We start from the raw sequence: 56,231 nt of genomic DNA, 5'->3' as shown, positions 1-56,231 counted from the left end.
CGGTGAGTTCGACGAGGCCCGCCGCGTCCAGGGTGCGCAGGTGGTGGCTGGCGAGGGCCTGGGACACGTCCAGTTCGCGGGCGAGTTCGGCGGCGGAGAGGGGTGTCGCCCACATCAGGGACATCATGCGCAGCCGCGTGGGGTGGGCGAGTGCGCGCAGAACCGGGTCCGTGGTGGTCACCCACGTCAGTAAATACCACGCGCGCGGCGGGAGACCGGGGGCCGCCCCGATGACCTCCAAGCATTGACTTGGCGGTCATCGGCGGGCAGGCTCGACGCAGTCGGCGAGCGTGATCGGAGGTGCCGTGTCCTGGGCCGTCAGCCGGGTGCTGCGCGACCGCGACGCCGGGCTCTATCTCACCGGCGTCGTCGTGTCCGGCTTCGGCACGTCGGCGATGGCCCTGGTGAGCGGCGTGTGGGTCAAGTCGCTGACCGATTCGAACAGCCTGGCCGCGCTCACCGGCGTGTGCCTGTGGGCCGCCACGCTGTTCGGCCCGCTCATCGGGGTCGCCGCGGACCGGGTCGGCCGCCGCACGCTGCTGGTCCGCACCAACCTCGCCATGGCGGTCGTACTGATCACCCTCCTGACTGTGCGGTCCGCCGACCAGGTGTGGGTGGTCTTCGCGGTCATGACCCTGTACGGCGTGAGCGGCGTGCTGCTCGACGCGGCGGAGGCGGGCCTCGTCGGCACGACCGTTCGGGCCGAGCTGCGCGGCGAGTTCAACGGTCTGCGGATGTCGGCGAACGAGGGCATGAAGCTGCTGGCGCCCCTGATCGGCGCGGGCCTCTTCGTACGGTTCGGCGGGCACGGTGTCGTACTCCTCGACGCCGCGACGTTCGTGGCCGCCGCGGGCGTGTTCGCGCTCGTCCGGCCCGGCGAGGAGGCGAAGCGGCCGGAGGCGCGCAGGCGGTGGCTGCACGAGACCCGGGAGGGCGTACGCGGCCTGCGGCAGCGCCCCGCACCGCGCCGCCTTGTCCTCGCGGGCGCCCTCACGATGGCCGCCGCCGGACTGAACGGCGCCGCCATCTACGCCGCCGCGGACGAAGGACTGCACCGGGGGCCCGCCTTCGTCGGCGTGCTGTACGCCGTCCAGGGCGTCGGCTCGGTCGTCGCCGGTCTCGTCGCCGGGGCGACGATGCGCAGGCTCCCGGAAGGAGTGTTCGCGGCGGCCGGAATCGTCGTGTTCGCGGTCGGCGTCGCGCTGCGCCTCGTCGCGTCGGTCGAAGTGGCGCTGGCGGGCAGCGCGCTGATCGGTCTCGGGCTGCCGTGCGTGCTGATCGCCGCGATGACGGCGGTCCAGCGCGAGACCCCGGAGGCACTGATCGGACGCGTCGCCGCGACCGCAACCACGCTGATGTTCGCCCCGAATGCACTCACCGCGGCGGCCGGCGCCGGACTGATCGCCACCGCCGACCACCGGTTCGTCGTCGCAGGTGCCGCAGTTCTGGGCCTGGCCGCAGCCGCGTACGCAGCCCGCGCACCTGCCGACGTCTTCCCGAAACCCGTCCAGTCCCCCGAACCTGCCGCGCGGTGAAGCCCCGGGCCTCGGGTGAGCGCGCCGTCAGGAGCGTCGTGCCCGGAACAGAACGTGCCGCGTGTCGCCTTCGGGGACAACTCCTCGCAGAGGACTGTCAGACCGGCCCGCGTGATCCACGAGCGGTTCGTGTCCGCATCCACCTCGCTCCGCCACGTCGCGGTTCCGCCCCCCAACACCACCGCGCCTACCCGATCTTCATACCGCGGCCGCACCGCCGAGAGATGATCTCGGCCGCGTTCGGCAATTGGTCACCTTTCGAAACGACGCGGCGTCCCTTGTGGATGGCGCGTCTATTGTGCGGATCCACCGCCGGCGGCGTGGGCGAGGCGGTCGCGGAGGCGGGTAAGGCGGTCGATCTCCGCGTCGAGTGCGGCGAGGCGGCGGGCGACGGCTGCGGACGCCGGTGAGGCGGCCGAGCCGTCGGGGGCCGCCGGGGCGGGGGAACAGCGCGGTTTTGCCGTCTCGGTGAACAGGTCCAGTCGCGAGGCGAAGCCGCGGACGTCCTCGATGGTGAGGCCGAGTCCCAGCAGTTCGCGGACCGCCCGTATGCGTATGACGTCGGTGAGGTCGTACACGCGCTGTCCCGAGGTGCTGCGGGCCGGCGGCGGGAGCAGGCCGCGCTCCTCGTAGAAGCGCAGCGCCCGGGGCGTCGTCCCGGCTGCCGCGGCGGCGTCCCCGATCCGCATCGTCTGCTCCCTCGCGTCCGACTCCGTCAGAGCGCCACCACGACCGTGCCGAAGTGGCGGCCCTCGATCAACTCCTGCAACGCCGAGGGGGCGCGATCGATGCCCGCGACGGTGGCGTACGGGAACCGGATCCGGTCCTCGCGCAACCACTGCCCGAACTGCCGCTCCCATTCGGCGGGTACGTCGGGATGGTCCGCACCGCGATAGCCGCGGACCGTGACGCCCTGCACGACCAGCCGGTAACTGTCCACCTCGGCCGGGGCGCTGCCGCCCGCCCGGTCCCCGGACAACTGCCCCGCCAGTGCGCCGACCAAAGCGATCCGGGCGCCGGAACGGACGTTGGCCACCGCAGCGGTCAACTGCTCGCCGCCGACGGTGTCCACGACGACGTCGAGGCCGTCCGGCGCGGCCTCGGCGAGCAATCGGGCGAACGGCCCGGACCCACGTACGACGACCGCGTCGAAGCCGAATTCCTCGCGTAGTCGCGCGGCCTTCGCCGCCGACCCTGTACTGCCCACCACGCGTCCGGCCCCGAGCAGCCGGGCAATCTGGCCGGCGAGAACGCCGGTTGCCCCGGCCGCGCCGCTGACGAACACCGTGTCGCCCTCCCGGACGGGCGCCAGCCGAGTGAGGGCGCCGTACGCCGCCGACCCCGTGGACAGGTGCGCGACCGGATCCGGCAGCGATTCCCCGGCCGGGGCGCAGCGTTCGGCAGGCAGCAGCGCGAACTCACGCCAGCCGTCCAGGTGTACGACCAGCTCGCCCGGCCGCAACGCCACCCCCGCACCGACGGAGACGACCTCGCCCACCGCCGGTCCGAACAGCGTGTCGCCTGCCCGAAGCGGAGGCAGCGGAACGCCGTCGGTCTCGTCACCCATGAGCGTCCGCAGCCCGGGAAAGACCAGGAAGTGACGGTTCTTGACCAGGACTTCTCCCGCCCCCGGGCCGCGGAGCGGGACGTCGGCGACAGCCAGGTCCTCGACCACGGGCAGGCCTTGCGGCTGCCTGACGAGTCGGACTTCACGGGACGAGCGGGGCTGGGACGAGGCCATCGGCGGACTCCTCGGAACGTATGCCATGCCGCGCCACACCGTGGTCCGGCAGCGGCGCTGCGAAGACGCTAAACCCTGACGCGCACGTCAAAGGCAACCCCACCGCTGAAGCGAGCGGCGACCGCTCTGCGACCGGTGAGGATCGTGCCGTGTCAACGAGCCAGGGCCAGCCGAGGATCCATCGCGGACGTGACCACGCCCTTGATGTGTCGAACAACGAACGCGACGATGCCTGAGTTGTCCATACCGGTGGAGGCGCGATGAGTCTGGGAACGGTCGCGGTGACGGGGGCGGCGGGCACCATTGGTTCGGTGGTTCGGGAAGTGCTGCGGGGCGAGGCGGGACGGTTGATCCTGCTCGACCGGCTCCCCCTTCAACCGGAGGCCGAGAACGAGGTCACGCATACGGTGGACCTTCGGGACGGTGCCGCGGTGGAGTCGGCCCTGGCGGGAGCCGACCGCGTACTCCACCTGGGTGGTGTGGCAGACGAGGCGCCCATGGCGGACCTGCTCGAAGCCAACGTGCTCGGCACACACCATGTCCTGGAGGCGGCACGGCGCACGGGGATCGAGCGGGTGGTGCTGGCCGGAAGCAACCGCGTGACCGGCTTCTACGCCACCGGACACCTCACCGGCCCGCAGGAACCGGTACGCCCCGACGGCCTGTACGGGGTGAGCAAGGCAGCCGTCGAGGCACTCGGGCGGCTCTATGCCGACAAGTTCGGGCTGTCCGTCGTCTGTCTGCGCATCGGCAGCTTCGAGGCCGTACCGACTGAACCGCGGCACCTGGCGACCTGGCTGAGCCCGCGAGACGCCGTCGGCTACTTCCGAGCGGCACTGGCCGCGCCGCCCGCCCTCCGCTTCGTCATCGCGTACGCCGTCTCCGCCAACAGTCGCCGCTTCTGGGAACTACCCGACCCGTCGGAACTGGCGTACGCCCCCGTCGACAACGCCGAGCGACACGCCGCGGACATCCCCGGGGCGGATCTACCGGTGGACCCGGCGGTACCCCAGGGCGGTGCCTACGCCCTGCCCGAATTCACACTCAAGCACCTTCGGCCCTGACGGCCGCAGCCATCGCGGCACCGCCTCCGTGTCGTCAAGCCGTCGATCTGAAGTCGGCCAAGGTGTGCTGTGTCGCCTCGTGTGCCTCCGTCAGGGCTCGCTGTCTGACGTCGCCGAACAACTGAATCGTGGTGGCGGCAAGGATGTCGTCTCTGCCGATTGTCCGCCCGTCCCCACTGCGCACGGAGTAGGCCAGCGCGAAGTCCTTGGGGAAGGGGGGTGCGGCCGGTTTACCCGGTGCCCCCAGGGTGACCGTGCCGAAGCGTTTGACCCCGCCCTCCCGGACGACCATGGCCGCGGCCCGGGCGAGGTCCGTCAGGAACACACTCGCCATTCCGTCCAGTTCGCGGACCATCGCGGGGACGGCCGTCGCGTCTCGGCTCCGCAGCAACTTCTTCACCCCGGCCTCGAACCTGTGGGCGCCGACCACAGCACTCGGTTTGCGCGACCTGCTGCGCTTGGGGGAAGGCACGATGACGCCCTCGGAGTCGTACACAACGCCGTTGAGGCCTCGAAACGTCGGGCTGTGGTCGTACCAGATGCCACCCACCTCGAGTTCGACGTTCCGGCTGATCGCCGCGACAAAGTCCTCGGGAACCAGCTTCTTCCGCGCTTCCTCCGCCGCTGCGCTCTTCGCGGCGTCGATGATCTCCCTCAGAACAGTCCGCGCCACCGATGCGGCGGCCCAGGCGGCCGACCGGGAGACGTGCATCGGCGTCACGTCCCTGAACACCGCTTTGACGAGCGAAGTTTTGAACGGCGGGACGTCCATGACGGAGGCGGTCTCGGGGCCTCGGTGCTCGGGGCGTACGGGCTGTGCGGGCAGTACGGGCTGTGCGGTCATCGGAAGAAGCGCTCTCGGTCGTCGGAGTTGTCAGAAGGCCACACTTCACCACGCCGATCCGACACGCGTCGGCGGACGTCCGGGTCCACGCCACCGGGGACGATCAACCGGATTGTGCTGTTCCCTGAACGCTCGACGGCGCCCCCGCCCACAGACTCTCGGTCTGGATCGGGGGCCAGCCGTCCTCCTGCGCGCGCTGTGCGCCTCTTGGACGCGTTCATCAGGGCGACTGGGGCGTACCACGGCGCCTTCCACCAGCGCTCGAGTGGTGCAAACGGCCAACTCCCTTTGCCTCTCAGGACTTTCTCAGCCTCCATGCAGGTCGTTCTCAGGTCCGTTCGCCAACGTCTGGTCCACTCCATTGGACGACGACGCGGGGATCGACATGGCGCACTCAGAACACCCTCACAACCTCAACCGGCGCGCGTTCGTACGTCGGGCCGGACTGGTCGGCGCCGCCGCGATACTGCCTGTCGCCGGGGCCACGCAGGCGTATGCGGCAGATTCGGCGGCCGACCCCGAAGTCCTTTTCAAAGCAGGTCGGTTCGCGGACGCGGACCGCGGTTACGCGCGCGTGTTGCGCGCTGCCCCCGCCAACGCCCGGGCTTTGGCGCAGCGCGGCTACATCGCCCTCCTGTCCAACCGGTTCGGCTACGCCGAGCGGTTCCTGACCGGAGCGCTCGCCGTGGCCCCCGGCGACGTCCCGTCCGCGCAGCGGCTGGCGGAGTGCTACGTGCGCCAGGATGCCCCTGCCCGCGCGATCCCGCTGTTGCGGAGCACCGGGAGGCAGCGGGACCTCGCGTACGCCGAGCTGTACTCACACGTCATCGGCACCCCCTGGCGCATCGGCGGCGCGGCGGCCGCGCGCGTACCCTTCCTGGGCATCGACCCCGTCCCGTCCGTCGAAGCCTCACTGAACGGGGGCCCGCCCAAGGGCTTCCTCCTCGACACCTACGCCACGCTCGACCTGTCGGCGGAGGCGGCCGAAGAGGCGGGCGTACGCGCAGTGGCGACGATCAGCGGCATAGTCGACGGCCAAACCGTCACGCTCTACCTGGGGATCCTCGACTCGTTCCGGATCGGCGGCATCGAGATCCGCAACATCCCCGTGCAGTGGAACGAGGTACGGCGCCCTCCCCTGCCCGACGGATCGGCCCCGGCGGGCGCCTTCGGGACGACGCTCTTCTACCACTTCCTGACCACGATGGACTACGCCGGCCGAGCGCTGGGCCTGCGCCGCAAGACACCGACCCAGCAGCGCGAGTTCACCGCGCAGGCGGCCCGGGCACAGCTCTGCGACCGGCTTCCGCTCTGGCTCGCAGGCGACCACTTCCCTTGCACCGTGGGCAGCCTGCTGGACCACGGCCCGCGCGTGGTCACAGTCGACACCGGCGGCATCGCGAGCGCCTTCGACACGACGGTGGAGATCGCCGAACGAGCCGGCATCGACGTGGACTACGCCCATCCCGTCGACCGCCCCGGGCCGCGGGTCTACCCCGCCACAGCCGACCGGATCAGCCTCGGCCGCGCCATCGGACGCAACGTCAGAGGCCATGCCGCCGAAGCGCCCTTCCCCGGCTTCCCCGGACCGGGTCAGTCCGGGATGTTCGGCTTCGACCTGATCGCCAACTTCACACACGAGTTCTTCAAGCCGTACGCCATCACCTTCGACTACGACAACATGCACCTGTTCATCACCGGCGCCACCCACCCCCGTTCGTAACGCGTGGCATATGGCGGCAGCGACAACCCAAGCCGGCGCTGCCGCCATGCCGCTGCCCGCAGAAGCCACGGTTCTGCGGCCGCGCCGCATCGCCGGTCAAAGAGCGGTCGTCAGCGCAACGAACCCGTCATCGGGCCCGCCGGGTCGGTGACGAAGCACGTCACGTTCCGGTCCCCGTCGAATCGCCACGCCGTCTCGGTCGGGTGGTAAAAGCGCATCGACAGCTTCGCCGTCTCCGGGGACACCTGGCCGAGGTACGCGGCGACGCGCTCCGGGCACCGCTCCCTGGCAAGCGCGCCCAGGCTCGCGCTGCCGGGGTAGTCGTCCTTGTCCGGCTGGATGAGCACCGCGACGACCTCGGCGTCGTGCGGCTGGTCACACGACACCTTCCCCCGCGGGAGGTCGGGGCCGCCCTCCGGGCCGGCGAGGAAGTCGAAACAGTCGCCCGCGTCGAAGCGCGGTACCGCCGGCGACGGCAGGCCGTTGGTCTGGTCATCGGACGACGATCCGGACACGGCGAGCACCGCGATCACAACGCCCGCTATCGCGGCCAGCGCGACGCCGACCACCACGGACGTGCGCCGCCACCACGGGCGAACGACAACGGGGGCGGACTCTGCCATGACCTGGGACTCCTGACGTACGGGAGCCCGAAACCTATCCGTTGCCGATATTCAGGCATCAACCACCCCACCTGTTGCGGGTCCGCTCCTCGTCCCAGGTCTGGTCCCGGCAGTCCAGCAATTCGCGGCGAAGAGGTCAGCAACCGAAACCCGCCGCGGATGCACCACACTGACGCAAATCCTGGACCCGCGGCACATCTCCCAGCCGTCGCTCACACGTCCCGGACCGGACGGCAGCGGCTTGTCATGACGGAGCCTTTGGTGAGGTTGGACCGCCATTGCATGGGATCAGCCACGTGGGTCACCCGAGCCAGGGCTCCCGTAGAGGCCATCGACCGGCACCGATCCCTTGCTGTGTTTCGTTGCAAGGCCACCGCGCGGGCGTGTCGAGTCAGTGCGCGGATGAAGTTGTAGGGGATGTCGTGGGGCACGAGCGCAGGCACAGTGCGCACAGGCCTGACGCACGCCCACACGCAGATCACTGCGGCGGTGATCGCCCCGCCCATCTGCAGGGCGTACCACCCGTCGTGGCGCGTGGCCAGACCGGTGCTCTCGTCGATCCCGAAACGGGACATGGGCGCGACGTAGTACGCGTACGCAGCGAACAGGACGACTTCGCTGCACAGGGCGACCACGGTCGCCGTCCGGATTGCCGCGGCTGGTCCTGGACATCGACTACATCTTCGACCTCTTGTTCCGGGCTTCGGGGTTCCGCCAGTACGTGCGGCAGCAACCCCGGTATTCGCAGCGGCTTGTGCTTACGGGGGACGAGCGTGGGGGGATGTCGTTCGCGGAGACCGCCTTCGGGTGAACTCGCCGGTGGCACGTGTGGGCTGAAGGGCTCGGTCAGGCGCGACGGTAGGCTACGCGGCCCATCCAGCGGCGGACTGCTTCGGTGAGGATGAACATGCCGGTGGTCGACACGGTCGCCGCGAGGAGTGCGCGGACGACGACCGGGAGGTCGGGGTAGTGGTTGCCCGCGTACATCGTGATCGCGGCGGTCGTCACCGCCACGGCGAGCAGCTGGGCGGGGAGGTCGGTGAGTTTGGGGCGTCCGGGCCAGTGGCGGGACTGCAGGGTGGCCTCGACGTCGACCAGGAGCACGACCGGCGGAAACACCCAGGCGAGCCGTGTGTCGGAGAAGCGTCCGGTGAAGTAGAAGGTGTCGCAGGCCGCGTAGGCGACCAGGGCCAGGTACGCGAGGGCGAGGATGGTGAACAGCCCGCGGGCCGGGCCGGGTTCGGGTCGGCGGGTGGGGACCGCGCGTAAGCCGTGTGCGGCGGTGGCTCGGTGGCGCGGGGCCGAACCGCCGTACGCGGGCGGCGTCGTGGTGCTGCCAGGGCGCCCCGATGCGGGGCGCGGTGGTTCAGAGCCGGCTGCTCCCGAGCGGCGAGTTCCGGCGGGGGGTGTCGTGCCGCGCGGGGGCGTTGCGGAGCGGGATGTCGCGGGTCGGGGCGTACCGGGTGCGGGTCTGCCGGACGCAGGTGTCCCGGACGCGGGTGTCCCGGAGGCGGGAGTGGCGGACCGGGTGGGGGCGGACGGCGCCGGGCCAGTACGTGCGCCCGACGGCGCGGGGGCGGAGACTGCGGAATCCGGCGCCTCGCCCGGCAGGCCGAGGCGTATGCCGCGCGGAGCGGTCTGATCCCGTCGGGGCTCGCGTGGCGCGGTGGGAAGCGGCGTGCCCGCGAGCGGAGTTCCGGAAGACGGCGGGCCGGTACGTATCGGGGTCACAGGGCCCCACGGCGGGGTCGGTGGCGGGGTCCGTCGGGGCTCGGATACACGCGGGAAGCCGGTGGCCGGCGTATCGGCGCGCGGGAAGCCGGTGCTCGGCGTCTCCGCCCGGGGGAACCCGGTGGCCGGGGTGTCCGCGCGGGGAAAGCCGGTCCGCGGGGTGTCGGCTCGGCGGAATCCGGCTCCTGGGGTGTCCGCGCGCGGGAAGCCGGTGGGCGGCGTGTCGGTGGTGGCCCGCCCCGGCCGGTCCCGCCGCGACGCGCGAGGCGGCCGGCGCTCCTCGGCGGTGCCGGGATCCGCACCCGTGGCAGGCCCCGAGTGAGTCCCCGGGACGGCCCCCGGGCCAGTACGCGGATCGATGCGAAATCCGGTAGACGGGCCGGTGCGCGGATCCGGACCCACACCCGTACCCGCACGCGGATCCGTCCGCGGGTCCGCGCCCGGCCGGATCGGGCCTCGCGGTCGCGGCACGAACACGCCTTGGAACGGCGACGGTTGCTCGGGCGGCGCGGCCATGTCGCCCTGCCCGTGCAGGCGCACGAGTGCCGCATCGAGGACGCCGGCGGCCCACGCCGCGGTCTGCACCGGGATCCGGCCGTAGTCGGAGAGTTCGACGATCGCGTCCCGGCACAGCACGAGCCAGTCGCGGCCGCGGGCCGACGTCGTCTCGGCGGGCACCCATTCAGCGATCGGCACCAGGAGTTCGGCGGCCGCGGCCACGGCGCGGGCCGCCGACGCCACCAACTCCGGTTGGGTGGCCGCGCCGTGCACCAGCAGGGCCAGGGCCCGGTAGCGCTGCGGGTCGGTCAGGTGCGGGCTGCTCAGCAGGGCGGCGAGGAACGTACCGTCGCCCGCCGCCTCGACCTCGGCGACCAGTGCCGACGCGAGGGCGTCGGGGCCGATCGCGCCCCAACGCGCGCCGTCTCCGGAGGGATAGGCGGCGGACAGTATGTCCTCGTACGCGGCGAGCACCGGCACTTGCGGCTCCGCGATGTCGCCCCGGCCCCGGTGGTGCACCTCGAACCCGGCCCGAACCGCCCCCAGCGCATCGTCGAACGTCGTTGCGCCCACGAGTTGTTGTACCGCCAGCAGGGTCCGCAGGAGACCCGCGTCGACGAGGCCGGACGGCATGCGGGTGCGGGCGATGCGCCGTACGTGTTCCTCCTCGCGGTGCAGGAGGACGTCCAACGGCCTTTGGTGGTAGGCGAGCTCGCGGTCGACCCGGGTGAGTACGTCGGCCAGTGCCGCCATGTGCAGGGTCCCGACGGACAGTCCGCGGGCGTCCCCCTCGGGGACGGTGTAGCGGCGCGGGCGCTCCGGGTCGGGCGTCGCCGCGCGGTCGGGGAGGTCGTCGTCGATACCGGCGTGCCGCAGCAGGCGTATTCGGTCCGCGAAGGCGCGGGCCGCGCGTTCGTACAGGGCCTCGGCGCCGACGTCGACGAAGGCGTCGGTGGTGGCGACCCGGAAGGTCTCCCCGCGGCCCATGACCGTGCTGCCGGTCCAGACGGCGCGCAGGCGCGGCCACCAGTCCTCGCGGCCGCGCACGATCAGCAGCACGCGGACCGGCTGGCCCGAGCGGCGCTCGCCGAGTACGTCGAACAGGGCGTGCACGTGGTCGAGCCGCGCCTCGGCGCCGTCCACGACCAGCAGGAGCGGCTGGCGTACGGTCGTGAACAGGGCGAATCCGGGCTCCTGTTGGCGGGGTACGCGGGCGACGAACCCGCCGGTCCACGCGGCCCGCCCGCGCACGTCGCGCGTGAGGTGGCCGAGCAGTTCGTGGGCCAGCCGGGTTTTCCCGGCGCCGTCCGGCCCGGTCATCGCGGCGACGTCGGTACGCCGCCCGTTGAAGCACCAGGCGCGCAGCGCCCGCACCGTCGCGGCGTCGCCGGACATCGGCACCACCTGCGCGGCCGGGTCCAGCAGATAGGACGCGGACAGATGCGGGTCGGGGTGGTCGGTCAGCATCGGCCCGAGGTCGGCGGGCCGCAGCCGGGGCCGCATGCCGGTCGCGGCGGCCACCGCGTCGGCGAACCCGGGGGCACCGAGCAGTCGGAACGCCGGGAGTACCAGCAGGGTTTCGCCGCGCCAGTAGTCGGCGGCGTTGGTGGCCACCCCGACCACCGCGTCGTCGCAGTAGACGGCCGCGCCGGACATGCCCTGCCACAGGTCGAAGGAGACGTCGTCGGGCTCGGCGAGTTCGAAGGCGTACATCCCGGAACGCGCCCGGCCGCGCGGCGCGATGGCGCCGTGCAGGGTCTGCGCCTGGGTGGCGGACCGGGGGCCGCCGGGGACCTTGCGGTAGAGCGACTGGGGGAAGCCGATCGTCGTGCAGACCGGGCGGGCTCCCGGGTGGTCGCCGGTGAGCGCGCCCCAGCGCACGATGCCGAGGTCGGCGCCGAGCAGGGTGCGGTCGGCCTGCAGCAGTGCGACGTCGAGCGAGGTGTCGATCCACAGGACCGATGCCTCGTGCTCCGCGCCGCCCTCGAGGGCGCGGACGACGACGGGGCCGCTGTCGCGGTTCGGGCACGCCACGTGCCCGGCGGCCAGGACGAGTCCCGGTCCGATCAGGCATCCGGATCCGCGTACTCCGGCGCGCGGGTTGACGACCTCGACGGTGCGCTGCGGCGGCGTGTCCCCCATCCCCGCGCGGTTGAGCACACAACCCCCCGATCGTCGCCCGAAAAGCGGAGACCAGTCTGCCGGAAACTCTCTACAAACAGTCTTGTTTCCAGGGACAACCTTCCCCGTCGGCTTGATCATGACGCCCGCCGTGATCAAGCCGACGGAACATGCGGGCGGAGCCGGTACGTTGGGCCGTCGTTCGGGGAGCAGAGAAGGGGTGTGCATGCGCAGGCGCTCGGTCGCCCCTTTGGCCACCGGCCTGCCGCAGTGCGTTCAGGCGGCGGGCACGCTGTTGCGCTGCCTGCCCGCCGACGTGCGGGCCGGTGTCCTGGAGCGGCTCGAACCGGGGCACCGGATGTCGGTGCTGGCGTACGGCGGGCTCCCCGCACACGAGGTCGTGGCCCTCGCGCTGCGCGCGGGCGGCAACAGGCGGCACGCGGACCTGCTGCGCCAAGTGCTGGCGTCCGACCACCGCTTGCGCGAGGACAACCTGCAACAGTTGGCCGCCCAGGACGACTTCCTCACGCACGCCGTCCTGCTCGCCCATCCCCACCTGCCCGCGTCGCTCGTGGCCCCGCTCATCCGGCGGACCGCCCACGATCCGGTCGGGCTCACGCACACGATCGACACCCACTCCCCCGGCCGGCTCCGCGTTCTGCTCGGCGCGGACGACCCGGCCGTCGCACTCCAGGCGCTGGTCTCGGTACGCCTTCCCGCGCCGCTGCACGACAGCGCCTTTCTCGGGGCGGCGCTGCGGCTGTGGGAAGAGTTCGGCGCCGCGGGCCTGCGGGACGTGCTGGACCGGTACCTGGGGATCCCTCGGTCGGCGCGCCTGCACCCGAAGGGGATCCGGCAGTTGCGGCCGTTCCTCGACGCACCGCACGGCCGTGCGCAGCTCGCGCGCCTGCACGAGGTGGCCGTACGCGACGGCGAGTCGGCCCGGCGGCTCCGGCTGTCGAGCAACCGGTACCCGGCGCACGACGTACTCGCCGGAACGGTGCCGATCGACTGGGGCGCGCTGATGCGGGCCGACCTCGCGGAACCCTTCCGGGGCAAGGCCCGCTCGGCGTTGCTCGCGCACCCGGACTGCCCACGGGAGTTCGTGCCGCGCCTGCTCCGGGGCGTGTCACCCGACCGGGTCCTCGCCGAGGCGCTGGACGCGGGCACGACGACCGCCGAGGAGGTCGTCCGTACCGCAGCCCCGGCGTGGTGGCTGCTGGACTTCATCGACGAGACGTCGGAAGCAGTTGCGCCCGAGCAGGGCAGACCATCGGCGGCGGGCACCGATCCCCAGTTGTTCTCCTCGCTTCCGTTCGTGTACGCGCTGCTGGACCTCGACCCCGCCGGGACCGTCGGCGGGGACCCCGACGCGTGGCTGCGCCTCCTCCGCGCCGGCCCGCGGTTCGGCGGGACGGTCCCGGAACTGCTCGCGTACGCCGCCCGCCCCGGCCCGGTGCCGCCGCCGCGGCCCCGGTTCCGGCGCAACCCCCGGCACGGGGCGGCCTCGCTCGTGATGACGTTGGCCCCCGCCGAGGTCGCGGCGCAGGTGGCCGCGCGGCTCGAGCCGGACGAACGGGCCGACCGGCGCCTCGCGCCGCGCACCGGCCTGCGCGGCAGCCCGCTCACCGGGTGGCGTGAACCACTCACCCGCGAGAGCTGCCTGCGCCTGTTGCGCGGCAATCCGCTCGAACTCACCGAGGCGGCCCGGCCGGGTTCGCGGTGGGTCTGGGCCGCGATCGGGATGCGACTCATCGGCGCGGACGATCTGCTGCGGTACGCCCGGCCCGCCGCCGCGGCTCTCGAAGTCGCGCTGCGCTGCAAAGCGTTCGCCCCCGCCCTTCACGACGACGCCGAGGACCGGCTGCGGGCGATGGCCGCCGGGGACCCGGGCCGGGACTCCGTGGACGCATGGCTGGCGGCGGTCACGCTGCTCGCCGACGATTTCTCCGGCACGGTGGTCGAACTCACGGCCACCGCCCGTGCCGCGGCCGTGCGGAATTGAGTAGTTGTCCCCATGTCCGGCTCGGCCGGACCGGGCAGGCTGAAGGGGAACCGGATCGTCCGGTGGACCGCGGTGTGCCGGACGGCGACCGGGCAACTTGGGGAGGACGGCAATCGTGCGTTTCGTCCGGCAGTGGCTACTGCGGATCGTCAGCTTCGCACTCACCGCGCTGTACCGCGGATATCGGGCGCATCCCGCCGTGTGGCGGTGGACCGCGACGCACTACCACCCCCGCATGGAGCGATTCGCCCGGCGGCACGCGTGGATGACGTGCCAGTTCGCGGCCCTGGACGTGCCGGCGTACCGGGACTATCTGCGGCGGCAGGGCTGGCGGTTCCGGTGGTTCAAGCTGGAGTCGTACCCGGAGACGGCGAAGGACACGTACGTCCGCGCGTACCCGGAGGAACTGCGGTGCTGGCAGGGCGAACTGGAGATCGCCGGGACTGTCGTGGACGAGTCCTCGGGGTCGTCGGGGACGCCGTACAACTGGCTGCGCTCGCGACGTGAGCTGAACTCGGTGCACAAGAACGTCGCCGGGTACACGTCGATGGTGTTCCCCCGCAAGCGGTTGTTCGTCATCAACGCCTACTCGATGGGCGCGTGGGCGACCGGGACCAACACGGGTATTGCGATGGCGCGCATCGCGATGGTCAAGAACACCGGGCCGGACCTCGACAAGATCGTGGACACGATCCGGCACTTCGGGCCGCGCTTCAACTACCTGGTGACCGCGTACCCGCCGTTCCTCAAGCACCTGCGCGACCGGCTCGACGCGGAGGGCTTCGACTGGCGGCGCCATCGGCTGTTCGGGTTCGTCGGCGGCGAGGGGATGACCGAGGCGCTGCGCGACTATCTGGAGGAGCGCTTCGTGAAGGTGCGCTCGGGGTACGGTGCGTCGGACCTGACGATCGGCATGGCGGGCGAGAGCGACCTGACGGTGTGGCTGCGGCGTCGCCTGCTGACCGACGACCGGCTGCGCGACGCGCTGCTCGGCCCCGACGAGGGCCGGGTGCCGATGGTGTTCCAGTACAACCCGCTGGAGACGTACCTGGAGATCAACGACCGGGACGAGATCGTGTGCACCATCAACTCCACGGCGGTGCTGGCCCCGAAGCTGCGCTACAACATCGGCGACGAGGGCCGCCTGCTGGGCTACCCGGCGCTGGAGGCGGTGGTGCGCGAGGACCCGGACGCCTGGGCGGAGTGCGAATCGGCGTTCCGGAGCGAGGGCATGCGCCTGCCCCTGCTCCTGCTATACGGGCGCAAGGACAGCACGATTTCCTACATGGGCGCCAACATCTACCCGCAGGACGTCGAGTACGGCCTCTACCAGGACAACCCCATGGCCGGGCACCTGGAGGGCTTCTGCCTGACCATCGACGAGTACGCCGACCTCGAGTCGCGCCCCGTGGTCAACCTCCAACTGCGCGACGGCGCGGAGCTGGACGACGCGGAGCGCGAGAAGCTGTCGGCCGTGTGCCGCGACGGCGTGGTCGGCCATCTGGCCCGGGTGAGCCGGGACTTCGCCCAGTCGCTGGCCGAGGACCCTTCGACTGCGGATGTCCAGGTGCGCGTCCACGCCTTCGGCGAGGGCCCGTTCGCGCGGGGCACCAGCAAGATCAAGAACGTGTACCTGGTCACCGAGGGGAAGAACGCGGCATGAGGACGACCGACTTCTCCAAGGCACCGCCGCAGGCCCGCTCTGGCGCGATGTTCATCGGCGCCACCAAGTACTCCGGCCCGCTCTCGCTGATCCGGCTCGGCCGCACCTGGTCCAAGCTCGTACGCGACATGAAGCGCATGGACGGATACCGCTGGCACAAGGTCTGGTGGGAGTTCCCGTTCACGCTGGGCACCATCGCGTTCTTCGAGGACACCGACGCGCTCATGAAGTTCGCCCGCACACGGCACCACCGCGACCTGATGTGCTGGGTCACCGACAACGGCACGAAGTACGCGAGCGGCGGATGGATCCGGATCTTCACCGCGGAGCCGGGCGGCTACAGCAACGGCGTCTGGCGGGCCGAGGACGGCACGATGGCACACATCGAGGACTTCACCGCGCTGTCCTCCGAGCAGGCCGGCCCCTCGGTGCACCGCGCGGGACGGAGCGGCGGCGCATGACCGCGCGCACCACCCGGACCGGCGGCCTGACCGTGGAACGCGTCGCCACCCGAAAGGCGTTCGCCGAGTTCTGCGACCTCCCGCTGCGCCTCCACCCGCGCGACCGGTACATCCCGCCGATCCGCCAGGTCCTCGCCGACCTGTGGCGCGGGCGCGGCCCGCATGCCCGGTACGGCCCCGTCGAGTTTCACCTCGTGCGCGACGCGCAAGGCCGCGCGGTCGGGCGCACGTGCCTGCACACGAACCCCAAGTTCGACGAAAAGCTCGGCGCTCGGCACCAGTTGTTCGGACTCACGGAGTTCGCCGAGGACCCGGAGGTGGCCGCCACTCTCGTGCACCTCGCCGAGGAGCGGGCCCAAGCCGAGGGCCACGACGCGCTGTTCGGCCCGGTGGCCCTGCTACCGAACCAGACGGGCGGCGTCATCACGTCGGGGTTCGAGGCCCGCGGCTTCGTGGACTCCGCCTGGAATCCCGCGTATTACCCGAAGGCGTACGAAAGCCTCGGTTTCACACGAAAGTTCGAGGCCGCGACCTGGATCTGCGACGACCTCGGGAAGCGCGGCGTCGACGTGGACGAGGTCTTCCGCTTCGACGACGCACGGCTCAGGGGCGAGCAGTTGACGATCCGGCACGGATCGCGACGCCATCTCGGCGATCAACTGCCCATGCTGCGCGAGATGCTCAACGCGAGTTTCGCGCAGCTCGGCTACTACACGCCCATCGACGCGGACGAGTTGCACGCGCAGACGGACGGCCTCGCCTACCTGCTCGACGAGTCGCTGCTCATGTGGCTCGAACGGGCGGGCATGCCGGTCGCGTTCGTGCTCGTGGTGCCCGACATCTCGGGGTACCTGGCGAAGGTGGGCGGCGACCTGGGTATCGTCAACCAGGTCCGTCTGCTGGCCACCCGCAAGCGCTACCGGCGCGAGGCGGTGCTCATCATCAAGGGGACCGTGCCCGAGGCCCAGGGCCGGGGCTATCTGAAGCTGCTGGCACGCGAGTTGTACCGCAATCTGCGGGTCGGGGGGTACACGGCGCTGCGCAGTACCTGGGTAGAGGACGACAACGCGGCTTCCGCGGCGCAGTATGTCCGTATGGGCGGACGCGTTCTGCACGGCCACACGTTCTACGGGCGGGAGGTACGCGCATGACGGCGTCGCCGGCGGGGCCGGAATGGGCCGCTGCCATGCGCGCGCTCGCGGCGCAGTGCGGGCGGGCGCCCTCCGCACACAACACGCAGCCGTGGCAACTGCGGTATGAGGACTCGGGCGTGGGCGTGTACTGGGATCCCATGCGGGCGCTGCCGGTGTCGGACCCGACCGGGCGCGATCTGTTCCTCGGGCTCGGGGCGTACCTGGAGACGTGTCTTGTGGTGGCCGCGGGGGCGGGGTTGGGTGCGGACGTCGTGGTGGACGTGGACCGGGCCGCGCGGCGGGTGGCGTGGCTGGTCCCGGCGGCGGAGCCGTACGCCACCCGCTTCACCGCAAACGACGTCGCCTCGCGCCGCAGCGCACGCGGACCGTACGCCGCCGGCCCGCTGCCCGACGACGTGCTCGACGAGGCCGCCGCCCTGGTCGAGGACGCGGGCGGGATCCGGCACCTGCCGGCCCGGGCGCTGGCCCCGCTGCTGGCGCGCGCGGACCGGTGGATGTTCGCGGCTCCCGAGGTGACCGCGGAGCTGCGCGAGTGGCTGCGGCTGCGGCCGAGCCACCCGCGGTACGCCCAGGACGGGCTGACCGACCGGGCACTCGGCCTGTCCCGCGCCGAGGCGGCGGGCCTGGAGATGATGCTGCGCCCGCGCGTGTACGGCACGTTCCGCCGAGCCGGGCTTCCCGCGGCCCTGGCCGCGTCGTCCCGCGGACTGCTGCGCGGCGAGGGCACCGCCCTCGTCCTGGTCGGCCCCGCGGCGGCGGGCCCCGCGGAGCTGGTGGCACTCGGGCGGGCGCTGATGCGCAGCTGGCTGGCCCTCGCGGTGCGCGGACTGGCCACACACCCGCTCAGTCAGATCCTCGACTGCCCCGCCACGGCTGCAGAGTTGGCCGCCATGCTGGACCTCGCCGCGCACGAGCGCGCGGTGGCGGTCTTCCGCACCGGGCGCCCGCTGATCGAGCCCCCGCGCTCCGCCCGCCGCGGCGGGTAGACCGGGCGGAAGCGGCAGCCGGTGACACCGAACCCTCCCGCGGCGCGTGACAACCGGGCCGCGGGAGGGTTGCGTCGTGGTCAGCCCTGCGGGGTCGCCGGCTTGGCCGCGGTGTAGAGCCAGGCGTCGAACAGCGGCTTCACGTTGTCGTGCGAGATTGCGCGGGCCAGGTTCATCAGGTCCCGGGTGTCGGCGTTGTCGTAGCGGTATTTGTCCGCCCACACCTTCAGGAGCGTGAAGAAGTCGCGGTCGCCGATGGTGGTGCGCAGCGCGTGCAGGGCCATCGCGCCGCGCAGGTACACGGCGTTGTAGTTGAAGAGTTCGTCGCGTCCCGGGTCGGCCGTCTTCAGGTGCCAGAAATCGTCGTTCGCGGGGGTCGCCCAGAGCTGGTCGAACACCGACTGCGCGGTCGGTCCGCCGCGCTCTTCCTGCCACAGCCACTCGGCGTACGTGGCGAAGCCCTCGTTGAGCCAGAGGTCCGCCCACGTCTTGGGGGTGACGCTGTTGCCGTACCACTGGTGTGCGATCTCGTGCACGATCGTGGCCTCGTCGGGCTCGCCGTCGTACACGGGGCGGGCCTGGGTCTCCAGGGCGTAGCCGACGTCGATGCGGTCGATGATGCCGCCGGTCGAGTCGAACGGGTAGCGGCCGATCCGCTCCTGACCCCAGCGCACCGCGTCGGCGGTGGTGCGGTGCAGGGCGGCGTCGTCGCCGTCGCCCGCCGGGTCGTACGCGGTGATGTTCGGCAGACGGCCGACGCGGCCGTCGGTGACCGTGAAGCGGCCGATCGCGACCATGGACAGGTAGCTGGACATGGGCTTGCGCATCGACCAGACCGCGGTGGTGCGGTCGCCGACCGTGCGCGGCTTGCCCTGCGGCTCGCCGTTGGCGAGCGCGGTCAGTCCGGCGGGGGCGGTGATGCGGAAGGTGTAGGTGGCCTTGTCGCGTACGTCGTCGTTCACCGGGTACCAACTGCGGGCCCCGTCGGGCTCGTTCAGGGCCACCGCGCCGTCGTCGGTGTTGATCCAGCCGTACACGCCGAGCGCCGGGTCGTCGATCGGCGCCGCGGTGCCCCGGTACCAGACGGTCACCGTGAAGTCGCGTCCGGCGCGGATCTTGCCGGCCGGGACGATCGTGAGCTCCTGCCCGTCGCGGGAGAACGCCGCGGAACGCCCGTCCACGACGACGCGTTCGACGGCGGGGCCGGAGAAGTCGAGGGTGAAGCGGGTGAGGTCGCGGCGTGCCTCGGCCTTGATCGCGGCGCGGGCGACGAGGAGGTCGGTCGCGGGGGTGAAGTCGAGGTCGAGGTCGTAGTGGTCGACGTCGTAGCCCTGGTTGCCGGCGAGCGGGAAGTACGGGTCCGGCGCGGCGGGCGGGCCGCCGGAGCCGGCCGAACCCGGTGCGGCGGTGAAGACCACCATCACGCAGGCGAGGCCCAGGGCCGCGGCACCGTGTCTTCCTGTCGTCCTGCGCGTCTTCCGGGTCAGGTGGTGCCGGATCCGCTTCCAAGTCGTCATGGATCGCAATCATGCGTGGGCCAACCGCTCTGCGGTAGACGACACTTCGTTCGAGTGGGAATCGTCCTGCGGATGTCTTACTCCATCCGGATGGTTTTCCTCGCCAACCGTCGCGTTCGGGGGCCTGGGAGGTCGACGATCGATCATCGGACGACGGTCAGGGGGACCCGATGGCGGTTGCACGTACCGGCGAAGCGACGACTGAGGCGACGGCTGAGGCGACGGCCGACGACACGGCGGACCACTTGACCGCGGCACTGGCCGAGGAAATGTCCGAAGAGATCGCGGTGGACTGGGCCTACGTCCGCGACACGATCCGCGTGAACGACGCGCTGCTCGCGGAGATCCGCGCGGAGGCGGCGTTCCGGGGGTTGTCACCCACCGCCACCCTCGCCCTGGTGGCACGCGAGATCGTGCACGACCCGGGGTATGTGCTGACCGGGCTCACCGGGCACCCGCTCGTGCTGGTCGCCGAGACTTACCGCGGCAACGGCGGTGCCGTCGTGGCGGACGGCGCGACCGGGCCGTCCGGGCCGTCGGGCGCCCAGGGCAAGAGCGGCCAGGGTTTGTCGGGGAGGCCCGGCGGCCCGGGCGGGAACGGCGGCAACGGGCAGCCGGGTCTGCCCGCCTCACCGGTGACCGTCATGGCGGCGAACCTGTCCGACCTGCGCATCTCCGCCCGCGGCGGCCTCGGCGGCGCGGGCGGGCAGGGCGGCACCGGCGGCAAGGGCCATCACGCCGCGGCCCGGCCCAACAAGCCGGACATCGACCCGCCCGAGCCCGGCCCCGGCGGCCCGGGCGGCAACGGCGGCATCGGATCCGTGGGCGGACCCGGCGCGCTGATCCTGGTCGAGACCGTGACGATCTCCGGTGTGGCGACCGACGGTTCGGGCGGCGGTCCGGGCCCGGCGGGTGTGGCCGGGCGCGGTGGCCCGGGCGGCGGCCGCGGCGGGGTCGCCTCGGTCGCCGAGCCCGGACGCGACGGCTCGCCCGGCTCGCCCGGGCCGGGCCCGGGGCCGACCGTGCAGCCGGTCCTGGTCACGCACCCGCCCGACAACTGGTGGCTGCTGGTCAAGCTGCGCCTGGGCGGTCGCGCGCGGACGTGGGCCGACTACCGCACGGGCGTCGGGGAGTACCTGTTCCGCGCGTACGCTCCGGCCAAGCCCGAGCGCGGCACCCACCGCGACCTGGCCGCCCACGAGTTCGGGCGGGCGCTGGCGCTGTACCCGGAGCAGGGCCGCGCGGCGGAGCTGCTGCGCTACGTGGCGAGCAACCTGTCGCCGATCGGGCAGCCGTACGACTTCGACATCATGCCGGACTTCCCACGGTTCGAGGGTGTCGTCACGGACTACGACGACATCGTCAAGAGCCTGTACGACAACGCCCTGAGCCTGCTGCTGAGCGCGGTCGACGCGGGGCAGAAGAGCAGCCGTCTGGCCGCCGACCTCGCGCACGTCGCCGACATGGCGGGCGTGCTGGACCTGGAGGGCCGGGCCGCCGCGCTCGGCTTGGAGGGCGCGAAGGGCAAGGCCACCGCGATCGACCAGCAGATCGAGGAGACCCGGGTCCAACTCGACGCGGTGCGCGAGAAGATCGTCGACAAGCGCATGGAGTTCCCGCCGGGCAACGACCTGGGTCCGCTGTTGAGCGCGGCCATCGCGGTGGCCGCCGCCGTGAGCGCGGTCTATACCGGCGGGGCGAGCGTCGTGGCGTTCCTGGCCGCCGCCAACGTCATGATGACGAGCGTCGGCGCGGTCGAGGGCTTCGACGTCAACACCGGCAAGACCGCCGACGGCGACCAGCTCATCAGCTACTGGGACTGGAAGGACCCGGGCAACCCCCAGCTCAAGGCGGACAAGAAGGACAAGATCGGCGGGTTGGCCGAGCTGGTCAACACCAGCAAGTCGTTCGTCGACGCGGGCCGCTCGGTCGCGGACCTGTTCCGCACCCGGATCGACGGCAAGCTGGAGAGCCAGGAGCGGGACATCATCGCCCGGCAGCTCGACCTGGTCCGCCAGCGCGGCCTGCAGATCCTGGAGGTCAGCCAGAAGAACATGCTGCTCGCGGCGGCGGTGGCCAAGGCGGCCGCGAACAAGGCGGATCTGGAGCGGCTGCAAAACCTCAAGGCCGACTGGGCCTCCGACATCGCCGAGCTTGGTTCGATCTCCCGCAGGCTCGTCGCCCAGACCCAGACGTACGTCGACGTGCTGATCAGGTTCGGCTTCTACGCGCACCGCGCGCTGGACCTGTTCACGCTCGCCAGCGACACGTCGCCCACGTACAGCTTCGACATCGGCTACGTGCACCCCGACGACGTCGAGAACGCGTACCAGCCGCTGGCCCGCGGCGACGACAGCCGCATCATCCCGCTGCTGAAGCAGTACCTCGACTCGTGGGCCCGGATGCCCGAACTGGCGGCGCTGCGCTCCTTCTACGACGGCTACCAGGCGTCGCTGCAACATGCGCCGCGGTACTTCACCATCAGCGACCCGGCGGTGCTGCAGTCGCTGCGCGCCAACGGGACGGCGACGTTCACCGTGCGGCTCGACGACTTCCCCGCGGATTGGGCCGAGTTGAAGGTCGAGCGCGTGCACGTCGCGCTGCTCGGCGCGACCGCGGACGACCCGTCCGTGGTCGCGTTCCTCCGGCACGCGGGCCCCGCCACGAACCGGCTGCGCGGCGGCACGGTACGCGAGATCAGCGGGCAGCCGCTGGCCTCGGCCGTCGAGGTGACCTTCGACAAGCGCGAGCCGGGCGCCCCCGGCCCCGCGGGCGCGCGACCCGCGTTCTGGGGACGCAGTCCGGCGACGACCTGGCATGTGGCGCTGGAGAAGACGTCGCAGACGCAGGGCAATCTCAGACTGGACGGCCTCACCGCACTCCACATCGCCATCCGGTACGCGTTCTACGCGGCTCCGCAGGCGACCGCGCAGCCCGTCCCGCCGATGCCGGCGGGCGCGGACTTCGACGGCGACCACAAGGCGGACACCGTGGTCTGGAACTCCGCGGACGGCATGTGGCACGTCGAGCCCTCCGCGGGCGGGCCCGCGGTGACAGTTCCGTGGGGCGGGCCGGGCGACATCCCGGTGCCCGGCGACTACGACCGGGACGGCAGGGCGGAGTTGGCGGTTTTCCGGCCGTCCGACCGCACGCTGCTGACGCGCTCGCTCGCGGGCGGGCCGACCGGCGTGTACCTGTGGCGTACCGAGGGCTACGAGCCTCGGCCCGCGGACTACCCGGGGATGGACATGCTGGCCAACGCGTTCCGGATGCGGGCCTCGGACCTGAGTGTGGCCGGGCGCCACGACGAGGCGGTGGCCGTGCAGACGCAGGCCCTCGACGGCTACCGGCAGTTGACCGCGTTGTCGGCGCCGTACCGCAGCGCGCTGGCCCAGACCTTGGTGATGCTCGGCGTGTACTCCACGCGCGGCGGGCGGTACGACGAGGGCATCGCCGCCGGACGGGAGGGTGTGGCCGAGTACCGCACGCTCGGCGACGCGGCGCAGGTGGCCTGGGCGATGGGGAACCTCGCCGCGCTGTACCGCGACGCGCGGCGGTACACGGAGGCGGTGGACGAGCAGCGCGGGACGGTCGAGGCGTACCGGGAACTCGCGGCCGGGGACCCGCGGTACCGGTCGTCGCTGGCGATGACACTGGTGTTCCTCGGCATGTCGCTGCAACAGGCGGGCCGGCACGGCGAGTCGGAGGCCCCGTCACGGGAGGCCGTGGCGCTGTACCGGGCGTTGGGCGACGAGCCGAACACCGCGTGGGCGCTGGGCAACGTGGGCTCGCGGCTGCGCGCGGCGGGACGCTCGGCCGAGGCCGCGGAGGCGTGGCGGGAGGCCCGCGAGATGTACCGCGCGCTGGCCGCCGCCGATCCGGTGTACCGGTCGCTGCTGGCGCAAAGCATGTACCTCACCGCGGTGTTGCTCAACGACGCCGGCAAGCGGGCCGAGGCACTGGCCGCCGTACAGGAATCGGTGGTGCTGTACCGGCAGTTGACCGCGGAGAACCCCGGCAAGTACGCCGGGGAGACCGCGGCCGCCGTGAAGCTCCAGGATTCCCTGGCCGCGGCCGGAGGCGCCTGACCGGCGGTTCGCGGCGGTTCAACCGGCGGCACAGGAGAGCGGTGCACCGCCCGCGGTTCACGGGTGAACCGCGGGCGGTGCACGGGCGGTCCCGGGGCCCGGTTCACGGGCGCAACGTAGCCACCGCGCACCGGGGATCGCGCTCGGCCGCCGGCCAGGGGGTCGGCTCGCCCTTGCTCCGGTAGTGGGCGTGGAGCCACGTGTCGAGCACCCGGCGGGTGACCCCGAGTGCCTCGGCCGCGCGGTCGGCGCCGGGAGCGACGGTCAGGAGCTTGCGTACGGAGCGTCCGTCGACGAGCCGCTCGGCGGCGCCGAGGTCGGCGAGGCGCTCCCGCTCCACCGCGTCGGCACCGGCATCGGCATAGGGCGGCTCGGGCGTGATGAGGTGCTGCACCTGGTGTGCCAGGATGCAGCGTTCCTGCACACGGGTGAGGCCGGCCGCCACGACGACCGCGCTCTTGTCCGGAACCCAGATCGCCCACGCCGTCCGGAGGTCCGTTCTGCGTACGTGCACGCCGAGTCCACGCAATTCGTCCACCGGGTCGTACATCCCCCACACCATCCCCCACACCACCGCCGTGCCCCGTGCCGCCGACCGTCCCGGAACGCCCTTGGCGGTGGGCGTCCGGGCTGATCATCGTCACAAGGAAGAACCCCCCGCGCAACCGCACAGTCAATGTGCGGTCACCGGTGATCCGCCGGTCGTCCCGGCCGACTCCGCCGGGGTGTTCCCGTCTCCCGGGTGTTCCCGTCCCCCCTGCCCCGGGCCCTGACCGCGAGGGGACCCTCGGGCGCGATCGGGGCCCGGGGCTCCCTCCGACGTGCAACCGATGAAGGTGCGTCTTGGACCGACCTGACGGCCGCCGCGAACTGCCCCCCGCGGCTGTGCTGCTGAGTCAGCTGCGGGCCTCCCGGGGGCTGCGGCCGAGCGACGCCGAGCGGACGATAGGGCTGGCGTCGTACCGCGAGTACGAGAAGGGCCGCCGGCCGCTCACCGCGGAGTCGCTGCGGCAGATCATCGCGGACCTCGGACTCACCCGTGAGGAGACCACCGCGCTGGCGGGCGCGGCCCGGCTGCCGCCTCCCCCGATGGCGTGCGGCGACGTCCCGGCGTCGCTGCCGGGCCTGGTCGACTACGTGCGCGCCAAGGTCACCCCGACGTACGTGAGCGGCCCCTCCGGCGAGATCGTGGTGAGCAACGACGCGGCGGGCACGTGGGTTTCCCCGCTGGTGGGGCCCGACCACCCGGGCGGCGTCACACACAACGCGATCGTCATGCAGTTGACGGAGCACCGCCGGCACGTGATCCCGGCGTCGCGGGTGCGGCCGCATCTGGAGGCCGTCATGGCCAGCTACAAGGCGGTCATGCTCCGGCACTGGGACCACGCGGAATGCAGGCCGAAGTTCGACGCGGTGGTGGAGTACCTGTCGGACTTCCATCCGCTGTGGCGCGAGCGGTGGCCGGTGATCCCGGCACGCGAACGCCGCACCGGCGCCGGGACGTACGTGATGGCGGCGCTGTGGGACAAGGACCCGGACCACCCGTGGCACGATCCGGACCACGTGCAGCACTACCGCGTGCACACCATGGTCGCGGACCCGTTCCTCGCGGCGGCGCGGACCGACTTCCAGGTGGTCGACATCGTGCCGGTGCCCGCCGAGGGCGGCGACCCCATGCAGGTCACAGGTCGCTTCGGCGGCTCGTGGTGGTTGCCGACGACGGGCGCGCGTGCGGATCGGCGGGCGAGCGACGCCGCGAGTGCGGTACGGCTGCGGCGGCGTCCTCGCCGGTGACCTCGGGGTCGCCGGACACCTCGGTACGCGCGTCCGCCGACCTCCCGCCGACCTCCCGGCCGGACAGCGTACGCGGCACGTCGGGCAGGTCGGCGGTCGCCGCGAGGGCCCGTACGGCGTCGTCGTCCGTGGGTGGGCCGCCCGCGGGGCTGTTCGCGGCGAGGCCGTGTGCGGCACCGATGCCGGACCCCGCGGTGGCGGCCTCGAGCAGGTCGCCCGCGGCGTCCGAGAAGCGGCGCACCGAGGGGGCGGGCGCGCCGAGTTCGACGGCGAGCACCATGAAGTCCTGCACGCCGCGGTACGCCGCCACCAGCTCTTCGGCGCCGATCCCGCGCGCCTCGCTCATACCGGTCGGCGTCGAGTCGGCGGCCGTCGAATCGGTCGCCGCCGGCCCGGTGCCGACCATGCCCGGCTCCGGTCCGAAGAGGTACTCCTCGACGGTTCCGCGCCGCCAGCCCAGGGCGCGACCGACGGCGAAGCACCCGGAAGGCACCGCGTCGCCCGTCGGCCCTTCCCCGCGCTCGTACTTGCCGATCGTGCGCAGCGCCAGGCCGGCCCGCTCGGCCAGTTCCTCCTGGGTCCAGCGGCGGGCCCGCCGGTCCCTGCGGACGCACGCCCCGAGGAACGCCCAGTCCGGCCTCGGCTCCTCGGCCGTCATCCGCGCTCTCCCTCGCCGTACGACACAACAGCCGGTCCCGCGACGGGCGTTGAGACCGGTATGACCAGTGCTTCAGAATCGCAGACCGTCCTGACGACCGGTTGCCCGGACCGTCGCGTTGCGGCACGCCGGTGACATCAATACCCAGGAAGAGGCACTGTAGTGCCTAAGATCGGTTGTGAATCGGCATTGCGTTGCCTATCGTCAGGGGCGTGTCGAATGGCCTCCGCACCGTGCCCGACGCGTGGGGGCCACGATGATCCTCGGTATGGGCGGGCCCCTGCGCCCGTGGACACCGTCTCCCCCCAAGCTGTTCCCCCCCGCGCCGCCGCTGACCTGCAAGCCGCGCGCGGGCGTCGCGGACGCCCGCGTCATCGCCGCCCGCATGGACAACTGGTGGCCGCTGCCCGCACACGTCGGACAGTACCAAGTGCACTGACGCGCAAGGCGGATACGACGCGGGGCGCCGCGACGCGTACGCCCGCATGGCAGGGTGGCGCCCCGCGTCCACCGCGAGGCGCCATGTGCACGACCACCGACGAGCCGAAGCCGAAGCCGACGTCGGAGCCGAAGCCGAAGCCGAAGCCGAAGCCGAAGCCGACAACGACGAACGATCCGCTGCGCTACCAGAGTTGCCTCTACGCGTAGTTGTGGAACCCGCGCCCGGACTTGCGGCCGAGGAGACCGGCGTCGACCATGCGCAGCAGGAGCGGCGGCGCGGAGTGCAGCGGCTCCTTGAACTCCTCGTACATCGACGCCGCGATGGCCGCGAGGGTGTCGAGGCCGATCAGGTCGGCGAGGCGCAGCGGGCCCATCGGGTGCGCGCAGCCCAGTTCCATGCCCGAGTCGATGTCCTCGGGCGACGCGAATCCCGACTCCAGCATGCGGATCGCGGACAGCAGGTACGGCACCAGCAGCGCGTTGACGACGAAGCCCGCGCGGTCCTTGGACCGGATGACGTGCTTGCCCAGTGAGCCGTCGACGAACTCCTCGGCACGGACCAGCGTTTGTTCCGCGGTGAGCAGCGACGGCACCAGCTCGACCAGGTCGAGCACCGGTACGGGGTTGAAGAAGTGCACGCCGACGACCGTTTCGGGGCGTCCGGTGGCCATGCCGAGCTTCATGATCGGGATGGACGAGGTGTTGGACGCGAGGATCGCGTCGTCGCGGGTGACGGTCTTGTCGAGTGCGGCGAACAGCTCGGCCTTGGCGCCCTCGTCCTCGGCGATGGCCTCGACCACGAGGTCGCGGTCGGCCAGTTCGGCCAGGTCGGTGGTGAACCGGAGGCGGCGTACGGCGGCGTCGCGCTCCTCCTCGGCGAGCTTGCCGCGGCGTACCGCACGGTCGAGGGACGAGGTCACGCGGTGCTCGCCGGCCCGGGCCGCTTCGGGGTTCACCTCGCGGACCACGACGTCAAGGCCGGCCCGGGCGCAGACCTCGGCGATGCCGGATCCCATCAGGCCGGACCCGACGACGCCCACCCGTCGGATCGCCTCGTGGGCGACGGCGTCGGGCGTTTGGGACATGGTTGGTGTCTCTGTCATCGCATCATTCTCGCCGCCCGCACCGCGACGACGCGCCGGGACGCTCGATTGACCCGTCCGTGGGCGCGCCCCGGCGACGCGCCGCCCATACGGCCCGCTGCGCAGGCCGAAGGGCCTTGAGCGGCTTAGCATCCGAAGCATGGCGAAGAACAACCCGAAGGTTGCCGACGGTCGGGACCGGCGGATCACGGCGCGTCAGATCGGCACGGTCGTGATCCTCGTCCTGAGCCTGTGGTTCATCGCGGCCAACACCGAGTCCACGACGATCCGGTTCTGGGTCCCCGAGGTCGAGGCCCCGCTGTGGCTGGTGCTCGCGGGCGCGTTCGTGGTGGGCGGGATCACCGTGTGGCTGGTCGGCCGCAACCGCAGGGCCCGGTGAGGGTCCCGCCGGACCGCGAGGCAGGCGTCATGACGACCACCGCGACGGCGGTTCCGGCCGCGACCGTGGGCAACCTCCGCGATCTGGGCGGCGTCACTCTGGCGGACGGGCGGCAGGTGGCGCCCGGCGTGCTGTTCCGCTCGGGGCAGTTCAGCCACTTCGATCCGACGGCGGACCCGCACGTGGTCGCCCTGGGCCTGCGCACGGTGGTCGACCTGCGGACCGCCGAGGAGCGCGAGGCGGAGCCGGACCGGGTGCCGGGCACCGCGCATTTGCTGGTCGAGGACGTGCTCGGCGACGACCCTGAGGTCGCGCCGGCCCGCCTGCACGCCCTGCTCGCCGATCCCGGGCGGGCCGAGCGGGAACTCGGCGGAGGCCGGGCGACGGAAATGTTCGCGGCGACGTACCGGCGCATGGTGCTGTCGGCGCGGGCCCGGGAGGCGTACCGGGCGCTCGTGCTGGCGGTGGCGGACGCGCGGCCGGTGCTGTTCCACTGCACGGCAGGCAAGGACCGTACGGGCTGGGGTGCGGCGCTGGTGCTGATGGCGCTGGGTGCCGACCGCGGCGTCGTGCGCGACGAGTTCCTGGCCGTCAACCCGGCGGTGCGGGTGGGGTTCGCGCCGTTCCGCGACGAGTTCACGGCCGCCGGAGGCGACCCCGGGATCGCCGACGCCATCATCGAGGTGCACGGCGCCTACCTGGACGCCGCGCTGGACGCGATGGACACGACGTGGGGCGGCGTGGACGGGTACCTGCGCGAGGGGTTGGGCGTGCCGGACGAGACCGTGGCGCGCATGCGTGCGGAACTGGCCGTTCCCGCCTGGCGGTGAGGCGTACGGGCGGGCCGGACGGGTAGGCCGAACGGGTGCCCGTGGTCGGCGACGGACCCCGGTCCGGTGCGCCATACTCTGCGGGTGCCGACGCCGATTGACGCACCGGAGGTACCGCCGTGCAGTACCCGCTGACCGTCCGCGACTTCCTCGACCGCGCCGTACAGGTCTACCCGGACCGCGTCGCCGTGGTGGACGAGCCGGACCAGCCCGGTCCCTCGCTCGGGGAGCTCGACTACCGCCGGGTGGGCGAGCTGGCGGCCGCGCAGGCCGCCCGGCTGGACGCGTTGGGCGTGCCCGAGGGCGGGCGCGTCGCGGTGGTGTCGCAGAACGCGGCACGGCTGTTCACCTCGTTCTTCGGCGTCTCCGGGTGGGGGCGCGTGCTGGTGCCGATCAACTTCCGGCTGACGCGCCCGGAGATCGAGTACATCGTGGGCCACTCGGGCGCGTCCGTCGTGTACGCCGACCCGTCCTGCACGGGTGTCCTGGACGGCCTGGACGTGCCCCACAAGTTCGTCCTCGGCGACGACGACGCGCTGTACCTGCCCGGGGTCGAGCCGCGGCCGTGGAGTGAGCCCGACGAGTCCGCTACGGCCACCGTCAACTACACCTCGGGGACGACCGCGCGGCCCAAGGGCGTCCAGCTCACGCACCGCAATCTGTGGCTCAACGCCACGACGTTCGCGCTGCACGCGGGGATCGGCGACCGCGACGTGTACCTGCACACCCTGCCGATGTTCCATGCGAACGGCTGGGGGATGCCGTACGGCGTGACCGGCATGGGCGGTCGGCACATCGTGCTGCGCCAGGTCGACGGCGCGGAGATCCTGCGCCGCGTGGAGCGCCACGGCGTCACCCTGATGTGCGCGGCGCCGGCCGTCGTCAACGCCGTGCTGGACGCGGCCGCCGACTGGGAGGGCGAGATCCCGGGCCGCGACCGGGTCCGGGTCATCTGCGCGGGAGCCCCGCCGCCGACCCGCACGATCGAGCGCATCCTCGAGGAACTGGGCTGGGAGTTCATCCAGATCTACGGCCTCACCGAGACGTCGCCGCTGGTCACGGTCAACCGGCACCGCTCCGAGTGGGACGGCCTGGCGGTCGGCGAGCGCGCCCGCCGACTGGCCCGGGCGGGGGTGCCCGCGCTGGGCGTACGCGTGGACCTGGATGTCGACGGCGAGGTGCTGACCGCGTCCAACCACAACCTCGCCGGTTACTGGGAGCAGCCCGAGGAGACTGCGAAGGCGCAGGCCGGCGACTGGTTCCACACGGGCGACGGCGGCTACTTCGACGACGAGGGCTACCTCGTGATCACCGACCGCAAGAAGGACGTCATCATCTCGGGCGGCGAGAACGTGTCGTCGATCGAGGTCGAGGACGCCCTGACGGCGCATCCCGGGGTCCGCGAGGCCGCGGTGATCGGCACTCCCGATGAGAAGTGGGGCGAGCTGGTCACCGGTCTGGTGGTCGCGGACGACGGGGTCACGGCGGAGGAACTGATCGCGCACTGCCGGACCCGGTTGGCCGGGTACAAGTGCCCCAAGCGCGTCGAGTTCGTGGAGTCGCTGCCGCGCACCGCGACCGGCAAGCTGCAGAAGTTCCGGCTGCGGGAGCCGTACTGGGCCGGCAAGGAGCGCCGGATCAACTGACCCGGCGGCGGTCAGGCATCACTTCCTCGGGATGCGGGTACGGTCCGGCCCATGCGTATCGTCATCGCCGGTGGACACGGACAGATCGCCCTGCGTCTCGAACGCCTGCTCGCGGCCCGCGGGGACCGCGGCGTGGGCCTCATCCGCCGCCCCGAACAGGCGGCGGCGCTCGAGGAGGCGGGCGCCGAGCCAGTCGTCTGCGACTTGGAGTCCACGTCGGTGGACGACCTGGCCGACCGCCTGCGCGGCGCCGACGCCGCGGTGTTCGCCGCGGGCGCGGGGCCCGGTAGCGGCCTCGGCCGCAAGGAGACCGTCGACCGGGGCGCGGCGACGCTGCTCGCGGACGCGGCGGAGAAGGCCGGCGTGCGCCGGTTCATCGTGGTTTCCGCCATGGGCGCGGACAACGAGCCGCCGGCCGGGACCGACGAGGTGTTCGCCGCGTACCTGCGTGCCAAGGGTGCCGCCGACGCCGACATCCGCAGGCGCAAGGCCCTCGACTGGACCATCCTGCGCCCCGGCCTGCTGACCGACGGCCCCGGCACCGGGCGGGTGGCGCTGGCCGCCACGACCGGGCGGGGCGAGGTGACACGCGATGACGTCGCGGCCGTGATCGGCGGGCTGCTGCGGCACCCGGAGACGGCCGGCCTCACTCTCGAACTGATCGGCGGTGACACGCCGGTCGAGGACGCGGTACGGAACGCGGCGGGCGGGTGAGCGGCATGGAGCAGGTGGAGGCGTACGACCGTGCGCTCCGCGAGTTCGACGACCGCGTGCACCACGTCGGCGTCGGCCAGTGGAACGCGGACACCCCGTGCGAGGACTGGTCGGTGCGCGACCTGGTGAACCACCTGACGAGCGAGCACACGTGGGCACCGTGGCTGCTGCGCGGCTCGACCCTTGCCGAGGTCGGCGACCGCTACGACGGTGATCTGCTCGGCGACCACCCCGTGCGCGCGTGGGAGCGCGCCGCGGCCGGGTCGCGCGAGGCGTTCCACGCGCCCGGGGCGTTCGAGGGGACCGTCCATGTCACCGGCGGGCGCACGGCAGCGTCCGAGTACGGCTGGCAGATCATCACCGATCTCACCGTGCACGCCTGGGACCTGGCCCGGGGCATCGGCGACGACGACACGCTCGACGAGTCCTTGGCCGAGCTGGTGTACGAGCGCATCGCGCCGCACGTCGACGCCTGGCAGGGCGCGGGCATCTTCGCACCGCCCGTCGAGGTGCCCGCGGACGCGCGGGCCCAGGACCGGCTGGTGGCGCTGCTCGGCCGTCGGCCGTAGCGCACGGCGCGGTCGGACCGGCGGGCACGGCTCGATCGCCCAGTCCGGCCACCCGGTCCGATCGTCCAGTCCGGTCGTCCAGCCGTCCAGTCCGGTCGTCCAGTCCGGTCACCCGGTTTGGCCGCCCGTGCGGGTCACTCGGACCGGTCACTCGGTCCTGCGTACCGCCATCAGCGCGGTGTCGTCGGCGAGTTCTCCGCCCGAGAACGCACGGACCTGGTCCCCGACGAGCCACAACAGCTCCGACAGGTCCACCGGCACGATGCCGGCGAGGGCGTCGGCGAGGTCGAAGCAGGCTCCCGTCTCGTCGCGGGCCTCGCTGACACCGTCGGTGTAGAGGAGCAGCGTGTCGCCGTTCCCGAACGGCACGACGTCGACCGCGGCGGGTCCGGTCGTCCCGGCGGGCGCGAGCCGCCCGAAACCGAGCGGCAGGTCGGGCCGGCTCGGTTCCAGGACGCTCAGCCGGCCGCCGCCCCGCAACAGCAGCGGAGCGATGTGGCCGCGGTTGACGATGCGCAGGTGCGCCTCGTCGCGCGGCAGTTCGACCAGCACGGCGGTGGCGAACCGCTCGTCGGCCTCGGAGTCCTGCGAGGAGGCGTTCCAGCGTTCGGTGGACTCCTCCAGGTACTCCGCGAGTTCCGCGAGTGCCGGCACGTGGTGCGCGGCTTCGCGGAACGCCCCGACGATCTGCCCGACGGTGCCGATGCCGTCGAGGCCCTTGCCACGCACGTCACCGAGCAGGAGGCGTACACCGTACCGGGTGTCCTCGGCGGCGTAGAAGTCGCCGCCGATGCGGGCCGCGCTGCGTGCGGTGGCATACCGCACGGCGACCTCCAGGTGTCCGAGGCGGCGCGGGATCGTGGGCAGGACGGCCCGCTGCGCGGCGTCCGCGACGGCGCGTACCTCGATCAGGCGGTCCTCGCCCCGGGCGAGCAGGGCGGCGATGAGCACGCTCAGCGCGAGCACCGCGCCCAACGACACGAGGTCCAGCCAGACGTGGGCGTCGGGGTCGGACGTGTGGCCGAGCGCGAGCAGGACGCCGACGACGCCGTCCGCGAGGACGGCCGCGACGGCGGCCCGGAACCGCAGCGTCACCGCCGCGAGCGGCCCGGCCGCGGCGAGCATGGGCCCGGCGCGGTACGGGTCGGGCGTCGCGAACTCGAACACCACGCCGGACACGATCATGAGCGGCACCAGCCACCGCATCCAGGCCGGTCCGGCCGGCGGCCCGGGGGTGCGCGTGTTCTCCGAAGCCCAGCCGTCCATGGCACGGCCGTTAGCCGCCCGCCACCCGACGTAACCCGACTGCCGGGAGAATCACCCGGTCACCGGTTTCCCCGAGTCAGGAAGCCGTCACTTTCTCGGCCAGGTCGTGGTGCAGGTCGGCGCGTACCAAGGCCGCCGCCAGGGAGGAAAGTTCGTCGTCGGGCACCAGGCTCGCCAGTTCCGCGGCGTCGGACGGCAGACCGACGCGTTTGGCTCCGGCAAGGGCCCGGCGGTCGAGTGCGGGCCGGAGGAAGGGCCAGACGGCCTGGGCTTCGCGGCAGAACACCGCGGCGCCCGTCGGTCCGATACCGGGGAACTCGGTCAGGAGTTCGCGTACGCGGGCCGGGTCGTCGTCCGCCTCGCGGGCCAGGCGCCGCAGGTCGCCCGCGTAGCGGTCGCGGACCAGGTCGGCGCATTCACCGAGCCGGGTGGCGGTGCCTTCGTCGTAGCGGACGTAGTGGCCGCGTCCGAGGGCGTCGACGCGTTGCTGCCAGGTGAGTTCGGCCATGCCGTGCGGTGTGCGGCCGCCCGCGCGAAAAAGCTCGCGGGCCGCGGCCATGGCGATGTCGGCGCTGATGCGCGCGGACAGCAGGTTGCTCAGGACGAGCAGTTGCCACAACGGGGCGGGTTTGTCGGCGAGGCGGATCCCGGCGTCCTGGGCGTAGGTGCTCCCTGCCAGGCGCAGGAGTATGCGTACGCGGTCGCGCGTCCCGGCGCTCGTGCGGTGGCTTCGCTTCTTCGCGGTCGTGCTCATGACGCCGCCTCTCCCTTCTTCCCCTTGTTCCCCTTCTCGGGCCCGGCGTTCTCCTGCGCGGCGTCGTCGGCGACCTGCCGGAGGGTGCGCCCGGTGAGCACCGACTTGGCGCGCCGCGGATCGGTGCCGTCGCCGCCCTTCGCGTGCTGGTCCTTGCGCTTGACGAGGATCCAGGCCTCCTGCTCGCCCGGCCCGCCGCGCGTGCGGGTCAGGGCGAACCCTCCGTGCAGCTTGCCGCCGTCCATCCAGAACGACGCGTGGCCGCGCTCGATCGCCTCGTCGAAGGGGATCTCGTTGCCGCGCTTGTCCGTCGCCATGCTGCGGTACGTGCCCTGGTCCCACACGATCACCGTGCCGCCGCCGTATTCGCCCTTGGCGATGACGCCCTCGAAATCGCGGTAGTCCATCGGGTGGTCCTCGGTCGGCACGGCGAGGCGCTTGACGGCGGGATCGTGCGACGGGCCCTTCGGAACGGCCCACGACTTGAGGACCCCGTCGACCTCCAGGCGGAAGTCGAAGTGCATACGCGTCGCGTCGTGGATCTGCACGACGAACTCCGGCGCCTCACCGGGCTCACCCGGTTCGTGGCCGCCCTGCGGCTCGGTGGTCTTGGCGAAGTCGCGCTTGCGCCGGTACTCCTTCAGGGCGTCGGACTGGGCCACGGCTTCCTCCGGCGGTGCTGGTGGTGCTGGTCGTGCCCGGTGGGGCGTCGTACGCGGGGCCGCTACCCGCTCGGCGCCGGGGCAACCGTCGGCTGCAACCGCCTGTCTCGGCCGTGCGTCCCAGCCGCCTGTTTCGGCCGTACGCCCGGCCCCGCCCGCGCCCGCCCTTGGCCCGACCTACTCTCGGCGGCCTACTGACGCAGCGCGTCGAGGCGGCGCCGGGCCGCTCCGAGGCCTTGTCCGCGGCTCGGGGCGTCCGCCCACGGGTCGTCGTCCAGGCGTTCGAGCACGGTGGCGATGGTCCACTTCCGCGCGGTCAGGCCGGGCTTCTCGACCTCGTCCCAGGTGACCGGGGCGGCCACGGGCGCGCCGGCGCGGGCACGTACCGAATAGGGCGCCACGGCGGTCTGCGCGTACGCGTTGCGCTGCACGTCGAGGTACAGCCGTCCGCCGCGGGCGTCCTTGCGCGGCGCGGTCGTGAGTGCGTCGGGGTGCCGCGCGGCCAACACCTCGGCGGTGTCGTGGGCGAAGGTGCGGACCGTGTCGAAGTCGGCGCGGCGGTCCAGGGCGACGATGACGTGCAGGCCGCGCGACCCCGTGGTCATGACGCTGCTGTCGAGTTGCAGCTCGTCGAGCAGCTCGCGCAGCCCGAGGGCCGCTTCGCGGACCGCGGGGAAGTCGTCGCCGGAGGGGTCGAGGTCGAAGACGAGCCGGTCCGGGTGCTCGGTCTTGTCGGCCTTCGACAGCCACCGGTGCAGCGTCACGGAGGCCTGGTTGGCCAGGTAGACGAGCGTCGCGGCGTTGTCGGCGATCGGGTGCTCGACGGTTCCGCCGACCTTGGTGACCTCGGCGCGCCGGATCCAGTCGGGGAAGTAGTCCGGCGCGTTCTTCTGCATGAGCGGACGCTTGCCGATGCCGTCCGGGTAGCGCTCCATCATGAGCGGTCGGCCGCGCGTGTGCGGCAGCATGCGCTCGGCGACGGCCGCGTAGTACCGGGCGAGGTCGGCCTTGGTGATGCCGTCGTCCGGGAAGAGCACTTTGTCGGGGCGCGTGAGGGCGACCGTACGCCCTCCGACCCGGACATCCGTCTTGGCCGCCATGGTGACCCGCTCCGTTCCCCGGCACCGGCCGGACTTCCTGAGCGCCTGCCCGTTCCGCGCGTTTCCACACGCGGAGAGGCCCGGCCGGTGCTGAGAGCGGCTTGCGGGTCTTGCGGGTCTTGTCGGTTTCGCTGGTGTTGCTCGTCCTGCGGCAAGGCCCTGCCGGAGCAGCGCTACCGCGGCCGGCCTACCAGAGCTCGTCGACGTACTTGTCCGTGCCGGGGTGGGTGCGGTGGAACGGCGCGGCCAGGCGTACGTCCGCCAGCCCGGCCGCCTCGATGCCGTCCGTGTAGGCGCGGAGCCCGGCGAGGGTGTCGGTGATGTCGCCGTGCGCGAAGAAGAGCTGCACGAGGCGTCCGGCGCCGCCGGGGGCGCTGCCCAGCGGCATCGGCTGCTTGGTGCGCACTTCCTCCTCGCCCGGGGAAGGCGCCCAGGCCGAGGCGATCTCGATCGCGGAGTCCTTGAGCAGGGCCGGCAGGTGGTCGGCGGTCAGGGACACGAGGAGGTCCGCGGAGGTGCCGGTGCGCGCGTCCAGCCACAGGGCCACGATGCCCTCGTACCCGTGGTCCAGGGCGAGGTCGACGGGGACCGGGTCGTCGTCGCGGTACGAGGCGCCCAGGTGCTCGAACAGCACGGTGTGGACGTGGGTGCGCTCCGGGAAGCCGCGCCCGTTGCCGTACAGGTAGGCCACCTGCGGGCGCGCCCAGTCGTCGAAGTGGTCCTTGTGGCGGCCCTTCTCGACCCAGTAGATGCCGACGTAGCTGCCCGCGTCGGCGGGTTCCGCGACCTCGGTGCCGTCGCCGGGCCAGCGCAGGTCCTTCAGGGCGCGGGTGGCGACCCAGCGGCTGCCCGCGAACAGGTGCGGGCCGACCATGCAGCCACCGTAGAAGTGGTCGCGCTCGTACCAGCGGTTGTAGGCGCGCTCGTACCCCTTGTGCGGGTCGACCAGCGTCAGCAACATGCTGCCGACCTTGACCGGGTAGTCGTCGACTCCGCCCACTTCCAGAGGCTGGTATGTCATCGGGTCCTCCTGGCTGCCGCGTCTCGGGGACGCCGTGCATGCCGCGCCCCGGCCCTCGGAACCTAAACTGATGATCCGTCAGTTTCAAGAGAAACCGGCGTCCATGATCAGGTGCGGTCCGCGAGCCACCCGGCGACGAGGTCGGCGGCCCGGGGCCGGGCGGTCGGCGGGTCCTGGAGGTAGTGGTCGGCCTTGACGAACTCGAGCGACTTGTCGGGGGCGGCGAGCGCGTCGTACAGGGTCCGGGCGTCGCTGCCGTACACGCAGGTGTCGGCGGTGGCGTGCACGACGAGCGACGGCACGGTGATCCGGGCGAGGTGGGGCGCGGCGGTGCACTGCGAGGTCCGCAGGCTCCACATCGAGAGCCAGGTCCGCAGCGTGCACGAGCCGGCGATGCCGAAGACGCCGTAGTTGGCCTTGGCAGGCTCGCCCTGGTAGCACCAGTTCGGGCGGCGGTCGGAGGGTTCGATGGCCGGGTCGATCATGCGCAGGTCGGCCCAGGTGCGCGGGACGGCGAAGAGCCGGTCGCGGGCCCGGCCGCCGCGCAGCGCCTCGAGTTCGGCGAGTGCCCAGTCGGTGATGCGCTCGTTGCGGGCGCGTTGCGCGGTCCGGTAGCGGTGCTGGAAGTCGGCGTCGTACGGCGGGCCGTGCCGCGGGTCGAACGGGTCGAGGCCGGGGTCGACCGAGAGCGGGTCGGTCTCGTCGGTGACGGACGGGTCCATCCAGGCGGTCAGCACCTGGGGGCGGCCGGCGTGCGCGGCGAGGGCGACGAACAGGTCGCCCGGCGGGAGCCCGTACGCCTGTTCCAGCGGCCGCATCCCCGGCACCGGGGTCACGTTCGGCTCGACGGCCTGCGACTGGTACGCGGCCATCAGCGATCCGCCGCCGGAGTTGCCGAGCAGCACCACCCGTTCCGCTCCGGCCTGTTCGCGCAGCCAGCGCACGCCCACACCGATCTCGACGAGCGCGTGGTCGAGCAGGAAGTACGCCTCGTTGCCCCGGAAGCGGGTGTTCCAGCCGAGGAACCCGTACCCGCGCTCGGCCAAGTACTCGGCGAGGTAATGCTCGGAGAAGTCGACGTTGTAGTGCGTCGCGATGAACGCGGTACGCGGCCGCTCCCCCGCCGGGCGGTGGTAGACCCCTTGGCAGGGGTGGCCGCCCGCCCCCGCCCGGCCGACCAGCGGCGACGGCAGACCGACGAACTCCCGGTGGATCTCGGCCATCACGGTCTCCCCGGTACGCGACTGCGGATCCGAATGCCGGCAACGCTAGTACGGAAACTGAACTGACGTTAGTTTCGGAACCAGAACTCGCCGAGTGGCCCGGGGAGGCCTTCATGGCTTGGCAGAACCCGGAGTTCGCGCTGAGTGGCGTGAACCACCTCGCCCTGGTGTGCTCCGACATGCGGCGCACCGTGGACTTCTACTCGGGGGTCCTCGGGATGCGCCTGGCGAAGACGATCGACCTGCCCGGCGGTGCCGGCCAGCACTTCTTCTTCGACATGGGAGGCGGCAGCTACCTGGCGTTCTTCTGGTTCGCGGACGCCCCCGACTCGGTGCCCGGTATTTCCACGGCTGCGACGGTGCCCGGCGTCGGCGACTTCCGTACGGCCGTGGGCTCGATGAACCACCTTGCCATCTCGGTGCCCGAGGAGCGGTTCCTCGCGTACCGCGAGAAGCTCAAGGGCAAGGGGGTCCGGGTCGGGCCGATCATCGACCACGACGACAGCTCGCTCGGCTTCTCCCCAGACGTGCACGAGGGCACCTACGTGCGATCGTTCTACTTCCAGGACCCCGACGGCATACTGCTCGAATTCGCTTGCTGGCGACGCGAGATCGGCGGCCGGGGCGATGTGGGCCACGAACCCCGCACTGCGGCCGACCGGGTGGCACCCGTCGTCCCCGCCGCGCGCGTACGGTGAGCCGATCCGGAGGGCCGCGTCAGGCGGCCGCGACGACGTGGGCCGGGGTGTTGGCGTGGACCGCGTGCGGCACCGGAACCGAAGCCGCTTGCGGCTGACCGGACTTCGTACCGCGCGCGAACACCATGACCTTGAGCGCCACGAACCGGCCGACGCCTGCCAGGCCTGAGGCCGCGAGGTAGACGACCTGGCGGGTGAGCGCCCCGGCTCCGCCGTCGATCGCGTCGAGGGCCAGCAGGGCGGCCGTGGTGACGAGGTACGCCGCGACCGCCGTCGCCGTGGACTCCAGGTGCACCCGGACACTGGCCGCCCCGTGGCGGAAGGTGATCCGGCTGTGCAGCTCGTTGGCGACCACCGTGGACACGACAGTGACGATCGCGTTCGCGACCGCGATCGACATGGCCCCGGTCATGAGGAGCAGGGCGCCGCTGGAGAGCAGGCCGACCCCGCCGCCACAGACGACGAAGCGGGCGAACGAGGCGACTGCGTGCCGGTCCATGAGTGCCCCCCAGTGCCTGCCGAGTCCCAAGTGGAGAATTAATCTCCGGTTGAGAAGAGAGACTAGCAGTAGTGGAGAGATTTCCTCCACTAATTATTTCGCGCCGTGCGGGACGGCCGGGGCAGGGAACTGGAGCCCTGGCCCGGGGCGGCCATGACGTAGCGGCACCGACGGCACGGACAGCCGCGGTCGCCCAACATGAGGGCAGGGGCTACCGAGCGCAGACGCACGTCCCGGGATGCCGCGGACGCCGGCGCGCCGGCAGGAAAGCGGGCCCGACTTGGCGGTGATGCGGGCATGGAGGATCGGGGGGTCGATTTAGACGTGGCCCCAGCCCAGCGGGCGTAGACCCGGGGCGGCAGCCATGCAAGCGTCCGCCAGGACGGGGCAGGTGCGGATGTCGGGCGTCGGACGTCGGGCTCAGAACGCAGCGCGCGGTCGGAACCTGCGTCTGCCTACCCGCTGCTATGCCTGTGGCAGCCGGAGGTAACCGCGATCCGGGCGCGATCGGGCTTGCGACAGGGAAACGCGGCGGCCGACGCGACGGCTGGGCCGGATCGGCAGCGGGTGGGAGCTTGGCGCGGTCGCGCCGAGGCGGTCGGGCCGGCCGACTGCGAGCAGGAGGCAGTCGAGCGTCGGCGGGCCTTGGGGCGGGCCATTCGGGGTGGGTTTATACCGTACATATACGGCGTATATCTACAGGCTTGCACCGCCGTTGGCGGACCGCAAGCGGCGGCTTCCGCGAAACGCGCCGTGGGCGCCGGGCCGGTCGGCCTGGCGCTCACGGCGCATGCGCACGCGTCGGTTAAGGGCGTTGCTCCCGGCCGGGCTCCATCGCGTCGACCTCGTGCAACTGCGGCGGCTCGCTGCCCTCCGCCTCGGACTCGCGCTGTTGGGGTACGCCACCGCCCTCGTCGGCCAACGTCAGGCCGCGGCGGTGCCGCATCTCCAGCCAGACCGCGAGCAGCAGAAGAACCAGCGCCAGCGCCCACATTCCGTACGGGCCGGCATCGGACAGGATCCAGAACACGAGCGCGCCGGTGGCCGCCGTGTCGGCAAGGTCGCGTTCCGACGCCTTGGTCGTCGTCAGGGACGCCTTCGCCACCGGGAACACCTCGGCGCCTTGCACGGTCGCCGTGATGCCCTTGCTCGACTCCAGCGCGATCGTCACCCCGGTCTCGGCGTCGACATATCCGGTCATGTTGGTCGTGGACACGTACTCGAGCGGCACGACGTCCGGTTGCGAGCCGAGCGGCGCGGCCGGATTCAGGGCCAGTAGCGCGGTCTTGGGGAGTGCGGGCGGAAGTGCGTCCTTGACCGTCTTGTCGGCGAGCGGCCCCGCGGCGACGATCCGGTAGATGTAGACCTTGCGGCCCTGCCGGTCGGTACTGCCGTCGTACTTGGCGGGGACTGTCGTCTGCGTCTCGGAGTCCCAGAACGGATAGTCGCGCTTCTCGGGCGTGAGCGGGAAGCCCGCGCTGAGCCCGACATGCGGTTCGGCCCGCTCGCCCTTCGGCGTTGGGCGTTCGAGCAGGTTCTCGCGGTGTACGGCGTACCGGTGCTCGCTGACGGACACCACTTGCCCTGTGGGCCCGAACACGTCGGTGCGGTCGTTCAGGACAATCGTGGAACCCGATGTGTGCACGGCCTCGACCTTGCGGTCGGCGGTCACCGGGAGATCGCGGATGACCGCGTTGGCGAAGTCACCCCTCTGCATGGCTTGCGGGTCGAGTGCGGTGATCGTGCCCTGGAACTGCATCTTGCCTTCGGCGTCCTCGGGCATCTGGTGGAGTGCCGGGTACACGGCGAACTTGCTTACCGCTCCTGCCGCGACAAGCAGGACCGATACCGAGCTGAGGATCCATGATGCGCGTCGCACGGTGGCCTCCCGTGGTTCTCGTCGGCTGATCGAGATGATCCAGGGGAAGTTCGCGCGTGTACCCGGAATGACGGTTTCCCTACAGACAGCGACATTTCGTGGTAGAGGGATTTTCACGCCACATGGCTGCAAACCAACCTTCAGGAAGCTGCCCGCAACGTGTCGGCGATCACCCGGTATCCACTCCGCTCGGCGTGCCTCAGCGCGGTGACGCCGTCCTTGTCCGCGATGCCGGGGTCGGCGCCCGCGGCGAGCAGCAGGCGCACCACCTCCTGGTGGTCGGCGCCGCCGTCGCCGAGGATGACCGCCTCCAGCAGCGCGGTCCAGCCGAGGTTGTTCACGTGGTTGACGTCGACGCTCGTGTTGGTGGTCACGAAGCGCACGTAGTCGACGTGGCCGTGCTCGCCGGCCGGGATCAGCGAGGTCCCGCCGTACCGGTTCAGCGCGGTGAAGTCCGGGCCGGCGGGCAGCAGCGCGCGGGCCATCTCGACGCTTCCGGTGACGCCGGTCACCAGCCACGCGGTGTCGTTGCGGTAGTCCTTCGCGTCCGGATCGGCTCCTGCCTCGACCAGGACGCGTGCGGCGTCGACACGGTCGTCGATGGCGGCGAGCAGCAGGGGCGTACGCCGGTCTCCGTCGCGCGCCTCGATGTCCGCGCCCCGCACGAGAGCGGCGCGCACGGCATCCGCGTCACCGCGTCGCGCTGCGTCGAGCAGCGCCTTGTCGTCCACGGCCGTACCGCGTGGCGGGGACGTGGCCACGTTTCCCTCGGGAGCCGGGGGTACGCCCGGCGCCACGGGGGCGGGGCTTGCAGTCTCGGGGGCGGTGCTCGCGCTCGGCGGGGCGGCCGGGGCGGACGGGGTCGCGGGGCCCGGTACCGCACCCGCCGATGCCGAAGCGGCGGCCGACGAGTCGGCGCGCGGCTCGCCGTCGTCCGAGGCGCAGCCGCTGATCAGCACCGCCGCTGCCGCTCCGAACACCAGCACGGTCGCGGCCGGCCGCCACCGGGGCGAACGCGTTCCGTCGCGCTTGGCGACATGGTTGATGCCGCGGCTCGCAATCTGGTCCGCGCCGCGGGCCGGGGCCGGGTTCCTGACGGGCTTGGGGCTTCGGTTCATGGCAGCCGGTCCTTTCTGTCGCGCCGACTGCCTCCATCGTCGCCACGCGCGGCCCGCCTCCAGGTCCGCGAAGCGGCTGCCGCCGCACGCCCGACCGGTCGACCCGGGGATCAACCGATCGGATGATGCGTGCTGCTGGCCTCCCGGGCATCCTCCAGCTGCCCGAGCAGGCCGAGCACTGTGCGGTCCAGCGAGCGCGCCGTGTTGCTCAGCGCGACGACCGCCACGCCCTTGGCGGGGGTGAATCCGATGAACGAGGCGAACCCGCCGGTCCGGCCGTTGTGGAAGAACTGCCGGTAGTTCTTGCCGCGCGGGCCGACGCTCATCCAGCCCAGGTGGGTCCGCATGAACGGATTGCTGACGTAGTCCACCGCGTGCGAGAGGCGGACCGCGTCGCCGAACGGCCCGCTGCCCGGGTCCAGTTGGGCGCGTACGAAGGTCACCAGGTCGGCGGCCGTGGAGCGCAGGCCGCCCGCGCCGACCAGGTCGGCCATGTGCCACGGCGGCACCGCCTTGCCGCGCTTGTTGTGCCCCTGGGCCATCCGGGCCTCGCGCCGGCTGTCGAGGTCCGCCAGCGTGTCGGCCAACCCGAGCGGCGTGCCGATCTCGCGCTCGACGAGGGCTTCGTAGCCGATGCCGGAGCGTTCCGCGAGGGCGAGTCCGAGCAGCCCGCCGCCGAGGTTCGAGTACCGGAAGCGCTTGCCGGGGATCGCCCCGAGCTTGGTCTCGGCGAGACCGCGCAGCAGCACCTCGGCCGTGCAGTCGACGTACGGGTCAGGCGTGTTGGGGCGCAGGAGCGCGCGTATGAGCATGCCCTTGGGCAGGCGCGGCAGTCCGGAGGTGTGCGTCGCGAGGTGCTCCAGCGTGACGTGCCGCCCGTCGCGCGACGGGACCTGCGACCAGGGCGGGAGCAGGTCGGCGAGCGGCTCGTCCAGGTGCGCGGTCTCCGCGACCGCCAGCCGGGCGAGCAGCAGCGAGGTGAAGACCTTGGTCACCGAGCCGATTTCGAACAACGTCTCGGCTCCGGGGGCGCTGCCGCCACCGCCCGTCCGGCCCGCCCCGGCGTACGCCACGTCGTCGCCCGAGAGCGCGGCCACCACCACCCCGACGTTCTTCTGGGCCGTGAGCTTGTCGGCGGTGTCCTGGGCAAAGTGGGCGAGATCCGTCATGCGGGAATCCTGGCGGATCCGGCAGTGCCGCCGACTCCCCCACCCCGACGATTTCCTGCGCGCCGCCGGTCCTCCCCCGGCAGGAGAAGGAGTCCGCGACTACTCCCGACGCGTACCGGCGGCGCCTCCGCGTGCCCCGGCGCGGGCTCGGCGCGTGCCGCAGGGGGCGCTCGGCGCGGGCTACGCCTGGCCGGTCTCGAAGCGGCTGATCTTGTTGCCTTCGACCGTGAAGCGCCAGGACGTTCGCATGCTGCCCCACGTGTCGTTGCGGTAGTCCGCGACGAACGCGCGTCCCTCGTCCGACTCTTCGACGACGTCGATGTGGCCGCGCGTGGTGAAGATCTCGCGGTCGGTCCACTCCTCGAGGTCGCGCTCGGTGCCGTCGTCGGCCATCGTCGCGTTCGGCGCCAGGACATCGGCGAACGCCTCCCGGTTGTGGGTGTTCACCGCCTCGACGAACGAACGCACTACGGGGTCGGTGAGGTTCCTCGTCTGCACCATCTGGCCGTGCTCCTTGCGTCTCGCGAATCGCGAATCGTGTGCTGCGTGGGGCTCGGACCGCCCGCCCGCAGGTGCGCGGGCGGTCCGCTGACCAGTCGAGCACGTACGCCCGCCGTCGGCGCGCCCAAGTGCGCGGAACGGGTGACCGCAGGTGCCGATGGGGTTCCGCGCTACCAGACGTCGCCGCCGCGCCAGTCGCAGGTCAGCGGGCCCGTCGGGTCCAGCGGCACGCCCGCCTCCCAGAAGAGGACACCGCCGTCCTCCTCCGGTGTGGGGACGATGCCCTCGGGGGCGAGCACCGAGGTCGGGCCCTGCCAGAGGCGCCAGCCGCGCGAGAGGTAGAGGCGGGTGCCTTCCTCGCTGGTGCTCAGCGCCCCCAGGTCGTACGCCCGCTCGACGACGCGCTCGCAGGCGGCCATCAGTGCGCCCCCGTGCCCGCGACCGCGGCGGTCCGCGCGTACGCCGACGCCTTCCACGTACCCGCAGCGCAGCGGCCGGTCGCCGAGCAGCATCATGCGCTGCACGACGGACGCGTGCCCGATGAGCGCGTCCCCCTCCCACAGCAGGACGTGCATGCCGCCGATGGTGTGCGCCCAGTCCTCGTCGCCGAAGTCGCCGTCGAAGGCGTCGTTCAGGAAGGCGCGCGAGGCCGCGAGGGTGCTCTCGGACAGTTGTGAGGTGTGCGCAACTTGCGGGTCGGTCATGGGCTCATCGTCACAAAGCCGTGGTCCACACTCCCAACGCTTTTCGCATGCCGCCGCATGCGCACCGTCACTCCCCCGTGTGGAAGCGCCGGTGCAGGGCGTGGATCCGGTCGGTGAGTTCCGGCACCGGGCCCTCGACCGTGATGCCGGGGGCGATGTCGTTGACGGGCAGCGGGCGCACCGGCCCGGCCGGGACGCCCATCTCGTCGAGCCAGGCGGTGAGTTGCTCGGTGGAGGCGACGTACACGATCCGGCCGAGCCCCACCCACGCGTGCGCCGCGGAGCACATCGGGCAGTGCTCGCCCGACGTGTAGACGGTGGCCGTCGCGCGGTGCTCGGGGGACATGTTCGTCGCGGCCCAGCGGGCCAGTTCGAATTCGGGGTGGCGGGTCTGGTCGCCACCGGAGACGCGGTTGCGGTCCTCGGCGAGGGCGATGCCGTCGGCCGCCGCGAGGACCGAGCCGAACGGCTCGTCGCCCGCGTCGAGGGCTTCGGCCGCCAGTTCGACGCAGCGTCGGAGGTGTTGCAGGTCGGCGTCGCTGAACTGGTGGTTGCCGCGGTTCTCGGCGTTCACGGGGGCTCCGGGGAAGGGTGGGTGGTCGGCGGTCTGCGGTCACATCACGCGGATGTGCTTGGCGCTGGTCCAGGCGCGGCGTGCGACGCCGCCCAGGGCCGTGTCGGTGTTGGGGCGGAGGACGAGCCCCGCCGACCCGGCTACGCGGTCCGCGACCCGCGCGACGGACAGGTCGTCGGTCCAGATGTGCTCCGCGAACGCGTCGTCCGTGAGTCGGTCGAGGCAGGTGTCGAGCTTGGCGACGGCGAACGACTCGCGGCGCAGCGCGGCGCGGTTGCCGGCGAGGAACGACACGGCCCGGCCGACGCCGCGCTCGGCGAGCCGGCGCAGGACCGTCTCGCGGGTGGCCAGAAGGGCGAAGTGGCGTACGTCGTGCCCGTGCTCGCGCAGCCGGCCGACGGTCTCGCCGAAGTACGCGGGCTCGACCACGGTCATGGGTGCGATCACCGGTCCGTCGTGTCGGCGCAGCACCAGGTCGAGCACCTCGAACACGCCTTGCCGCCAGGCCGGGAGGTCCTGGAAGTCACCGCGCAGCGGTCGGGGTGTCATGCGGTGCAGCCCGAATCCGGCGTGCTCGGGGTCGCACACCACACTGCCGGGCAGCCTTCTGCGCAGTTCGTACGCCGTCTGCGTCTTGCCCCCGCCGAACGGCCCGTTGATCCAAACCAGCATCCCCCGAGCCTAGGCCGTCTCCGAGGGCTCTCTCCGGGGCCACGCCGCCCGTGCACCGCTCCGGGGCCTGGCGGCCGTCCCAAGCGCGGCGTTGCAGGCCCTTGCGAGTACGACCGAGTGAGAGCCGCGGGCCCGCGCTTGGGAGGGCCGCCCGTCCCGGAGCGGTGGACGGCGCGCAGGAGGGTTGGCAAGCCCGGCGCGACTCGGCCTGCCCGCGAAGTGTCCCCTCGGACACGACCCAGCCGTCCCCTGACTCCGGCCTTGTTATTGACCTGGTTAACTACATAGGGTCGCGGGATGCGTTCGATCGTGGTGGAACAGGCGGGCGGGCCCGAGGTGCTGGTGGTGCGCGAGGCCGCACGCCCGGTCCCGCAGGCCGGACAGGTTTTGGTACGGGTCGCGGCGGCGGGGGTCAACTACGCCGATGTGATGATGCGCGGCGGCCGTACCGCGGCCCCGTTCCCGCTCACTCCCGGCGTCGAGGGCGCCGGCACCGTCGTGGAGGTCGGCCCGGGCGTGTCCGGCGTGGCGGCCGGGGACCGCGTCGCGTGGTCGCCCGTCGCGGGCGCGGGCGGCTGGGGGTCGTACGCCGAGTACGCGTGCGTCGCCGCGGCACAGGTCATGCCCGTCCCCGACGACATCGGCCTGCACACCGCGGCCGCCGTCATCCTCCAAGGGCTTACCGCGCACTATCTCGCCAACGAGCAGTATCCGGTGGGCCCGGGCACCGCGGTCCTCGTGCACGCCGCCGCGGGAGGCACCGGGCAGACCGCCGTGCGCTGGCTCAAGCGCCTCGGCGCGACGGTCATCGGGACCGTCTCCACGGACGAGAAGGCCGACCTCGCCCGGGCCGCCGGGGCCGACCACGTGATCCGCTACGAGGAGTTCGCCAAGGCGGCCCGCGAACTCACCGACGGCCAAGGGGTGCACTACGTCGTCGACGGTGTCGGCGGCAGCACGTTCCGGGCCGACCTCGACGCGGTCCGGGCGCGCGGCCACATCTGCGTCTTCGGGCAGGCCGGCGGCGTACCCGAGCCCTTCTCCCCGATGGAGCTGATCCCGAAGTCGATCACGGTCGCGGGCGGCTACATGACGAACTTCCTGCGCACCCGGGACGAGGTGCTGGCCAAGGCGGACGCGGTGTGGGCGGGCGTACGCGAGGGCTGGCTCGCCCCCGACCCGGCCACCACGTTCCCTCTCGACGCGGCAGCCGACGCCCATGCCCGCCTGGAGAGCCGGGCCAGCACAGGGAAACTCGTCCTCGCAATCTCCCCCGAAGCCGGCTGAGTTCCCCGCTGCCGCGGCCGCTGCTCGGCGGCGAGTCCCTGCGCCTGATCGCCATGGTGGTCGGCAGGCTCGACGTGAACTTCGTGGTGGTCGAGCCGGCCGAACTCCGGGACCACCTGGACCGGTTGGCCGTGCGTTTCACCGAGGCCGCGCGGGCCCGTCCGGTGTGACGTCGGCGAGCGGGCCGGGCCGAGGCGCGAACTCTCCTCAGGTGCAGGGCATTCGGCGTACCGGGCCACGCATTCGGACGCATGCGCCGGGATGTTTCGGGCAACCGCTTGGCCGGAGGTGGGTGACGCATGGGCGACTCGATGCGCTGGATGGTCCTGGCCGCGTGCCGGAGCGCGGACCCGGGGATCTTCGAGGACACGGAGACGAGCGGGCCGCGCGAGCAGCGCGCGGTCGACGCCGCGCTGCGGGTGTGCGGCACATGTACGGTGCGGACCCGGTGCCTGGAGTGGGCGCTCGCCACCGAGCAGCCGCAGGGCGTCTGGGGCGGGCACACGACTCCGCAGCGCCGGGCCCTGCTGCGGGCCCGCACCCGGCCGCGGATCGCGCGCAGGGTCGTCCGCGCGGCGTGATTGCGTCCCGTCGACGGGGGTAGCCGCCTCCTGCGGAACCCGTCCGGGCGCCCGATGCCCGGCGGCGAAACGGAGAGGAGCGGCCACCATGCCCCGCGGATCCAGCCCCAAGAGGGAACGCCAGTACGAGCACATCAAGGACAGCGCCCTCGACCGCGGCGAGAGCCGCAAGCGCGCCGAGGAGATCGCCGCCCGCACGGTGAACAAGGAGCGCGCCCGGCACGGCGAGTCGAAGACCGCGAGCAAGTCCTCGACCCGTGACATCTCGTCCGGTCGGCGCGGCGGGCTGCGGTCGCACAGCGGGTCCGGCGGTCCGACGAAGGACCAGCTGTACGCCGAGGCCAAGCGGCGCAATGTCAAGGGCCGTTCCAAGATGACCAAGAAGCAGCTCTCGTCCGCACTGGGCCGCGGCTGACGTCGCGTGGCCTTGGCACCGGTTTCGTGCCATCTCGTGCTTTCTCGTCCCGCCTCGTGCCGCCTCATGGAACGTCGTGGACGGGGCGTGCGGCTGCGCGGGACGTCGAGCGTCGGGAGCGCAATCGCCCTCTGGACACCCAAAGTGATGTTTGTTTGACTGGGCGTCACAGACACGGGGGATGTGACGCGATGCTGCGCGAACGGTGCCGAATCGGCTACTTACCGTGGACGCCGCCGGGCCGAATACGCTCCGGCGGCTCCTGTAGTGCTCCCCCGTACCGAACTGCCTCTGCCACCGGGCGCTACGACCAAGGGGCCGGCTCGTCCCGGCGGCCCCGCGTACGCGTTGCGGAGCGCGGGCCTTCCCTAGGGAGACACAGCGCCATGACGCATGCACCCACACGCGCGGCCCTGGCCTCCGTCGCCGAGCGGCGCCTGCGGCCACTCGCCGGCCCGCCCGGCGCAGTCGCGGCGTCGCCGCAGCGTCCGCGCGGTTCGAGCGGGCGACGGGTGACCGAAGGGGAGCTGGTCGACGACGGGTTGCGGGTCAGCCTTGACGAACGGACCGTGGCCGTCGGCTCGTCGACGCTCGAACTGACCTTCCTGGAGTTCGAGTTGCTGGCGCACCTCCTGCTGCACCCGCGCCAGGTCTTCTCGCGCCGCCAGCTCATGGAGACGGTGTGGGGCTACCCCGAGGCCGGCGGCGGACGGACCGTGGACGTCCACATAGCGCGCCTGCGCCGCAAATTGGGCGCACGACACCGCGACCGCCTCGCGACGGTACGCCGGGTCGGGTACAAGTACGTCCCGCACGACATGATCGTCCTGCCCTCGCGCATCCCGCAGCCTAGGCCCGCATTCGCTGCGAGGTCCGCGTTCAGCTCCTGACATTCGGCCGCCAAACGCCCGGTATGTCCAGGTCACCCGCCCTGGCGCCGGATGCGCAGCGCGAGCCACAGGTCGAACCGGTCGCCGCCGTCGTCGAGGCGGCGGCCGGTGGCGGCCATCGCCTTGTCCACGCGGTTGCGCACGGTGTGCCGGTGGACGGCCAGGCGGCGGCCGGCCTCGTCCCAGGACCCGCCCGCCTCCAGCCAGGCTTCCAGCGTCGCGGTCAACTCGCCGTTGCCGTCGGCGTGTTCGAGCGGGCCGAGGACGGCGTCGGCGAATCCGGTGAGCGCCCGGCGGTCGGCAAGCGAGAGCAACAGGTCGCTCGACGCACCGCGTTCGTTCTCGACGGGACGGCCCGCCCGGCGGCTGAGCGGCACCAGCGCGCGGGCGCCGCGCATCGAGAAGGACGCGTCCTCGGGTGCGGTGAGCGGCCCGATTCCGGCCGCGGCGCCCGGCGCGAACCGTGCGAGGACGTCGAAGACGTCGAGGTCGCCGCCGCACACCGCCTCCACCAGGTTGCCGACGACCCGCACCAGGCCGCCGGGGATGGCGAGGGCGAGGTCGGCCGCGAGGTCGGTGCCCTTGGCCGCCTCGGGCCCCTCCCCACCGACTTCGCCGCCGGTGCCGCTCCCACCCGACGGCCTCCGCTCCGGGGCCCCTGCGGCCCCGGTGCTTTCGACGGCGAAGCCCCGCACCGTCTCGGCGGCGAGGCCCGCGGCCGCCAGGACGTCCCGGGCCCGTTCCGGCGTGGTGTCCGGGGCGAGCAGCCGGCCGAGCAGCGCGGCGCGGCGGCGGCGTACCGGTTCGTCGGCGAGGTGGCGCCGCTCCAGTTCGAGGGACAAGAGGGACACCAGCCCTGAGGCGAGCAGGCGCGCGTCGGCGTCGATGCGGCCGGCGAGGACCAGGAGGCCGCGCAGGCGTTCGGCGCCGAGCGGCAGCACCTCGATGCGTACCGCGGTGCCTTCCGCCGAGCCGGCGGTGCTGCTTCCGCTGCCGTGCAGCCCGCGCGCCGCGACCCGCCGCACCAGGTCCTCGGCTTCGCCGAGCAGGCTCTCAGGGTCCCGCGCGGCATCGGCGATGAGGCGGCCGAGGGGGTCGGTGACGAGCGCGTCCGCCCCGGTCGCGGCGGCCCACGCGCGCAGCGTCGCGGCGAGGCCCTGGCCCGACGCGGCGGCGGTGGTCAGCCTGCGTTGTGCCTCGAAGGCGCGTTCCAGCGCACGTCGGCGCAGGGCCGCCCGGGCCTCGAACACCGCTTTGGTGACGGCGATGAAGGGGACCTCGTCGGGGACGGTGAGCAGCGGCATCCCGGCCGCCCGCGCCGCCCGGACCAGCGGGGCGGGCGGGCTCTGGTGGGGCAGCTCGTGCCCGAGGCCGAGGACCAGGCCGCAGGCCCCGGCGCCGTCGGCGGCCGCGTCGCGCACGTACGCCGCGCAGGCCTCGTCGGTCATCGGGAGCAGCAGCCCGATGGTCATCAGCAGCTCGCCGCCCTGGAGCCACTGGCCGGGGGTCAGCAGCTCGGAGACGTGGGCCGCCTCGACCGGCCGGTCCAGGTTCGCGCCCCCGGCGGCGACGGCGAGGCGCAGTTCCGGGATCGCCACGAGGTCGGCGATGCGCAGCGTGTCGTCCGTGGGATGCATGGACATATTGTCCATCAGCTTCGCGCAGTTTCGACATTCCATCGATCGTTTACGGTTGAGAAGCGGGCGTACGGTCGCACGGTCCCACCCCGCGCACCCCAGGAGATCTGTATGGATGCCACCGCACGCGCCGCGGACGGGCCGGTGAGAGGCGCCGGCGCCGGACGGGTCGACAGCCTGGTCGAGACCCGGTCGATCGACTACGTGCCCGCCGACGAGCGGCACGGCAAGGTGTGGCACCAGGGCCCGTTCTGGTTCACCGGCAACTTCGTGCTGACCACCATGGTGACCGGCTTCCTGGGCCCGTCGCTCGGGCTCTCGCTGGGCTGGTCGGTGCTCGCGGTGGTGCTCGGCGCCTGCTTCGGCACCTTCTTCATGGCCTTCCACGCCAACCAGGGCCCGCGCATGGGCCTGCCGCAGATGATCCAGTCGCGGGCGCAGTTCGGTCTGCGCGGTGCGATCCTGCCGTTCGCCGCCGTCGTGTTCGTGTACGTCGGCTTCAACGTCTTCAACGTGATCCTCGCGACCGAGGGCCTGCAGACCGTGCTGCCCGGCGGCAAGGTCTTCTGGTACGTGGTCCTCATCGCGGTCGCCGTCGTCCTCGCGATCGTCGGACACGACCTGCTGCATCTGGTGCAGCGCTGGCTGACCTATGTGCTCATCGCGGTCTTCGGCGTTCTGACCGTCGGCGCCGCGGTGAACCTCGACGTGCAGTCCCCGGCGGGCGGGGGCGGCTGGGACTGGACGTCGTTCCTGATCGTGTTCTCGGCAGCCGCGGGCTACCAGATCAGCTATGCCGTGTACGTCTCCGACTACTCCCGCTACCTGCCCGCCGACGTCCCGGCCCGCAAGGTGATCTGGTGGACGTACGCCGGCGCGGCCGGTTCCGCGGCGTGGCTGATGTCGCTCGGCGCGCTCATCGCGTCGGCGCTGCCCGAGCCCGGCGCCATCGCGGCGGTGCGCCAGGTGGGCAACGACATCGTCCCCGGGTTCGGCACGTTCGCCGTGCTGCTGTCGTCGGTGGCGCTGGTGGGGATCATGGCGGTCAACGCGTACGGCGCCATGCTCACCACGACCAGCGCGGTCGACGCGTTCCGCCCGGTGCGGCCGACGGTGCGCGTGCGGATCGCGGGCATCTCGGCCATCGCGGTGGTGGTCTTCGTGACCGCGCTCGCGCTGCCCGACGACTACCTGGGCAACTTCAACGACTTCGTCCTGATGATGCTCTACTTCCTGGTCCCGTGGACGGCGGTGAACCTCACCGACTTCTACTTCGTGCGGCGGGGCCGTTACTCCATCACGGCGATCTTCGACCCGAACGGCCCCTACGGGAACTGGTCGTGGCGCGGCATGACGGCGTACGCGGTCGGCTTCGCGGCCATGGTGCCCTTCTTCGCCACCACGTTCTTCACCGGCCCGGTGGCCGAGGAGCTGGGCGGTGCGGACGTGTCGTTCGCGGTCGGCCTGGTCGTGTCCGGCGTGTTGTACGTGGTGCTGTGCCGGGGCATGGAGTTGGAGGAGCCGGATGTTCCGGACCCGGTGCCGCACGAGGGCACCCCGGCGGGCGGCGCACGTGCCGACCGCGTTCCGGAACTGACATGAGGGTGGCTGGTTTGGCCGACGACGTGCAGTTCGACGTGGTGGACCCGGTCGCGGACCGGACGATGGACCCGGCGGCTCCTGCGGTTGTCATGGTGGCCTGCGCCCAGATCGCGCCGGTCGTCGGCGAGCCGGAGGCGAACCGGCGTACCACCGTCGACGCGGTCGAGCGCGCCGCGGCGGCGGGCGCCCAGGTCGTCGTGCTCCCCGAACTGGCGAACAGCGGCTACGTTTTGCGCGACGCCGCGGAGGCCGCGGCGCTGGCGGAGTCCGCCACGACGGGCCCGACCGCCGAAGCCTGGGCGGACGCCGCCCGCCGGCACGGCCTGGTCGTCGTGGGCGGCCTGTGCGAGCGCGCGCCCGACGGGACGGTACACAACTCGGCGGTGGTCGTGGACGCTTCGGGTGTGCGCGCCGTCTACCGCAAGGCCCACCTGTGGGGCCGGGAGGCGGAGATGTTCGTCCCCGGCGACGAGGCTCCCCCGGTCGTCGAGACCGCGTTCGGCCGGATCGGCGTGCTGGTCTGCTACGACGTGGAGTTCCCCGAGTGGGTGCGGCTCGTCGCGCTCGGGGGCGCGGACCTGCTGTGCGCGCCCGTGAACTGGCCGTACTACCCGCGGCCTGCCGGTGAGCGTCCGGCCGAGGTCGTCCGCGTCCAGGCGGACGCGGCGGTCAACCGCATGTTCGTCGCGGCCTGCGACCGAGTCGGGCCGGAGCGCGGCACGGACTGGGTGGGCGGCTCGGTGATCACCGACGCCGACGGGTTCCCGCTGGCGGGCCCGTACCCCGGCGAGGAGCGCCTGCTGCTCGCCCGGTGCGCCCTGGCGGAGGCCCGCGACAAGCGCATCGGCTCGCTCAACGACGTGTTCGCCGACCGCAGGCCCGAGTTGTACGGCCCGGTCCTCGGAACACCGCCGCCGACCGCATCCTGACCGGACACCGCGGGACGACAACCGCGGCACCACGACCGCAGCACCACAACCGCGGCACCACAACCGCGGCACCGAACGTGCGGCACCGGCTGTTGCCGCAGCGACAACCACGGCACCGACCCAGTACCACGAAAGGCACTCCGATGAGCTCCACGCCCCTCGGCTCGATCGACGCGACCCGTGTGCCGCGCTTCGCCGGACCCGCCACCTTCGCCCGGCTGCCGCGCGCCGACGAGGTGGACCATGTGGACGTCGCCGTCGTGGGGGTGCCGTTCGACAGCGGCGTCAGCTACCGGCCGGGCGCCCGCTTCGGGCCGGCGCACGTACGGGCGTCGTCGAAGCTGCTGCGCCCGTACAACCCGGCGCTCGACGTCTCCCCGTTCGCCGAGCTCCAGGTGGCGGACGCGGGCGACATCGCGGTCAACCCGTTCGACATCGCCGAGGCGATCGCCGCGGTCGAGAACGCCGCGCGCGTGTTCGCCGCGCAGGGCACCCGGCTGCTGACGATCGGCGGGGACCACACCATCGCGCTGCCGCTGCTGCGCGCCGCGGCGGCCGAGCACGGCCCGATCGGCGTCGTGCACTTCGACGCGCACCTGGACACCTGGGACACGTACTTCGGCCAGCCGTACACCCACGGGACGCCGTTCCGGCGGGCCGCCGAGGAGGGCCTGCTCGATCCGCGGCGCTGCCTGCACGTCGGCATCCGCGGGCCGCTCTACAGTCCGGCGGACCTCACCGACGACGGGGTCCTCGGTTTCCAGGTCGTGCACAGCGACGACTACCAGGACGCCACGGTCGCGTCGGTGGTCGAGCGGATGCGGGCCCGGCTGGGCGACGGCCCGGTGTACGTGTCGGTGGACATCGACGTCCTGGACCCCGCGCACGCTCCCGGCACCGGCACTCCCGAGGCGGGCGGGCTGACCAGCCGCGAGCTCCTGGGCACGCTGCGCGGGCTGGTCGGGCTGGACGTGGTGGGGGCGGACATCGTCGAGGTGGCCCCGGCGTACGACCACGCGGAACTGACCGGCGTGGCCGCCGCGCACACCGCGTACGAGCTGCTCTCGGTGCTCGCCCGCAACCGCCGCGACGCGGCGCGGTGATGCGGGGCGGTGATGCGGGGCGCACCCCGGGCGGGTGTCGCAGCACACCTGTGAGGAGAATTACCTGACGGATCGTCAGATTCTTTGCCGCGGAGCATTGCTGCACTCCCGGACGTTCCCTATGTTCGCTTGCGGGCATGATCGTCCGCCGCGGCCCGCGCCCCGGCGGCGGGGACGGAGCGGTAGTGGACACGAGTCGGCGGACACGGCGGGGCGAGCGGAGCCTCCGTGAGCGGCTGATCGTCCCGGTCCTCGCGTTCGCGGGGGTGCTCATGGCCCTCATGCAGACCGTCGTCGTACCGCTGCTGCCCGACCTGCCCGCGCAGACCGGCTCCTCACCGGCCACCGTCAGCTGGATGCTCACCGCGACCCTGGTGACCGGCGCGGTGCTCAACCCGGTGCTCGGGCGGGCGGGCGACATGTACGGCAAGCGCCGCGTCCTGCTCGGCTCGCTCGCCACCATGACGGTCGGCTCGGCACTCTGCGCGGTGACCAGCGACATCCGCGTGCTGATCGCGGCCCGTGCGCTCCAGGGCACCGCGGCCGTCGTCGTCTCGCTGGCCACCAGCATCCTGCGCGACGAACTGCCGCCGCACCGGGTCGGGTCCGCCGCCGCGCTGATGAGCTCCACGGTCGGGCTCGGCGCGGCCTTCGGCCTGCCGCTGGCCTCGGTGGTCGTCGAGCACGCCGACTGGCACACCATGTTCTGGGTGACCACCGGGCTCGGCCTCGCCGGCTTCGCCGCGGCCTGGCTGGTGGTCCCGGAATCGCCGGTACGCACCCCCGGGCGCTTCGACATCGTCGGCACCGTGCTGCTGGGCGCCGGGCTGGTGGCCATCCTGCTCGCCGCGTCCAAGGGCGGCGAGTGGGGCTGGACGTCCCCCGTCGTGCCCTCACTCGCGGGCGGCGGCGTGCTGGTGCTCCTCGTCTGGGGGTGGCACCAACTGCGCACCCGCGAGCCGGTGGTCGACCTGCGGCTGGCCGCCCGCCGCACGGTGCTGCTGCCGCACATCGCGGCGCTGCTGACCGGCATGGCGTTCTACGCCAACTGGCTCGCGACGGCACAGCTTGTCCAGGCCCCCGAGATCACCGGGTACGGGCTGGGCGAATCGGCGGTGGTCGCGAGCCTGTGCCTGCTGCCGGGCGGCGTGATCATGGTGCTGCTGTCCCCGCTGTCCGCCCGGTTGTCGGACGCGCGCGGCGCGCGGGTGACGCTGGCGCTCGGCACGGCGGTGATCTCCGCGGCGTACCTGTTCCGGGTGTTCACCAGCGAGCAGTTGTGGACGATCACCCTCGGCGCGTCGCTGTGCTCGCTCGGTACGACGCTGGCCTACTCGGCGCTGCCGACGCTCATCATCCAGGCGGTCCCGCAGGAGCAGACGGCCGCGGCGACCGGCCTCAACGTCCTGATGCGCACCATCGGGCAGGCCGTGTCGAGCACGATCGTCGCGGTGGTGCTGACCCAGCTGACGATGACCGCCGGCGGCGTACGCTTCGCCGACCTGGACGCCTACCTGCTGATCTTCGGGATCGCCTGCGCGGTCGCCGCCGGCGCGTCGCTCACCGCGCTCGCGCTGCCCAGGGCTCGGCCGCGGTCGGCGATGGCCGTCCCGGTGGCGCCCTCCGGCGCGAAGCTGCCGGCGGTGTCGGGCGACCGCGGCACGGACGCCTGACGCCGGGGCCGGGGCAGCAGGCGCATCAGGGCGTCGCGCACGGCGCCGCCCGGGCGGACGACGGCTGGACGTACGGCGGCCGGCGCGGCCCCCTCGTCGTCCCCGCACCCCCGCGTCTCGCCACTCGCTGCGGGGGTGGCGACGGGTAAGGACCCCGTCGACCAGACCAACGACTGCACGCGCACCCGGCCGCCCGTCACACCGCACCTCGATCATCCGCCGGTCGTCCGGCGGTCGCGCGCGGGCCTTCAGCCGGTCGCGGACGGTCGCACAGGACGCATTCATCCTCACGATCGGCAGGCGTCGGCGTCCGCTTGACTCCGATCCGCGCGATTGCCCAGGACGGGTGACGGCGCATGGAGTAGTCGTCACCCGGGGGGGCGGCC

At 72.5% G+C, this 56,231-nt stretch carries 51 protein-coding genes (1 of these 51 running past the window's edge); 26 read left to right on the top strand and 25 right to left on the bottom strand.

Features of this window, described 5'->3' with window-relative positions; all coding sequences use genetic code 11:
• Positions 1-181 carry the start of an ArsR/SmtB family transcription factor gene (locus tag AB0C36_RS16730; protein ID WP_358354546.1) on the bottom strand. Its footprint begins 377 nt before the window's first position, so the window shows 181 of its 558 coding nt (coding positions 1-181); its start codon is at positions 179-181; the stop codon falls past the left edge of the window.
• A gap of 124 nt (positions 182-305) precedes the next feature.
• Here AB0C36_RS16730 and AB0C36_RS16725 point away from each other — a divergent pair, with 124 nt between their 5' ends.
• Positions 306-1,535, top strand: coding sequence for an MFS transporter (locus tag AB0C36_RS16725; protein WP_358354543.1), 1,230 nt, complete (start codon positions 306-308; stop codon positions 1,533-1,535).
• Positions 1,536-1,828: 293 nt separating this feature from the next.
• Here the strand turns inward: AB0C36_RS16725 and AB0C36_RS16720 are convergent, their stop codons facing one another.
• Both AB0C36_RS16720 and AB0C36_RS16715 read right to left on the bottom strand, forming a co-directional pair.
• Positions 1,829-2,224 (bottom strand): MerR family transcriptional regulator, encoded by a 396-nt coding sequence (locus tag AB0C36_RS16720; protein ID WP_358354541.1) that lies wholly within the window; start codon positions 2,222-2,224, stop codon positions 1,829-1,831.
• A 26-nt stretch (positions 2,225-2,250) separates the two neighbouring features.
• Entirely contained in the window at positions 2,251-3,276 is a 1,026-nt protein-coding gene (locus tag AB0C36_RS16715; RefSeq protein WP_358354539.1) for an MDR family NADP-dependent oxidoreductase, read from the bottom strand.
• A gap of 260 nt (positions 3,277-3,536) precedes the next feature.
• Between AB0C36_RS16715 and AB0C36_RS16710 the strand changes: the two genes are divergently transcribed.
• Entirely contained in the window at positions 3,537-4,340 is an 804-nt protein-coding gene (locus AB0C36_RS16710) for an NAD-dependent epimerase/dehydratase family protein (RefSeq protein ID WP_358354536.1), read from the top strand.
• Positions 4,341-4,374: 34 nt separating this feature from the next.
• Here AB0C36_RS16710 and AB0C36_RS16705 read toward each other — a convergent pair whose 3' ends face one another.
• Positions 4,375-5,112 carry a hypothetical protein gene (locus tag AB0C36_RS16705; RefSeq protein WP_358354533.1) on the bottom strand — a complete coding sequence of 246 codons (738 nt, stop codon included), beginning with the start codon at positions 5,110-5,112 and terminating at the stop codon, positions 4,375-4,377.
• A gap of 457 nt (positions 5,113-5,569) precedes the next feature.
• Between AB0C36_RS16705 and AB0C36_RS16700 the strand changes: the two genes are divergently transcribed.
• Positions 5,570-6,907: an aspartyl protease family protein gene (locus AB0C36_RS16700; protein ID WP_358354531.1), complete on the top strand. Its 1,338-nt coding sequence runs from the start codon at positions 5,570-5,572 to the stop codon at positions 6,905-6,907.
• A gap of 110 nt (positions 6,908-7,017) precedes the next feature.
• Here AB0C36_RS16700 and AB0C36_RS16695 read toward each other — a convergent pair whose 3' ends face one another.
• Both AB0C36_RS16695 and AB0C36_RS16690 read right to left on the bottom strand, forming a co-directional pair.
• Positions 7,018-7,530: a septum formation family protein gene (locus AB0C36_RS16695; protein ID WP_358354528.1), complete on the bottom strand. Its 513-nt coding sequence runs from the start codon at positions 7,528-7,530 to the stop codon at positions 7,018-7,020.
• 846 nt (positions 7,531-8,376) lie between these two features.
• A complete protein-coding gene (locus tag AB0C36_RS16690; protein ID WP_358354526.1) occupies positions 8,377-11,901 on the bottom strand; it encodes a trypsin-like peptidase domain-containing protein in 3,525 nt (1,174 codons plus the stop codon).
• A gap of 205 nt (positions 11,902-12,106) precedes the next feature.
• Here AB0C36_RS16690 and AB0C36_RS16685 point away from each other — a divergent pair, with 205 nt between their 5' ends.
• The 5 genes from AB0C36_RS16685 to AB0C36_RS16665 all read left to right on the top strand — a co-directional run bounded on the left by AB0C36_RS16685 (position 12,107) and on the right by AB0C36_RS16665 (position 18,149).
• A complete protein-coding gene (locus AB0C36_RS16685) occupies positions 12,107-13,885 on the top strand; it encodes a hypothetical protein (protein WP_358354524.1) in 1,779 nt (592 codons plus the stop codon).
• Between the two features lie 115 nt (positions 13,886-14,000).
• Complete coding sequence (locus AB0C36_RS16680; RefSeq protein ID WP_358354522.1) at positions 14,001-15,548, top strand: phenylacetate--CoA ligase family protein; 1,548 nt, start codon at positions 14,001-14,003, stop codon at positions 15,546-15,548.
• The gene (locus AB0C36_RS16675) at positions 15,545-16,009 is read left to right on the top strand and encodes a DUF4188 domain-containing protein (protein ID WP_358354519.1); all 465 of its coding nucleotides are present in this window, start codon (positions 15,545-15,547) and stop codon (positions 16,007-16,009) included. Before AB0C36_RS16680 ends, AB0C36_RS16675 begins: the two co-directional genes overlap by 4 nt.
• The gene (locus tag AB0C36_RS16670; protein WP_358354516.1) at positions 16,006-17,160 is read left to right on the top strand and encodes a hypothetical protein; all 1,155 of its coding nucleotides are present in this window, start codon (positions 16,006-16,008) and stop codon (positions 17,158-17,160) included. Before AB0C36_RS16675 ends, AB0C36_RS16670 begins: the two co-directional genes overlap by 4 nt.
• A complete protein-coding gene (locus AB0C36_RS16665; RefSeq protein ID WP_358354513.1) occupies positions 17,157-18,149 on the top strand; it encodes a nitroreductase family protein in 993 nt (330 codons plus the stop codon). Before AB0C36_RS16670 ends, AB0C36_RS16665 begins: the two co-directional genes overlap by 4 nt.
• An 80-nt stretch (positions 18,150-18,229) precedes the next feature.
• On the opposite strand, the gene AB0C36_RS16660 is transcribed toward AB0C36_RS16665, so the two are convergent.
• Positions 18,230-19,666: a M1 family metallopeptidase gene (locus AB0C36_RS16660; protein ID WP_358354511.1), complete on the bottom strand. Its 1,437-nt coding sequence runs from the start codon at positions 19,664-19,666 to the stop codon at positions 18,230-18,232.
• 170 nt (positions 19,667-19,836) lie between these two features.
• Here AB0C36_RS16660 and AB0C36_RS16655 point away from each other — a divergent pair, with 170 nt between their 5' ends.
• On the top strand, positions 19,837-23,754 hold the full coding sequence (locus tag AB0C36_RS16655) for a tetratricopeptide repeat protein (RefSeq protein ID WP_358354508.1): 3,918 nt from the start codon (positions 19,837-19,839) through the stop codon (positions 23,752-23,754).
• A 103-nt stretch (positions 23,755-23,857) separates the two neighbouring features.
• Here AB0C36_RS16655 and AB0C36_RS16650 read toward each other — a convergent pair whose 3' ends face one another.
• Positions 23,858-24,316 carry a hypothetical protein gene (locus AB0C36_RS16650; RefSeq protein WP_358354506.1) on the bottom strand — a complete coding sequence of 153 codons (459 nt, stop codon included), beginning with the start codon at positions 24,314-24,316 and terminating at the stop codon, positions 23,858-23,860.
• Positions 24,317-24,597: 281 nt separating this feature from the next.
• Here AB0C36_RS16650 and AB0C36_RS16645 point away from each other — a divergent pair, with 281 nt between their 5' ends.
• On the top strand, positions 24,598-25,548 hold the full coding sequence (locus tag AB0C36_RS16645; RefSeq protein ID WP_358354503.1) for a helix-turn-helix domain-containing protein: 951 nt from the start codon (positions 24,598-24,600) through the stop codon (positions 25,546-25,548).
• On the opposite strand, the gene AB0C36_RS16640 is transcribed toward AB0C36_RS16645, so the two are convergent.
• Positions 25,436-26,206: a helix-turn-helix domain-containing protein gene (locus AB0C36_RS16640; RefSeq protein WP_358354500.1), complete on the bottom strand. Its 771-nt coding sequence runs from the start codon at positions 26,204-26,206 to the stop codon at positions 25,436-25,438. The two genes, AB0C36_RS16645 and AB0C36_RS16640, sit on opposite strands and share 113 nt — an antisense overlap.
• A 268-nt stretch (positions 26,207-26,474) precedes the next feature.
• Between AB0C36_RS16640 and AB0C36_RS16635 the strand changes: the two genes are divergently transcribed.
• Together AB0C36_RS16635 and AB0C36_RS16630 are read left to right on the top strand one after the other, a co-directional pair.
• A complete protein-coding gene (locus AB0C36_RS16635; protein WP_358354497.1) occupies positions 26,475-26,645 on the top strand; it encodes a hypothetical protein in 171 nt (56 codons plus the stop codon).
• Between the two features lie 83 nt (positions 26,646-26,728).
• Complete coding sequence (locus AB0C36_RS16630) at positions 26,729-26,854, top strand: hypothetical protein (protein WP_358354494.1); 126 nt, start codon at positions 26,729-26,731, stop codon at positions 26,852-26,854.
• Here AB0C36_RS16630 and AB0C36_RS16625 read toward each other — a convergent pair.
• Positions 26,845-27,750, bottom strand: a complete 906-nt coding sequence (locus AB0C36_RS16625) for a 3-hydroxybutyryl-CoA dehydrogenase (protein WP_358354491.1) — start codon at positions 27,748-27,750, stop codon at positions 26,845-26,847. The two genes, AB0C36_RS16630 and AB0C36_RS16625, sit on opposite strands and share 10 nt — an antisense overlap.
• A 139-nt stretch (positions 27,751-27,889) precedes the next feature.
• On the opposite strand from AB0C36_RS16625, the gene AB0C36_RS16620 reads away from it, so the two are divergent.
• From AB0C36_RS16620 to AB0C36_RS16600, 5 genes are all read left to right on the top strand, one after another.
• Complete coding sequence (locus AB0C36_RS16620; RefSeq protein ID WP_358354489.1) at positions 27,890-28,129, top strand: lipopolysaccharide assembly protein LapA domain-containing protein; 240 nt, start codon at positions 27,890-27,892, stop codon at positions 28,127-28,129.
• A 29-nt stretch (positions 28,130-28,158) separates the two neighbouring features.
• The gene (locus AB0C36_RS16615) at positions 28,159-28,959 is read left to right on the top strand and encodes a tyrosine-protein phosphatase (protein WP_358354487.1); all 801 of its coding nucleotides are present in this window, start codon (positions 28,159-28,161) and stop codon (positions 28,957-28,959) included.
• A 119-nt stretch (positions 28,960-29,078) separates the two neighbouring features.
• Positions 29,079-30,605 (top strand): AMP-binding protein, encoded by a 1,527-nt coding sequence (locus tag AB0C36_RS16610; protein ID WP_358354484.1) that lies wholly within the window; start codon positions 29,079-29,081, stop codon positions 30,603-30,605.
• A gap of 51 nt (positions 30,606-30,656) precedes the next feature.
• Positions 30,657-31,319, top strand: a complete 663-nt coding sequence (locus tag AB0C36_RS16605; protein ID WP_358354481.1) for an NAD(P)H-binding protein — start codon at positions 30,657-30,659, stop codon at positions 31,317-31,319.
• Positions 31,320-31,324: 5 nt separating this feature from the next.
• Entirely contained in the window at positions 31,325-31,888 is a 564-nt protein-coding gene (locus AB0C36_RS16600) for a TIGR03086 family metal-binding protein (RefSeq protein ID WP_358354478.1), read from the top strand.
• Between the two features lie 147 nt (positions 31,889-32,035).
• Here the strand turns inward: AB0C36_RS16600 and AB0C36_RS16595 are convergent, their stop codons facing one another.
• The 6 genes from AB0C36_RS16595 to AB0C36_RS16570 form a co-directional block, all read right to left on the bottom strand.
• Entirely contained in the window at positions 32,036-33,154 is a 1,119-nt protein-coding gene (locus AB0C36_RS16595) for a PP2C family protein-serine/threonine phosphatase (RefSeq protein ID WP_358354476.1), read from the bottom strand.
• A gap of 76 nt (positions 33,155-33,230) precedes the next feature.
• Entirely contained in the window at positions 33,231-33,908 is a 678-nt protein-coding gene (locus AB0C36_RS16590) for an HhH-GDP family DNA glycosylase (protein WP_358354473.1), read from the bottom strand.
• Positions 33,905-34,570 (bottom strand): DNA polymerase ligase N-terminal domain-containing protein, encoded by a 666-nt coding sequence (locus AB0C36_RS16585; protein WP_358354470.1) that lies wholly within the window; start codon positions 34,568-34,570, stop codon positions 33,905-33,907. Before AB0C36_RS16585 ends, AB0C36_RS16590 begins: the two co-directional genes overlap by 4 nt.
• A 191-nt stretch (positions 34,571-34,761) precedes the next feature.
• Positions 34,762-35,670, bottom strand: coding sequence for a non-homologous end-joining DNA ligase (gene ligD / locus AB0C36_RS16580; protein WP_358354468.1), 909 nt, complete (start codon positions 35,668-35,670; stop codon positions 34,762-34,764).
• A gap of 187 nt (positions 35,671-35,857) precedes the next feature.
• On the bottom strand, positions 35,858-36,691 hold the full coding sequence (locus AB0C36_RS16575; protein ID WP_358354465.1) for a hypothetical protein: 834 nt from the start codon (positions 36,689-36,691) through the stop codon (positions 35,858-35,860).
• A 107-nt stretch (positions 36,692-36,798) separates the two neighbouring features.
• On the bottom strand, positions 36,799-37,914 hold the full coding sequence (locus AB0C36_RS16570; RefSeq protein WP_358354463.1) for an alpha/beta hydrolase: 1,116 nt from the start codon (positions 37,912-37,914) through the stop codon (positions 36,799-36,801).
• A gap of 113 nt (positions 37,915-38,027) precedes the next feature.
• Between AB0C36_RS16570 and AB0C36_RS16565 the strand changes: the two genes are divergently transcribed.
• Positions 38,028-38,612: a VOC family protein gene (locus tag AB0C36_RS16565; protein WP_358354461.1), complete on the top strand. Its 585-nt coding sequence runs from the start codon at positions 38,028-38,030 to the stop codon at positions 38,610-38,612.
• Positions 38,613-38,631: 19 nt separating this feature from the next.
• On the opposite strand, the gene AB0C36_RS16560 is transcribed toward AB0C36_RS16565, so the two are convergent.
• The 8 genes from AB0C36_RS16560 to AB0C36_RS16525 all read right to left on the bottom strand — a co-directional run bounded on the left by AB0C36_RS16560 (position 38,632) and on the right by AB0C36_RS16525 (position 45,728).
• Positions 38,632-39,111, bottom strand: coding sequence for a GtrA domain-containing protein (locus AB0C36_RS16560; RefSeq protein WP_358354459.1), 480 nt, complete (start codon positions 39,109-39,111; stop codon positions 38,632-38,634).
• Between the two features lie 805 nt (positions 39,112-39,916).
• On the bottom strand, positions 39,917-40,990 hold the full coding sequence (locus AB0C36_RS16555) for a porin PorA family protein (protein ID WP_358354456.1): 1,074 nt from the start codon (positions 40,988-40,990) through the stop codon (positions 39,917-39,919).
• 140 nt (positions 40,991-41,130) lie between these two features.
• Positions 41,131-41,721 carry an ankyrin repeat domain-containing protein gene (locus AB0C36_RS16550; protein WP_358354582.1) on the bottom strand — a complete coding sequence of 197 codons (591 nt, stop codon included), beginning with the start codon at positions 41,719-41,721 and terminating at the stop codon, positions 41,131-41,133.
• Between the two features lie 497 nt (positions 41,722-42,218).
• Positions 42,219-43,277: a serine hydrolase domain-containing protein gene (locus tag AB0C36_RS16545; RefSeq protein ID WP_358354453.1), complete on the bottom strand. Its 1,059-nt coding sequence runs from the start codon at positions 43,275-43,277 to the stop codon at positions 42,219-42,221.
• 180 nt (positions 43,278-43,457) lie between these two features.
• Entirely contained in the window at positions 43,458-43,778 is a 321-nt protein-coding gene (locus tag AB0C36_RS16540) for a nuclear transport factor 2 family protein (protein WP_358354451.1), read from the bottom strand.
• Between the two features lie 170 nt (positions 43,779-43,948).
• A complete protein-coding gene (locus AB0C36_RS16535) occupies positions 43,949-44,482 on the bottom strand; it encodes a GNAT family N-acetyltransferase (protein WP_358354448.1) in 534 nt (177 codons plus the stop codon).
• Positions 44,483-44,549: 67 nt separating this feature from the next.
• Positions 44,550-45,056 (bottom strand): nucleoside deaminase, encoded by a 507-nt coding sequence (locus AB0C36_RS16530; protein ID WP_358354446.1) that lies wholly within the window; start codon positions 45,054-45,056, stop codon positions 44,550-44,552.
• A 39-nt stretch (positions 45,057-45,095) separates the two neighbouring features.
• The gene (locus AB0C36_RS16525) at positions 45,096-45,728 is read right to left on the bottom strand and encodes an AAA family ATPase (RefSeq protein WP_358354444.1); all 633 of its coding nucleotides are present in this window, start codon (positions 45,726-45,728) and stop codon (positions 45,096-45,098) included.
• A 297-nt stretch (positions 45,729-46,025) separates the two neighbouring features.
• Between AB0C36_RS16525 and AB0C36_RS16520 the strand changes: the two genes are divergently transcribed.
• From AB0C36_RS16520 to AB0C36_RS43235, 4 genes are all read left to right on the top strand, one after another.
• On the top strand, positions 46,026-47,015 hold the full coding sequence (locus AB0C36_RS16520) for a quinone oxidoreductase family protein (RefSeq protein WP_358354441.1): 990 nt from the start codon (positions 46,026-46,028) through the stop codon (positions 47,013-47,015).
• Between the two features lie 299 nt (positions 47,016-47,314).
• The gene (locus tag AB0C36_RS16515; RefSeq protein WP_358354439.1) at positions 47,315-47,596 is read left to right on the top strand and encodes a WhiB family transcriptional regulator; all 282 of its coding nucleotides are present in this window, start codon (positions 47,315-47,317) and stop codon (positions 47,594-47,596) included.
• An 88-nt stretch (positions 47,597-47,684) separates the two neighbouring features.
• Entirely contained in the window at positions 47,685-48,011 is a 327-nt protein-coding gene (locus AB0C36_RS16510) for a plasmid stabilization protein (protein ID WP_358354436.1), read from the top strand.
• A gap of 386 nt (positions 48,012-48,397) precedes the next feature.
• Positions 48,398-48,901: a winged helix-turn-helix domain-containing protein gene (locus tag AB0C36_RS43235; protein ID WP_435839054.1), complete on the top strand. Its 504-nt coding sequence runs from the start codon at positions 48,398-48,400 to the stop codon at positions 48,899-48,901.
• A gap of 32 nt (positions 48,902-48,933) precedes the next feature.
• Here AB0C36_RS43235 and AB0C36_RS16500 read toward each other — a convergent pair whose 3' ends face one another.
• Positions 48,934-50,538 (bottom strand): PucR family transcriptional regulator, encoded by a 1,605-nt coding sequence (locus tag AB0C36_RS16500; protein ID WP_358354434.1) that lies wholly within the window; start codon positions 50,536-50,538, stop codon positions 48,934-48,936.
• A gap of 111 nt (positions 50,539-50,649) precedes the next feature.
• On the opposite strand from AB0C36_RS16500, the gene AB0C36_RS16495 reads away from it, so the two are divergent.
• The 4 genes from AB0C36_RS16495 (at position 50,650) to AB0C36_RS16480 (ending at position 55,845) form a co-directional block, all read left to right on the top strand.
• Positions 50,650-52,140: a purine-cytosine permease family protein gene (locus AB0C36_RS16495; protein ID WP_358354431.1), complete on the top strand. Its 1,491-nt coding sequence runs from the start codon at positions 50,650-50,652 to the stop codon at positions 52,138-52,140.
• Positions 52,137-53,069 (top strand): nitrilase-related carbon-nitrogen hydrolase, encoded by a 933-nt coding sequence (locus AB0C36_RS16490; RefSeq protein ID WP_358354428.1) that lies wholly within the window; start codon positions 52,137-52,139, stop codon positions 53,067-53,069. Before AB0C36_RS16495 ends, AB0C36_RS16490 begins: the two co-directional genes overlap by 4 nt.
• A gap of 143 nt (positions 53,070-53,212) precedes the next feature.
• Positions 53,213-54,172 (top strand): agmatinase, encoded by a 960-nt coding sequence (speB, locus tag AB0C36_RS16485; RefSeq protein ID WP_358354425.1) that lies wholly within the window; start codon positions 53,213-53,215, stop codon positions 54,170-54,172.
• Between the two features lie 272 nt (positions 54,173-54,444).
• Positions 54,445-55,845 (top strand): MFS transporter, encoded by a 1,401-nt coding sequence (locus AB0C36_RS16480; protein ID WP_435839055.1) that lies wholly within the window; start codon positions 54,445-54,447, stop codon positions 55,843-55,845.
• Positions 55,846-56,231: the final 386 nt, after the last annotated feature.

The sequence above is a fragment of the Streptodolium elevatio genome (assembly GCF_040649515.1).
Lineage (GTDB): Bacteria > Actinomycetota > Actinomycetes > Streptomycetales > Streptomycetaceae > Yinghuangia > Yinghuangia elevatio.
This window is presented reverse-complemented; position numbering and strand designations above follow the sequence as displayed.

Bases quoted from the DNA above. Each gene is read 5' to 3' on its own strand.
- AB0C36_RS16670 (WP_358354516.1), top strand. From the start codon at position 16,006: ATGACCGCGCGCACCACCCGGACCGGCGGCCTGACCGTGGAACGCGTC.
- AB0C36_RS16665 (WP_358354513.1), top strand. From the start codon at position 17,157: ATGACGGCGTCGCCGGCGGGGCCGGAATGGGCCGCTGCCATGCGCGCG.
- AB0C36_RS16525 (WP_358354444.1), bottom strand. From the start codon at position 45,728: ATGCTGGTTTGGATCAACGGGCCGTTCGGCGGGGGCAAGACGCAGACG.
- AB0C36_RS16570 (WP_358354463.1), bottom strand. From the start codon at position 37,914: ATGGCCGAGATCCACCGGGAGTTCGTCGGTCTGCCGTCGCCGCTGGTC.
- AB0C36_RS16710 (WP_358354536.1), top strand. From the start codon at position 3,537: ATGAGTCTGGGAACGGTCGCGGTGACGGGGGCGGCGGGCACCATTGGT.
- AB0C36_RS16480 (WP_435839055.1), top strand. From the start codon at position 54,445: ATGGCCCTCATGCAGACCGTCGTCGTACCGCTGCTGCCCGACCTGCCC.
- AB0C36_RS16515 (WP_358354439.1), top strand. From the start codon at position 47,315: ATGGGCGACTCGATGCGCTGGATGGTCCTGGCCGCGTGCCGGAGCGCG.
- AB0C36_RS16695 (WP_358354528.1), bottom strand. From the start codon at position 7,530: ATGGCAGAGTCCGCCCCCGTTGTCGTTCGCCCGTGGTGGCGGCGCACG.
- AB0C36_RS16650 (WP_358354506.1), bottom strand. From the start codon at position 24,316: ATGGTGTGGGGGATGTACGACCCGGTGGACGAATTGCGTGGACTCGGC.
- AB0C36_RS16630 (WP_358354494.1), top strand. From the start codon at position 26,729: ATGTGCACGACCACCGACGAGCCGAAGCCGAAGCCGACGTCGGAGCCG.
- AB0C36_RS16605 (WP_358354481.1), top strand. From the start codon at position 30,657: ATGCGTATCGTCATCGCCGGTGGACACGGACAGATCGCCCTGCGTCTC.
- AB0C36_RS16675 (WP_358354519.1), top strand. From the start codon at position 15,545: ATGAGGACGACCGACTTCTCCAAGGCACCGCCGCAGGCCCGCTCTGGC.
- AB0C36_RS16600 (WP_358354478.1), top strand. From the start codon at position 31,325: ATGGAGCAGGTGGAGGCGTACGACCGTGCGCTCCGCGAGTTCGACGAC.
- AB0C36_RS16590 (WP_358354473.1), bottom strand. From the start codon at position 33,908: ATGAGCACGACCGCGAAGAAGCGAAGCCACCGCACGAGCGCCGGGACG.
- AB0C36_RS16720 (WP_358354541.1), bottom strand. From the start codon at position 2,224: ATGCGGATCGGGGACGCCGCCGCGGCAGCCGGGACGACGCCCCGGGCG.
- AB0C36_RS16500 (WP_358354434.1), bottom strand. From the start codon at position 50,538: ATGCATCCCACGGACGACACGCTGCGCATCGCCGACCTCGTGGCGATC.
- AB0C36_RS16625 (WP_358354491.1), bottom strand. From the start codon at position 27,750: ATGACAGAGACACCAACCATGTCCCAAACGCCCGACGCCGTCGCCCAC.
- AB0C36_RS16715 (WP_358354539.1), bottom strand. From the start codon at position 3,276: ATGGCCTCGTCCCAGCCCCGCTCGTCCCGTGAAGTCCGACTCGTCAGG.
- AB0C36_RS16690 (WP_358354526.1), bottom strand. From the start codon at position 11,901: ATGGGGGACACGCCGCCGCAGCGCACCGTCGAGGTCGTCAACCCGCGC.
- AB0C36_RS16490 (WP_358354428.1), top strand. From the start codon at position 52,137: ATGAGGGTGGCTGGTTTGGCCGACGACGTGCAGTTCGACGTGGTGGAC.
- AB0C36_RS16635 (WP_358354497.1), top strand. From the start codon at position 26,475: ATGGGCGGGCCCCTGCGCCCGTGGACACCGTCTCCCCCCAAGCTGTTC.
- AB0C36_RS16545 (WP_358354453.1), bottom strand. From the start codon at position 43,277: ATGACGGATCTCGCCCACTTTGCCCAGGACACCGCCGACAAGCTCACG.
- AB0C36_RS16595 (WP_358354476.1), bottom strand. From the start codon at position 33,154: ATGGACGGCTGGGCTTCGGAGAACACGCGCACCCCCGGGCCGCCGGCC.
- speB (WP_358354425.1), top strand. From the start codon at position 53,213: ATGAGCTCCACGCCCCTCGGCTCGATCGACGCGACCCGTGTGCCGCGC.
- AB0C36_RS16495 (WP_358354431.1), top strand. From the start codon at position 50,650: ATGGATGCCACCGCACGCGCCGCGGACGGGCCGGTGAGAGGCGCCGGC.
- AB0C36_RS16540 (WP_358354451.1), bottom strand. From the start codon at position 43,778: ATGGTGCAGACGAGGAACCTCACCGACCCCGTAGTGCGTTCGTTCGTC.
- AB0C36_RS16575 (WP_358354465.1), bottom strand. From the start codon at position 36,691: ATGACATACCAGCCTCTGGAAGTGGGCGGAGTCGACGACTACCCGGTC.
- ligD (WP_358354468.1), bottom strand. From the start codon at position 35,670: ATGGCGGCCAAGACGGATGTCCGGGTCGGAGGGCGTACGGTCGCCCTC.
- AB0C36_RS16520 (WP_358354441.1), top strand. From the start codon at position 46,026: ATGCGTTCGATCGTGGTGGAACAGGCGGGCGGGCCCGAGGTGCTGGTG.
- AB0C36_RS16655 (WP_358354508.1), top strand. From the start codon at position 19,837: ATGGCGGTTGCACGTACCGGCGAAGCGACGACTGAGGCGACGGCTGAG.
- AB0C36_RS16700 (WP_358354531.1), top strand. From the start codon at position 5,570: ATGGCGCACTCAGAACACCCTCACAACCTCAACCGGCGCGCGTTCGTA.
- AB0C36_RS16535 (WP_358354448.1), bottom strand. From the start codon at position 44,482: ATGACCGACCCGCAAGTTGCGCACACCTCACAACTGTCCGAGAGCACC.
- AB0C36_RS16685 (WP_358354524.1), top strand. From the start codon at position 12,107: ATGCGCAGGCGCTCGGTCGCCCCTTTGGCCACCGGCCTGCCGCAGTGC.
- AB0C36_RS16660 (WP_358354511.1), bottom strand. From the start codon at position 19,666: ATGACGACTTGGAAGCGGATCCGGCACCACCTGACCCGGAAGACGCGC.
- AB0C36_RS43235 (WP_435839054.1), top strand. From the start codon at position 48,398: ATGACGCATGCACCCACACGCGCGGCCCTGGCCTCCGTCGCCGAGCGG.
- AB0C36_RS16620 (WP_358354489.1), top strand. From the start codon at position 27,890: ATGGCGAAGAACAACCCGAAGGTTGCCGACGGTCGGGACCGGCGGATC.
- AB0C36_RS16560 (WP_358354459.1), bottom strand. From the start codon at position 39,111: ATGGACCGGCACGCAGTCGCCTCGTTCGCCCGCTTCGTCGTCTGTGGC.
- AB0C36_RS16615 (WP_358354487.1), top strand. From the start codon at position 28,159: ATGACGACCACCGCGACGGCGGTTCCGGCCGCGACCGTGGGCAACCTC.
- AB0C36_RS16510 (WP_358354436.1), top strand. From the start codon at position 47,685: ATGCCCCGCGGATCCAGCCCCAAGAGGGAACGCCAGTACGAGCACATC.
- AB0C36_RS16565 (WP_358354461.1), top strand. From the start codon at position 38,028: ATGGCTTGGCAGAACCCGGAGTTCGCGCTGAGTGGCGTGAACCACCTC.
- AB0C36_RS16640 (WP_358354500.1), bottom strand. From the start codon at position 26,206: ATGACGGCCGAGGAGCCGAGGCCGGACTGGGCGTTCCTCGGGGCGTGC.
- AB0C36_RS16705 (WP_358354533.1), bottom strand. From the start codon at position 5,112: ATGGACGTCCCGCCGTTCAAAACTTCGCTCGTCAAAGCGGTGTTCAGG.